This is a genomic window from Lachnoclostridium sp. An76 (assembly GCF_002161355.1).
Classification (GTDB): Bacteria; Bacillota; Clostridia; order Lachnospirales; family Lachnospiraceae; genus Mediterraneibacter; species Mediterraneibacter caccavium.
In genome coordinates this window covers 288,358-346,028 of the sequence record NZ_NFHL01000002.1, presented here as the reverse complement: position 1 = coordinate 346,028, position 57,671 = coordinate 288,358, and the positions used below count along the sequence as shown (strand labels likewise).

Sequence of the window (57,671 nt, the reverse complement as noted above, 5' to 3'; positions counted from 1 at the left end):
AGCCAGGGGTATACCCCGCTGAATGCGTATGATGAGACGAAGAAATCAGTCGCAGTACCCGGGACGAGCGAGCACGCGACCGGGCTGGCGGTAGACATCATTGCCTCTGAGTATGAGGCGCTTGATGACAGGCAGGGGGAGACTGCGGAACAGCAGTGGCTGATGGAGCACTGCTGGGAATACGGATTCATTCTCCGTTATCCGCCGGAAAAGGCAGATGTGACCGGGATTATATATGAACCCTGGCATTACCGCTATGTGGGGGAAACGGCTGCAAAAGAGATCCACGAACAGAATATTACCCTGGAGGAGTACCTTGGGGAATAAGTCAGGTTTATTGACGCAGACAATCAGATTTGTTAGAATAAAACAGTAAAAAATAGATTTATGAAGCAACAATATTGTTTCTAAATCATGATTGTACATACCCTGCCCGTTTGAGTGGCAGGTGTGAGGGTGAGTATTGATATACATAAGGAGGAAAAACAGCCATGGAAGATTTAACATTCGGGGAACAAGTCAAGATCATCCTGGGGAGAAAAGGGATGACGATCAAACAGCTTGCTGAGCTGATCGAAGAAAAGACCGGGAAAAAGATGTCAAGGCAGAACCTTACACAGCGCCTTGGCAGGGATAATTTCCAGGAGCAGGACATGCGTATGATCGCATCGATCCTTGAATGCCCGTTCCGCCTCAGCATCATGACCGTAGACGCACAGCCCCAGCGGAGCACAGCCGCGCTGGAGAGAGCTGCCGCTGCAAGGACGGAAGCCGTAGAGCGCAGGGCGGACATGGAGTTGGAGCAGGAGAGCGCAGAGCTCAGGATGGAGACAGAGCCGGAGCGGGAAATCGTGGAACTCAGGGCGGAGACAGAGCCGGAGCAGGAAACCGTGGAGCTCAGGGCGGAGACAGAGCCGGAGCAGGAAACCGTGGAGCTCAGGGCGGATATCGAGTCAGGGCAGGAAGCAGAGCCGGCTCCTGGAGCAGGAGAGCGGGATATGACGATCGGAGAGCTCTATGACATGCACAGGGAACTGGCGGCGCTGGAAGAGAGTGTAAAAGCCGGAGAGCCTGTGGAAGAGATCCGCAAAGAGCTGGAGAAGCCGAAGCGCGAGGGATTCTTGCGGGGCGGTCTTTTCCTGAGGAGAAAACAGCATAAGAACACGCCTGCGCCATCTGCAGAACCGGAAGGGGAAGCACAGACAGAGACAGCTCAGGGCGTGGCTGCGGATGCAGGAAAGTCAGATACAGGGAAACCAGATACAGCGGCAGCATCGGAGGAAAACAGAAAAGAAGAGACCGTGTCCGCACAGGATGCTGTACGGGCGGAAGAGGTGCAGGATAAGCGTCAGCCGGAGACTGACAGCAGGAAAGAGGATGACTTCGAGCCTGTGATCCCGCAGCACGATGCGGAAGAAGACGCGGCGGCGGGCGAGGTCAACCCATATACCGGAAGAGAGTACCAGTCCAACAGCGTGCGCATGCATCCGACCAGGATCGGATATGTACAGGTGTATGACCGCACGATCCACAAATGGACAGATATGACTGAATGGGCATTCCTCGGACTGCAGGAGCGCAAAAAAGCACTTCTCGGAAAAGCATACGAGCCGCCGATCTATCTTGACTGATAAAGGCCTGCCGACAGACCGGGATGGTCTGCGGGACCGGATGCAAAATAAATAGAGTAAAAATACAGTCTTCACCCCGCAGCAGTGCCTGCGGGGTGAACCATATCAGGAAGGAGGAGCCGCAATGGAATGGAAAACTCTCCTGTCCGCGAAAAGGGAGCGCGAGAGTCAGCATAAGCAGCGGTCATCGGATCTCAGGAGTGAGTTTGAAAAAGATTACCACAGGATCATAGGGAGCGCGTCCTTTCGCCGGCTTCAGGATAAGACCCAGGTATTTCCGCTCGATAAGAGCGATTTTATCAGGACGAGGCTGACCCATTCTCTGGAGGTCTCCTCGCTCGGGAAATCCCTGGGACAGAATATTGGGGAAAATATCCTGAAATACAGGCGGAATTCGGGATTTGCCCCCTATATGAAAGAAGACATCTCGCACATACTGGAATGTGCCGGGCTGATCCATGATATCGGGAATCCGCCGTTCGGGCATTTCGGTGAGGTCGCGATCAGGGAGTGGTTTGCGCGCAATCTGCCCCGACTGACGTTCCGCGGCCGTGCTGTGACGGATCTGCTGAATGAACAGATGAAGCAGGATCTTCTCCATTTTGAGGGAAATGCCCAGGCGCTCCGCCTGGTGACAAGGCTGCATTATCTTGTGGACGAGCACGGCATGAACCTGACATACGCCCTCCTCAATACGATCATCAAATACCCTGTGGCTTCCACTGAGATCAATGAGAAAAGCAGCGATATAAAAGAGAAAAAAATGGGATATTACCTGGCGGATGAGAAAATCTTCCGCAGTGTGACAGAGGCCACGGGGGCGGGGAATAACAGGCATCCCCTGACCTATATCCTGGAGGCTGCGGATGACCTGGCGTATAAGACAGCGGATATCGAGGATGCGTTTGTGAAGGGATTTATCTCATATTATACGCTGGAGCGTGAGCTGGCAGAGCTGGAGAGAGCCATTCCTGAGTCGCCTTTCCGGCCTCTTGAGAAACTGCGCCAGCTCTACGAGCGGGGGCTCGGGAAGGGGGTGAGCGATCCGGAGTCTTACGCAGTGAAGAACTGGATCGTAAGCGCCCAGGGGTTCCTCATCAACTGCGCGACCTTCGGGTTTACCTCAAACTACGACCGGATCATGGACGGCACGTTCCGCTGTGACCTTTTCCACGGCACTTATGGGGAAAAACTTATGGACCTGCTGGGGGATATGGCATACCGGCATGTCTTTTCCTCAATGGCGATCTACAAGATGGAAGTTTCGGAATCTCCGATCCTGAATGACCTGATGGACAAGCTGGTTCATGCGGTCCTGTATTATGATACGGGAGAGCCTCAGGATACGATCGATAAGCGGGTAGTCTCGTTTATCTCTGACAACTATAAAAATGCGTATAAGCTTCAGGCGGAGGGAAAAAGTGAGGAGGAGAAGCTCTATCTGCGCCTCCTCCTCGTGACAGACTATGTGTGCGGTATGACAGACAGCTATGCGAAACGCCTGTATCAGGAAATGAACGGGATGTTCTGACCTACGCACCGGCACCAGTGGCCGAAATCGCTGCTGGCGCTGCGTTCCTCTTCGGCGAGCTCCGGGAAGGCGGCAAAGGAGCGGGTAAATCTGGGGAATCCGAACAGATCCGCAGCCCGCGCTTCCTGGGGGGAATAGATGCCCGGAACGCCCAGCCATGCGCGCCCGCCTTCCTCGATCAGCATGAGATGGCTGTAATTGTGGTAACCGTGGAGCAGGAAGCTGTTGTTTGCAAGCGGCCAGAATTTCCGGGGGAGACGGGCAATGTCCGAACGCCCGATCTTTTTTGCGGAAGGCTGGTCCGGCTCTGCGGAAGAGGGCGGTGTATCGGGCTGTTGCGACGCCACGGCAGAGTCGGGAGTGTCAGGCTGTGCCGGCGCCTCGGAACGGACCAAAGTTTCGGACCGGACAGGGAGTTCCGCTGCCCCGGCTGCGCGGATATCTGCGCAGGCCTGCTCCCGGGACGGGATCCGCATCCGGCTGATATCCACGTCAAAGAACAGGTCCGAAGCCATCCAGAAAAGCGTGTGCCGGTTCCCGGGCAGGCAGATGAGGAACCCGTCGATCTGCGAGAGAGGGCGCCCCTCGGGAAAGGTTGTTTCAGATAAGGGCAGGCGGGCGGAGATATTTCTCCTGAAGCAGTTCAGGACAGCGATCTGCTCTGCGATCAGATCCTGGCCGCTCAGGAAGAAGGCATAGAGTTCCAGTGATGCACCGTTGCCTGCCGGGATGCCTGCAGCGTGGATCTGCAGGATGCATGAGCGGTAATGCCGGGCTGTCTTGATAAAGCCTACATTCCGCCTGCGTTTATTATTTTCGTATTCGTATAAATAAAATGTACCGGGATTCATAGATTATGACTGCCTCTGGTCTTGTCTTTTTCAGTCTAGTGTATTCGCGGGCAGAGAGAAAAAGAACAGAGCGGAAAGGAATATTATGGGAAGAGCGCAGCAGGAAAGAAATACAGATCCGGCTGAGATCCGGAAAAAGACAGATGAAAAATATATGCGCCAGGCGCTCAGGCAGGCGAAGAAAGCATACGACCTGGAAGAGACGCCCATCGGCTGCGTGATCGTCCGCGATGGGAAAGTCATAGGGAGAGGGTATAACAGGAGAAATACAGATAAGGATCCTCTCGCCCACGCAGAGATCACTGCGATAAAGAAGGCAAGCAGAAAGACCGGGGACTGGAGGCTGGAAGAATGTACCCTGTATGTGACGCTGGAGCCGTGCCAGATGTGCGCGGGGGCGATCGTACAGGCGCGCATCGCGAGAGTTGTAGTGGGATGCATGAACCCGAAAGCGGGATGCGCGGGATCGATCCTGAACCTTCTGGACATGAAAGAGTTTAACCATCAGGTACAGCTTGAGACAGGGGTTCTGGAAGAAGAGTGCAGCATGCTGATGAAGACATTTTTTAAAGAACTCCGCATGAAGCAGAAGATGCGGAAGAAGAGCCTGGCGGAATGAAAAAGGAGAGCCGGCGGTCCATATCAGGACGCTGCTCTCCTTTAAGTCTCTTTTTTGCGTGCATTGCGCTTCGAACTTGGCCAACAGACGTTACCCCGGCAGTTAACTCAGCCCAGGCACCCTCACGGCACCCGGGAGCTCCTGCTTAGTGCTGCTCCGTTCCCGGCCTGACACGGTTCACAGGTTCCCGTCGCGTGAGACCCGGACATCAACGCCACTTTCCGGGGGCAGCTCTGCCGGCTGCCGCCCTCTGCGCAATATCACCCCTGCTATAGCGGATTGCAGGTACAAGGTACCGCTAACACCCCGGCTGCACGAGTCTTAATTTTACATGGTTTTCTCTGAAATGTCAATGGGCGCGGATCCACATTTGCCTCATATCGTGTTTAGTGCTAAAATCTCATGTATGACGAAAGAAACGGAGCTTTGGGAATGAAAGTGCTTTTAGCGGCGGTGAACGCCAAATATATCCACTCTAATCTGGCGGTGTACAGCCTGCGGGCGTACGCGCAGGAGTACTGCGGGGAGACAGAGATCGCAGAATATACGATCAATCAGACGATCGATGACATATTGACGGATATTTATTTAAGGCAGCCGGATGTGCTGTGTCTTTCCTGCTATCTGTGGAATATCCCGTATGTGGGACAGATCGCGGCGGAAGTGCCGAAGATCCTGCCTCATACACAGATCTGGCTGGGAGGACCCGAGGTGTCCTATGACGCGGCGGATGCCCTGCGGAGATATCCCGGCGTGGCAGGCGTCATGTGCGGGGAGGGGGAAGCAACCTTCCTGGAGCTGATGGGGTACTGGGAACAGCAGGGCCGCGGGGACAGAGAGGGGGATCTTTCAGAAATAAAAGGCATCGTTTACCGGGACGAAAGCGGGGAGATCCGGGAGAACCCGCTGCGCCCTGTCCTGGACCTGAGCAGCGTGCCGTTCGCCTATGGCCATATCGGGGCTTTTAAAAACCGCATCATTTACTATGAGTCGAGCAGGGGATGCCCGTTCTCGTGCAGTTACTGCCTGTCGTCCGTAGATAAATGCCTGCGGTTCCGGGACATTGGCGTGGTGAAGGAAGAGCTGCAGTTTTTTATTGACCATGAAGTCCCGCAGGTGAAATTTGTGGACCGGACATTTAACTGCCGCCATGACCATGCCATGGAAGTGTGGACCTATATTAAAGAACATGACAGAGGGATCACGAACTTCCATTTCGAGGTGGCTGCGGACCTGCTGAACGAGGATGAGATCCGGCTGATCCGGAGTATGCGCCCGGGGCTGATCCAGTTGGAGATCGGCGTGCAGTCCGTGAACAGGGACACCCTCAGGGAGATCAGGCGGACCATGGATCTGGAACGGGTCAGGGAGAGCGTGGAGCGGATCCGTGAGGGCAGGAATGTGCATCAGCATCTGGACCTGATCGCGGGGCTGCCCTTTGAGGGATACGAGAGCTTCGCGCGGTCTTTTGACACGGTGTACGCCATGAAGCCGGAGCAGCTCCAGCTCGGCTTTTTGAAAGTGCTCAAAGGCTCTCTTATGCATGAGCGGACAGAGGAGTACGGGCTCCTGTATCAGGACCGCCCGCCCTATGAGGTGCTGAGGACAAAGTGGCTGTCATATGGGGAAATCATCTGGCTGAAACGAGTGGAAGAAATGACAGAAGTCTATTATAACAGCGGGCAGTTCCGGCATACAATGGAATACCTGCTCGGAAAGTTCGGGACGCCGTTTTCCATGTATGAGGCGCTGGCGGGATATTATGAAGAAAACGGACTCCTGGGAGTACAGCACTCCCGTCTCGCGCGCTATGAGATCCTCAGCCGGTTTGCCGGACATTATCTGGCGGATGAGGCGGAGAAGAAAGAATTTACAGAGTGGTTGACATTGGACCTGTATTTGAGGGATAATGTGAAAAACCGGCCCGCGTTTCTCGGGGCGGGGCAGACAGACAAGGAAGAGGCTGCCACGTTCTATAAAAAAGAAGCGCAGGAGCGCCGCTATCTGAAAGGATATGAAGGATATGACGGCAGGCAGATGCGGAAGATGACCCATCTGGAGCGGCTGGGCGGGAAACTCCTCCTGTTTGATTACAGAAAGAGGGATCCCCTTACAGGAGACGCGGCAGTTTACGAAATAAAGGAGTAAAGATCCATGAATTTTTATGATAAAAGAGTCAGGCGCATCATATCAGCCATTATCATCGTGATCGTGGCGGCAATGGTGCTGACTATGGTCCTTCCGTATATCGCGTGAGGACATGGGGAAATGACGGAGCCTGGAAAGACACAGGGCAGGCAGTGAGGGCAGTAAAGAAAGGCAGCGGAGAGATGAGATACGGCAGACTGACACAGACCGCATGGCAGCGTTCTGTCAGGAGACAACTGCATGACAGAGGGAAAGACGTGCTGTTCGGGCCGTCGCCCTGGGAGGAGTGTTCCGGCATCGCGGATGAAAGCGGAGGTTCCTTTTTGTGGGCAGACGCCCATGCTGCGGGGGATTCCGCGCGTACCGGATATTATGCGGTCCTGCACGCGGCAGGGGAGCTGGCGGCAAAAGGTGTGGCCGCATCCTGCGTATCCGTGCGGGTCCTGTTCCCGCCGGAGGCGGAGGAAGAGGATCTGAAGGCCGTCGCAGCGGGCGTTGAGGAAGCCTGTGACAGGATGGGGCTCCAGGTGACGGCGTTTCAGGGGGAGACATCCTGCGCGGCGGAGCGGATCATCGTCTTTGCGGCTGCGGCGGGAAAGGACGGCAGGATAGGGATCCGGAAGCCTGCAGCAGGGCAGGAAATCGTATTCTGCGGATACGCCGGGCTGGAAGGGATGCTCCGGATCCTGGACGAGGCGGGAGATGAGCCCGGAACCCGGTTTATCCCGGATTTTCTGAGAAAGGCGGGCGAACTGTCTGACAGGCTGGTGACGCCGGGGCAGATCCTCGCGCTCTTCCGGGAGAAGGAGTGCGGGTCAGACCGGGCGGCAGGCATGCCGGATATTACGGCGGTCTTCCAGGCGGGGAGCGGCGGGATCCTGGCGGCGCTGTGGGAGATGGCGGAGACGCTGCGCACCGGGTTTGAGGCGGATATGTCATCCATCAGCATCCGGCAGGAGACTGTGGAGATCTGTGAGTTCTACCGGCTGAACCCGTACCAGATGGCGTCGTCCGGAAGCTTCCTCATCGTGACAGAGGATGCCGGGCGTGTGATAGAGATCCTGGAAAAGGCGGGGGCGCGAGCCGTCAGGCTTGGGGTCATAAAGGCGCAGAACGCGCGTGTGATCACAAGCGGAGAAGAAGTAAGATATCTGGACAGGCCGGCGCCGGATGAGCTGGAGCTCTGGCAGGCGCGGCGGAAACAGGATCAGATGAGATCAAGACAGAGAAAATAGAGAAACAGGAAAGATCAGTATAAAAGTTACAGAAAAACAGAATGCGGGAGGAATTGCTATGAATGAAAAAAAAGAAGCCCTCAGGATTGAGATCCTGAAATATATCGAGAAACACAGCCGGGTAGACCTCGGGGAACTGGCGGTCCTGCTGGGAGCGGAAGAGGCAGATGTGGCGAACGAGATGGCGGAGATGGAGAAGGAAAAGATCATCTGCGGCTACCACACACTGATCGACTGGGACAAGACCGGCGTCGAGACGGTGACCGCGCTGATCGAAGTGCGCGTCACACCCCAGAGGGACAGAGGTTTCGACCGGATCGCGGAGCGCCTCTACAATTACCCGGAGGTATATGCGGTGTACCTGATCTCCGGCAGCTATGATCTGCTGGTGACAATGGAAGGGAAGACACTGAAAGAAGTTTCGCGCTTCGTGTCAGAGAAGCTGTCCCCGCTGGACGGGGTCCTGAGCACGGCGACGCATTTTATACTGAAGAAATATAAGGACCACGGCACGGTCATGGTGACGAAGAAAGAATCAGAAAGGATATCGGTGACACTGTAATGAGAAATCCATTATCAAAAAAGATCGTTGATATACAGCCTTCCGGGATCCGCAAGTTCTTCGACGTGGCAAATGAGATGAAGGACGCGATCTCCCTGGGAGTGGGGGAACCGGACTTTGACACGCCGTGGCGGATCCGGGAGGAAGGCATCTTTACACTTGAAAAAGGCAAGACATTTTATACATCCAATGCAGGCTTAAAGGAACTGAGGCAGGAGATCTGCCGTTATCTGGAGCGCAAGATCCACGTCTCGTACGATCCGCTCAAAGAGACTTTGATCACAGTCGGCGGGAGTGAGGCCATCGATGTGGGGCTTAGGTGCATGCTGGATCCGGGGGACGAAGTGCTGATCCCGCAGCCCAGCTATGTGTCCTACCTGCCGTGCACGGTCATGGCGGACGGCGTGCCCGTGGTAGTGCCGCTCCAGGCGGAAAATGAGTTCAAGCTCACAGTGGAGGATCTGGAAAAATATACGACGGAGCGGACAAAGATCCTGATCATGCCGTTCCCGAACAATCCGACAGGCTCGATCATGACAAAAGAGGATCTGGAGCCTGTGGCGGAATTCGTAAAAGAGCATGACCTCTATGTCATGTCCGACGAGATCTACTCAGAGCTCACCTACGGCACACAGCACGTATCCATCGCGTCTCTTCCGGGAATGCGGGAGAGGACGCTGGTGATCAACGGGTTCTCCAAAGGCTTCGCAATGACCGGGTGGAGGCTCGGGTACTGCTGCGGACCGAAGGCTCTCATTGAGCAGATGACAAAGCTCCATCAGTTCGCCATCATGTGCGCGCCGACGAACAGCCAGTACGCGGCGGTGGAAGGCCTGAGGAACTGTGAAGATGAAGTGGAGGAGATGCGGAAGTCCTACGACCAGAGGAGACGCTTCCTTATGCATGAGTTCGCAAGGATGGGGCTGGAGTGCTTCGAGCCCTTCGGCGCGTTCTATGTATTCCCGAGCATCCGGGAATTCGGCATGTCCTCGGAGGAGTTCGCCACAAGACTCCTGGAAGAAGAGAAAGTGGCGGTCGTCCCGGGAACTGCCTTCGGCGAGTGCGGGGAGGGATTTTTAAGGATCTCCTACGCATATTCCCTGGAAGACCTGAAAGAAGCGCTCGGGCGTCTGGAGAACTTTATCCGGAAGCTCAGGAAAGAGCAAGAGTAAAGGGGCGTGGACCGGCTATGCTGAATATTGTACTCCTGGAGCCGGAGATACCGGCGAATACAGGAAATATCGGAAGGACCTGCGTGGCGGCAGGGGCGAGGCTGCACCTGATCGAGCCGCTGGGATTCAGCCTTTCGGAAAAGGCGCTGAAACGTGCGGGGATGGATTACTGGAAATCCCTGGACGTGACAACCTATATTGATTACCAGGATTTTCTCTACAGAAATCCCGGGGCAAAGATCTATATGGCGACGACAAAAGCGCAGAAGGTATACACAGAGGCCGCCTATGAGCCGGACTGCTACATTATGTTCGGGAAAGAGAGTGCCGGGATCCCGGAGGAAATCCTCGTGGAGAATAAGGAAAACTGTGTGAGGATCCCCATGATAGGAGATATCCGGTCGCTGAACCTCGGCAATTCCGCCGCCATTATTCTGTATGAAGCGCTGCGCCAGAATGGATTTAAAGGAATGGAAACGGAAGGAGACCTGCATCGCCTGAAATGGTGAAGCAGGTCTTTTATTAGTATAAATAATAAATATATCTTAAATATTCTTATAAATGTTTTGAATATTCTGCGGGGCTGGTATATAATGGGGTGGACTCGAGTGTTAAGATTGTGCTAAGATTATGACCTGCATGAAACAGGAAGGATTGGAAAAACTAAGGGGACAGGAAGTCTGAGAGGACGGAGTCTGACGGAAAGGTGGTGGAAAGCCATGGTACAAGAGACGATCCGGTCGATCCGTGAGACCGAGGAGCAGGCGGATGAGATCGTAAGGCAGGCGGAGCAGAAGAGCCGGGAGATCTTTGAAGAGGCGGAGAAAAGAGCGGCAGACATCTCTGAGGAGATCCTGCGGGAAGCGAGAACAGAGGCCCTTGCCCTGGAAGAGCAGGCGAAGGAGGAAGCGAGGCGCGAGGAGATGCGGACCGATGAGCAGACAGAGCAGGCGGTCAGGGAACTGAAAGAGACAGCGCTCAGAAGAGAACAGGAGGCGGTCAGCCTGGCTCTCTCACTGCTCGTGTGAGCATAACCCTGTCGGAAAGGGAAAAGAAAGAAGTAAGGGAGGGATGATGGTATGTCGGTACTTAAGATGCAGAGGATCAGCATCTGCGCTTTAAAGAAAGACCGAAAGGCGATCCTGGAAAAGCTGCAGAGCCTGGGCGTTCTGGAAGTCGACATCGCTGTCGGCGGGGACAGTGTCGGCGGAGACGGTGTCGGCGGGGACGGGTATTTCCGCAAAATGGATACCGCGGGACAGAAAGCCGGATTCGAGAGGGCGGCCGCGGCGGCGGACCAGGCGCTGGACGTGCTGGAGCGGTATGTCCCGGAGAAGAAGTCCGTGTTTGCCGCCCTTGAGGGCAAGCTCCTGATCGGACGGGGGCAGGCACTGGAAATCGAGGAAAACCGAAGAGAGATCCTGAGGACCGCAAAGAAGATCTGCGGGTTGGACCGGGAGCACGCGGAGAAGCTGGCGGAGGCGGTGCGGATACGCAACAGCATCGAAGGCCTGGCGCCCTGGATGTCACTGGATGTGCCCCTTAAGGACAGTGCGACGAAGCGGACGGTCCTGTTCCCGGGGACGATGCCCGGAGGCACAACGCTGGATTCCATCTATGAAGTGATCGCAGAAAAAGCGCCGGATGCTGTGGGCGCGGATATCCGGCTTATCTCCTCAGAGCAGAGCATGGTCTATCTCGCGGTGGCCTGCCTGAAAGAGGACGCTCAGGCGGTGGAAGACGCGCTCAGGAGCGCGGGATTTGCAAGGCCGGCGCAGACCTGGGAGAAAACGCCCGCTGAGGAGAGAGAAGAACTGGAACAGCAGGAAAAGACCTGCGCGGCGGAGACAGCAGAGATCGAGGAACAGATCCGGGAGCTGTCAGAGCACAGGACGGAGATCAAGATCGCGGCGGATTATTACCGTGTGCGGGCGGACAAATATGAAGTGCTCGGAGAGCTGCCCCAGTCGGAGAGGACGTTCGTGATCAGCGGCTACATCCCGCAGTGCGAGGCAGGGCATGTGGAAAGCTGGCTGTCGGAGCGGTACGACTGCGCGGTGGATATCGAGGATCTGAAAGAGGACGAGGAGCCCCCGGTCATCTTAAAGAATAATCCGTTCTCTATGAACATGGAAGGCGTAGTAGAGTCCTACGGTCTCCCCCACAAAGGAGAGCTGGACCCGACAACGATCATGTCATTTTTCTACGTGTTTTTCTTCGGGATGATGCTCTCGGACGCGGCGTACGGGGCGATCGTGGCGGTGGTCTGCGCGGTCCTGGTGCGGAAATTCCCCCGGATGTCCCCGGGAATGAAGAAATCGCTGAAACTGTTCTTCTACTGCGGGCTCTCCACCCTGGTGTGGGGGATCCTGTTCGGCGGATATTTCGGGAATATCGTGGATATCGTATCAGAGAAATTTTTCGGGACAGCGGTGACTGTGCCCGCGCTCTGGTTCATCCCGCTCAATGACCCGATGAAACTGCTGGTATTCTCGCTGCTGTTCGGCGTGATCCATCTGTTCACGGGACTTGGGATCAAAGGGTATCTCTGCCTGCGGGACGGGAAAGTCATGGATTTCTTCTGCGACGTGGTGCTCTGGTTCATGCTCCTCGTGGGGCTGATCCTGATGCTCCTTCCCAGCGATATCTTTGCATCCATCGCGCAGACGCAGATCGTATTCCCGGGATGGCTCAATACACTGGCAGGCATCCTGGCAGCGGCCGGAGCCATCGGCATCGTGCTCATGTCCGGGAGGGATAAGAAAAACCCTGCGCTCAGGATCGCGCTGGGGGCGTACGATCTCTACAATATCACAGGCTGGCTGAGCGACGTGCTCTCGTATTCGCGTCTGCTGGCGCTGGGGCTGGCGACCGGGGTCATCGCGTCGGTCATCAACCAGATGGGGAGCATGCTGCCGGATAACATCGTGGGAGTGATCTTTTTCATTGTGATCTTCCTGGCCGGGCATACGCTCAACCTGGCGATCAATCTGCTGGGCGCGTATGTGCATACGAACCGTTTACAGTTTGTGGAATTTTTCGGAAAGTTTTATGAGGGCGGCGGGCGTCCGTTCGAGCCTTTTAAAGAAAATACAAAATATGCAGATGTTAAGGAGGAAACTATACCATGAATATCTTAAGTGATTTAGGAATCGTCTACGCGCTCCTGGGCGCGGCTGTGGCAGTGCTTTTTGCGGGGTGCGGCTCCGCCATCGGCGTGGGCATCGCGGGACAGGCAGCGTCAGGGGTCGTCACAGAAGATCCCAGTAAATTCGCAAAGGTGCTGATCATCCAGCTCCTTCCGGGTACGCAGGGACTCTACGGACTGCTGGTAGGCTTTATCACACTGTCCAAGATCGGGATCCTGGGCGGAGGCGTGGCGGATGTGTCCGTGACCACAGGGCTTCTGATCCTTGCGGCATGCCTCCCGATCGGGATCGTAGGACTTTTATCCGGGATCTCACAGGGGAAGACAGCCGCTGCCGCGATCGGCATCGTGGCGAAGAAGCCGGAGCAGTTCGGTAAGGCGATGCTGTTCCCGGCCATGGTAGAGACATACGCGATCCTCGCGCTCCTTGTCTCCTTCCTGGCAGTGAACGGGATCCAGGTATAACAGAAGGAGAGGAAGAGCATGAGTGGACTGGATAAAATGAAATCCCGGATCCTCGGGGAGGCAGAGCAGTCTGCGCAGGAGATCCTCGCGAAAGCGCAGGCGGACGCTGAGGCGGCGGTAACGGCTGCTGAGGGGCGCGCCCGCGCTGAGGCGGAGAAGATCCGGGAAAAGGCAGGGCGTGACGCCGGGGAGTACGCAAAACGCGCGGCTTCCTCGTCGGATATGCGCAGGAAGCAGGCATTCCTGGCGGCCAGGCAGGATGTGATCAGCGCAGTGCTGGAGAAAGCTTATGACGCAGTGCTTGCCATGGAGGAAGAGGAGTATTTCGGGCTGCTGGAGAAGCTGCTTGAAAAATACGTCCTCCCGGAACAAGGGGAGATCTGTTTCTCCCGGAAGGATCTGGAGCGTATGCCCGAAGGCTTTGCAGGCAGGATCCGGACGATCGCCGCGGAAAAAGGCGGAAGCCTTACCGTTTCCCGCGACCCCCGCGGCATTGACGGCGGTTTCCTGCTCGTGTACGGCGGCATCGAAGAAAACTGTACGATCAAGGCAGTGTTCCGCGCAAAGAGAGAGGAACTGTCTGACAGGATAAACCGGCTTTTGTTCGGATGATCATGGCGCAGGGAGGGTGTGAACTTGGGTAATACAAAATATACGTATGCAGTCGCGCGGATCCGTGCGCTGGAGGTCTCTCTGTTTTCCGACGCGGTGATCGGACAGCTCATGGCGTGCAGGACTGCGGAGGAGGCGCTCCGTCTCGTGAGGGAAAAAGGCTGGGGAGACCCTTCCGGCAGCGGGGATATGGATTCCGTACTGAAGCGGGAGGAAGAGAAGACGTGGGAAGTCATCCGCGACGTGGCGCCGGATATGCGCGTGTTTGACGTGCTGTCCCTGCCGAAGCTGTACCACAATCTAAAGGCTGCGGTGAAAGAGGTGTGCACGGAGAAGCGGACGCCCGGCATCTTTTACGATGACTGTGAGATCCCCGGGGAAGAGATGCTCCGCATCATTGAGAGCCGGGAGTTCTCCAGGCTTCCGGGCAGCATGGGACGTGTGGCTGAGGAAGCTCTGGAGACGCTGCTGCATACAAGGGACGGACAGCTCTGCGACGTCCTGATCGACAGAGCGGCGCTGGAAGCCATTTTCGAGGCGGGGAAGCGGTCCGGGGAGTCTGTCATAGAGGATTACGCGGATACCACGGTGGCCATCGCGGACATTAAGATCGCTGTGCGCTCCAGGAAGACAGGCAAGAGCGCGGACTTTATGCGCAGTGCGATGGCAGAGTGCGGGAGCATAAACAGAGAGCAGCTGATCCGCGCGGCCCTCGCCGGGGAGGAAGAGATTGCCCGGTATCTGGAAGGGACTTCCTACGCGGGAGGCGCGGATGCTCTGCGGGAATCCCCGTCAGTGTTTGAGCGCTGGTGCGACAACCGCATGACAGAGACAATGAAGGCACAGAAATATGAAACGTTTTCCGTGGGACCGCTGCTCGCTTATCTGCTCGCGCGGCAAAACGAGATCAAGACGGTACGGATCATCCTGACCGGCAAGCAGAACGGTTTTCCGGATGATGCGCTCCGGGAAAGGATAAGGGAGATGTATGTATAAGATCGCAGTGGTCGGTGATTACGACAGCATTTACGGTTTCGCGGCAGTGGGACTTAATATCTGTCCTGTGAAGAGCCGGGAAGAGACGCGGGACAGACTGAGGCAGCTCGCGGAGAGCGGCTATGGGATCGTCTACATTACGGAGAAGGCGGCCGCAGAGCTGGGCGGCGCGCTGGACGAGTACATGGAGATGAAGCTGCCCGCGGTCATACAGATCCCGGGCGTGTCGGGAAATACGGGCGCCGGCGTGCAGGGCGTGAAAAAGACCGTAGAGCAGGCGGTCGGGTCAGATATTCTGTTTGGAGGAGTAGGCGAATGAGCACAGGAGTAATCAGGAAAGTGGCAGGACCTCTCGTGATCGCAGAGGGAATGCGCGATGCAAATATGTTTGATGTGGTCCGCGTCTCGGACCAGCGCCTCATCGGCGAGATCATCGAGATGCACGGGGACCAGGCGTCCATCCAGGTGTACGAGGAGACTTCGGGCCTGGGGCCCGGCGAGCCGGTGGAATCCATGGGCGTGCCCATGTCTGTCGAGCTGGGGCCGGGGCTGATCACCAGCATCTACGACGGGATCCAGAGACCCCTGGATGATATCATGAAGGTGTCGGGCAACAACTTAAAGCGCGGAGTGGAAGTGCCGTCGCTGAAACGGGACCTGAAATGGGAGTTTGTGCCCACCGCCGGGATCGGAGACGAGGTAGAGGCGGGCGATGTGATCGGGACAGTGCAGGAGACAGCGCTCGTGCAGCAGAAGATCATGGTCCCCTACGGGGTAAAAGGAAAGATCAAAGACATCAGGGCAGGAGAATTTACGGTAGAAGAAGTGGTGGCAGTGGTCGGGACGGACGACGGCGACCGGGAGCTGACCCTGATGCAGAAATGGCCGGTCCGCCGCGGACGGCCTTATAAGAAAAAACTTCCGCCGGAGATGCCCCTTGTGACAGGGCAGAGGGTGATCGACACCTTCTTCCCCATCGCCAAGGGCGGCGTGGCGGCAGTGCCGGGACCGTTCGGGAGCGGGAAGACGGTGATCCAGCATCAGCTCGCGAAATGGGCGGAAGCGGATATCGTAGTCTATATCGGATGCGGGGAGCGGGGAAACGAGATGACGGACGTGCTCAATGAGTTCCCGGAGCTGAAAGACCCGAAGACCGGGCAGCCTCTGATGCAGAGGACGGTCCTGATCGCCAATACTTCGGATATGCCGGTGGCGGCGCGTGAGGCGTCGATCTATACCGGGATCACCATCGCGGAATATTTCCGTGACATGGGGTATTCCGTAGCGCTGATGGCGGACTCCACGTCCCGGTGGGCGGAGGCGCTGCGCGAAATGTCCGGGCGTCTGGAGGAGATGCCGGGCGAGGAAGGCTACCCGGCTTATCTGGGAAGCCGCCTGGCGCAGTTCTATGAGAGAGCGGGCCATGTGATCTCGCTCGGGAAAGACGGACGGGAAGGAGCCCTGTCCGTGATCGGGGCAGTATCTCCGCCGGGCGGGGATACGTCGGAGCCGGTGTCCCAGGCAACCCTGCGTATCGTGAAAGTATTCTGGGGGCTGGATTCCGCGCTTGCGTATAAGCGTCATTTCCCTGCCATCAACTGGCTGAACAGCTATTCCCTGTACCTGGATGACATGGAGAAATGGTTTAACGGAAATGTGGCTGAGGACTGGATGGCCGGACGACAGAAGATGATGACGCTCCTCCAGGAAGAGGCGGAGCTGGAAGAGATCGTGAAGATGGTCGGCATGGACGCGCTCTCCCCTGGCGACAGGCTGAAAATGGAGGCGGCGAGATCCATCCGCGAGGATTTCCTGCACCAGAATTCCTTCCACGAGGTGGACACTTATACTTCGCTGAAAAAGCAGCACATGATGATGACGCTTGTCAATGCGTTTTATGGCAGGACAGTGCAGGCGCTCGCGGAGGGGGCGTCCCTTCAGAAGCTCCTCTCCATGCCGGTGAGGGAGCAGATCGGGCGATTCAAATATGTGCATGAGGACGCCCTGGACGAAGAATTCAGGAAAGCAGATGAAGAATTAAGCGCGCAGATCGCCAATGCGTTCGGAAAGGAGGAACGGTAAATGCCCAAAGAGTACAGGACCATACAGGAAGTAGCCGGACCGCTGATGCTGGTGCGCGGCGTGGAAGGCGTGACATATGACGAGCTGGGCGAGATCGAGCTCGCGGACGGGGAGACAAGGCGCTGCAAGGTGCTGGAAGTCAATGGAAGCGATGTGCTCGTACAGCTTTTTGAGAACTCTGCCGGGATCAACCTTTCCAACAGCAGGGTGAGGTTCCTCGGGCGGAGCATGGAGCTGGGCGTATCAGAAGATATGCTGGGACGGGTGTTCGACGGCCTCGGCAGTCCGATCGACGAGGGGCCGGAGATCCTGCCGGACGCGCGCATGGATATCAATGGCCTGCCCATGAACCCGGCTGCCAGGAGCTACCCCGAGGAGTTTATCCAGACCGGCGTGTCCGCCATTGACGGGCTGAACACACTGGTCCGTGGACAGAAGCTGCCGATCTTCTCCGCGTCGGGCCTGCCCCACGCCCAGCTTGCCGCGCAGATCGCGAGACAGGCGAAGGTGCTGGGGACGGATGAGAACTTTGCCGTTGTATTCGCGGCAATGGGGATCACCTTTGAAGAGTCCAACTTCTTTATCGAGAGTTTCCGGGAGACAGGAGCCCTTGACCGCACCGTGCTGTTCATCAACCTGGCCAATGACCCGGCCATCGAGCGTATCGCTACGCCCAGGATGGCGCTGACCGCGGCAGAGTATCTTGCTTTTGAGAAAGAGATGCATGTGCTCGTCATCCTGACGGATATCACCAATTATGCGGACGCGCTCCGCGAGGTGTCGGCAGCCCGCAAGGAAGTGCCGGGACGCCGTGGCTATCCGGGATACATGTACACGGACCTTGCCTCCATCTACGAGAGAGCGGGCCGCCAGAACGGGAAAAAGGGAAGCATCACCATGATCCCCATCCTGACCATGCCCGAGGACGATAAGACTCATCCCATCCCGGACCTGACCGGATATATCACAGAGGGGCAGATCATCTTAAGCCGTGAGCTCTACCGGAAAGGAATCATGCCGCCCATCGACGTGCTCCCGTCCCTGTCCCGTCTGAAGGATAAGGGGATCGGCGAGGGCAAGACACGGGCCGACCACTCCAACACCATGAACCAGCTCTTCGCCGCGTATGCGCGCGGAAAAGACGCAAAAGAGCTCATGGTCATCCTGGGAGAGGCGGCGCTGACAGAGATTGACCTCATGTACGCAAAATTCGCGGACGCGTTTGAACAGGAATACGTTTCCCAGGGGTATCATACCGACCGCGGCATCGAGGAGACACTGGACATCGGCTGGAAACTGTTACGGATGCTGCCCAGGACAGAACTGAAACGCATCGATGACAAATACCTCGATCTCTACTACGGGACTGACCCCGAAGCGTAAGCGGAGCGGGTCTGTCCCGGAAGCCCTCAAGGGCGCAAAAAAAACTGACCCCGAAGCGTAAGCGGAGTGGGTCTGTCCCGGAAGCCCGGAAGGGCGAGAATATTCTGACAGCTTGGGCAAAAGGGGTCTGACCCCTTTTGGTCAAGTTGTCTGACAATTTTGAAGGAGGTGGTGTTTTGGCGGCGAAACAGGTGAATCCGACCCGGATGGAGCTGACCCGTCTGAAAAAGAAGCGGATCACTGCCATCCGAGGGCACAAATTATTAAAGGACAAGCGGGATGAGCTGATGCGTCAGTATCTTGACCTTGTCCGCGAAAATATGGAAGTGCGCATGAAGGTGGAAGCTGGCATCAGGTCTGCGAACCGGAATTTTGTCATTGCCAAAGCCGGAATGTCCGAGGCGGCGCTCAACACTGCGCTCATGGCGCCGAAGCAGGAAGTTTCTCTGGAAGCCGGGGACAGGAATGTCATGAGCGTGGATATCCCGGTTTTTGAGTATAAGATGCGCACAGCGGATGAGAATGATATCTATTCTTATGGCTTTGCGTTTACATCCGGCGATCTGGACGGCGCGGTCAAGTCACTGGCGGATGTCCTGCCGGATATGATCCGCCTGGCGGAAGTGGAGAAGGCGTGCCAGCTCATGGCGGCAGAGATCGAGAAGACAAGGCGCCGCGTGAACGCGTTGGAGCATGTGATCATCCCCGAGACCGAGGCGAGCATAAAGTATATTACCATGAAGCTGGACGAGAATGAGCGGAGCACGCAGATCCGGCTGATGAAGGTGAAGGATATGATGCTGGAGGAAGCGCATCATTATAAGGAGGCTGGCCTATGATGTGGGATCACACTGATGAACGCATGCAGGCTCATTCCTGCGCCGGGAATTCGCTCCCTCAGAGCGGTTTATATGTGCTGAAACATAAAGATCTGGAAAAGGGAGCGGTACTGGTAATGGAAGAAAAAGGACATATCAGGATGAAGCGTGAGGGCAGCATCCTCTATATCGGAGAGTCCCCTCAGCTTATCGTGGATCTGGAAACACAGGAAAATTATATCAGGACAGGCGAGCGGATGCTGGCCTACCGCCGGGAAGTCCTGCTGAGCCCGGACCTTCTCGCCGGGAAGCGGCCGCAGGTGCTCGAGACGGCGCTGGAGTACTATTACCGTCAGGCGTGCGAGACTGCGGAAGGGATCCGCATCGCCGAAGAATACGGGAAACAAAGAATGCGTGAAACGGCAGGAATACGGGAAACGCCTTGAAGCTGGCAGAAAGCCGTGTTAGAATGAAAAACGTGAAATATGAAACGGAGATGCGGTAAAGCGCACCGGAATGAAAGAATGAAATGCAGCAGCAAGAAGCGACTGGCAGTGTGGAGGTATTATGAATCTGAATAAAGAAAACATGAGGAAATTAAGGGAGCTGATCCTTTTTACAGTCATTATCCTGATCGCTCTCTGGAATTACAGGCTTCTGTTTGAATGGGCCGGAGCGGCATTCCGGATCATCCTGCCTTTTCTGCTGGGCGGCGGTATCGCTTTCATCCTGAATATCCCGATGAGCTTCCTGGAAGAGAAGATTTTCGGGAACCGTCATCTGAAAGACAAGAAGATCGCAAAGAAGATTGCTCGCCCTGTGTGCATGGTCCTGACGCTGGCGATCGTGATCGGGGTCGTGGTCCTGGTCATGTTTGTCGTCATCCCGGAACTGACCCGCACGATCCTGTCTCTGGGAAGGACGATCCAGACGTTTATCCCTGAGGCGCAGAAGTTCCTTGAAGACCTGTTTACGGACAACCGTGAGATCCAGGCGTGGCTCTCCAACCTGAACCTGGATGTGGGAAGGCTGATGGACACTGTGATGTCATTCTTCCAGAACAGTGCGGGGAATGTACTGAATTCGACGATGTCAGCTATCGGATCCATCGTGAGCGGCATAGCGACTTTTGTGGTTGCCTTTGTTTTCTCCTGCTATGTACTCCTTCAGAAAGAAAAGCTGTACGTGCAGATGAAAAAAGTCGTGTATGCCTTTTTCCCGGAAAGGCGCGCAGAGTGGATGTTTGAGGTCGGCAGCCTTGCGTCAAAGGCGTTTTCCAGCTTTTTTACAGGCCAGTGTGTGGAAGCTCTGATCCTGGGCTGTATGTTCTTTGTTGTAATGAGTATCCTCAACATGCCATACACAATGCTGGTGAGCGTCCTGATCGCATTTACGGCGCTGATCCCTATTTTCGGCGCATTCATCGGATGCTTTGTGGGAGCCTTCCTGATCCTGATGGTGGATCCCATGCAGATGGTCATCTTTGTGATCACCTTCCTGGTCCTGCAGCAGATCGAGGGGAACCTGATCTACCCGAAGGTCGTGGGAAGTTCCGTAGGGCTCCCGTCGATATGGGTGCTGGCGGCAGTGACGATCGGCGGCAGCCTTATGGGCATCGTAGGGATGCTGATATTCATTCCTATCGTGTCGGTAGTGTATACATTGTTCCGCGCCAGTGTGTATAAACATTTAAGAAAGAAACGCAGGGATATTTCGGATGGAAAGCGGATAGAGGACGGAGAAGAAAAAAGCGGAAAAGAACAGGACAGACAGTCTGCGGAAACGACAGAAAATAAGTAAAAGACCTTGACGTACTTCCATCCGCCGTGGTACAATACTACGGCGAATGGAAGTTAGGTCTTTTTTTTATGCCTAAAAATCGATGGTTTTCGCAGCCATCAGTAACACGCAGGTGAATAAATAAAAAGCGAGGTGGAAGTTGTGCGCACGAGAATTACACTGGAGTGTACGGAATGCAAAAACCGTAACTACAACATGACAAAGGATAAGAAAGCTCATCCGGACCGCATGGAGACCAAGAAGTACTGCAGATTCTGCAGGACACACACTCTGCATAAAGAGACGAAGTAATCGTCAGGAGGAAGCAGCATATGAGTGAAAAAGAAAAGACTCAGAAGAAGAGCTGGTTCAAAGGGCTTCAGGCAGAGTTTAAGAAGATCATTTGGCCAGACAAAAAAACACTGGCAAAACAGACTACGGCGGTTGTCGCTGTATCCGTAGTGCTCGGAGCGGTGATCGCAGTGATCGATGCGATCCTCAGATACGGGATCGACTTTTTGGTGAAATAGTTGACCGCAGCGGAAAGGTGATTTTATGTCAGAGGCAAAATGGTATGTAGTTCATACTTATTCAGGGTATGAAAACAAAGTAAAGGCGAACATTGACAAGACGATCGAAAACCGTCACCTGGAAGACCAGATCCTCGAGGTCCGCGTTCCCATGGAGGAAGTCACGGAGCTTCGAAACGGCGTCCAGAAGGCTGTCCAGAGGAAAATGTTCCCGGGATATGTCATGATCCATATGATCATGAATGACGATACATGGTATGTCGTGAGAAATACACGCGGCGTTACCGGGTTCGTGGGACCGGGATCCAAGCCGGTGCCGCTCGAGGAAAGCGAGATGGCAAACCTGGGCATCAGGCGGGAGAATGTGGTCGTCAATTTCGGCGTGGGCGACACGGTCGTTGTATTGAGCGGCGCGTGGGAAGGAACTGTGGGTGTCGTGCAGAGCATGAACGAACAGAAGAAGAGCCTGTCGATCAATGTTGAGCTGTTTGGCCGCGAAACTCCGGTTGAACTTAGTTTTTCAGAAGTGAAAAAAATGGATTAAAGATGAGTGGGAGGGGCAGCGCCCCGCGAATACCACAAGGAGGTAATTGAAATGGCAAAAAAAGTAGAAGGTTATATCAAATTACAGATTCCTGCCGGCAAGGCAACTCCGGCACCGCCGGTTGGTCCTGCTCTTGGACAGCACGGCGTAAATATCGTTGAATTTACAAAGCAGTTCAATGCAAGGACAGCAGACCAGGGCGACCTGATCATCCCGGTTGTTATCACAGTGTACAATGACAGAAGCTTCAGCTTCATCACAAAGACACCGCCGGCAGCAGTCCTGATCAAGAAAGCATGCAAGATCCAGTCCGGTTCCGGCGTGCCGAACAAGAACAAAGTCGCAACGATCACAAAGGCACAGCTCCAGGAGATTGCTGAGCTGAAGATGCCGGACCTGAACGCAGCATCCGTAGAGGCTGCTATGAGCATGGTAGCCGGAACATGCCGTTCCATGGGAGTCGTTGTAGAGGAATAGAGCACTTGGCGATGCACTGAACACTTAGCGAGGTGTTTTCGAGCTTAGTGTGAAGGCAGATATTCCGAACAGCGTGAGGAGTATCCTCATTGGAGCCTAGTGCGAATTCCGTTCCGTGAGATTAGCGAGGGCGAGCCGGAGGCGAAGCGCGAGCTTAGCGAACGGAACTACCTTATAGTTAAGTCAGGTGGGAGGGGCAATATCCCGCGAATACCACAAGGAGGTTATTATAAATGAAACGAGGAAAGAAATATATCGAAGCTGCAAAACTGATCGAGAGAGGAAATCTCTACGATAAGAATGAAGCAGTTGCATTAGTAAAGAAAGCAGCAACAGCAAAGTTTGACGAGACCATCGAGGCACACATCAGAACAGGATGTGACGGACGCCATGCTGACCAGCAGATCCGTGGAGCGGTTGTCCTTCCGCACGGAACTGGTAAGAAAGTACGCATCCTTGTATTTGCAAAAGACGCAAAGGCTGAGGAAGCAAAAGCAGCAGGCGCTGATTTCGTAGGCGGAGATGAGCTGATCCCGAAGATCCAGAACGAGGGATGGCTTGACTTTGACGTAGTTGTTGCTACACCGGATATGATGGGGGTTGTCGGACGTCTCGGACGTGTTCTCGGACCGAAAGGCCTTATGCCGAACCCGAAGGCGGGAACAGTTACAATGGACGTGACAAAGGCGATCAACGACATCAAAGCTGGTAAGATCGAGTACAGACTCGACAAGACAAACATTATCCACGTGCCGATCGGTAAGGCATCCTTTACCGAGGAGCAGTTAGCGGACAACTTCCAGACGCTGATCGATGCGATCAACAAGGCAAGACCGGCAGCAGTAAAGGGCCAGTACCTTAAGAGCGTGACTCTTACATCTACAATGGGCCCGGGCGTGAAGGTCAACCCGATGAAGCTCGCGTAATCGACAAATAAAGATAGAACTTAGATAGACAGGGAATAGAGACGGCTGCAGCTGTTTCTGTTCCCTGTTTTTGTTGTGCCGGAAAGAAGTTGAAAAAAATAAAATTCGCATATGGTATGCTGGCAATGATATCTGCGACGAAAAGATACTGTTGAGAGAACGGAGGAATGAGAGGGGTATGAAGAGTCGGACAAGGAAAAGAATGCTGGCATATCTTCTGGCTGCAGCGGTCATAGCCGGAGTGATCCCGTCTGTACCGCTCTACGCGGAGACAGAGGCAAAGCCGTCGGGAGAAGGGACGCAGGAGTCGCCTTATAAGATCACCAGCCAGGAGGAGCTGGAGTGGATCGGGCAGGAGCCGGACGCTGTCTACACGCTGGAAAATGATATCGCGCTGAGCGGTGAGTGGGAGCCTGTAGATTTTTCGGGTGTATTTGACGGGCAGGGACATACGGTCAGCGGTCTGAATGTACCGCGGAGCAAGGGATATACGTATGCAGGGCTTTTCGGATATTGCGCCGGCGTTGAGATCAGCAACCTGACCGTGCAGATCGCAGACGGCGCGGAAGTGGCGGGAGCATATGCCGGGGCGGTCGCTGGTTCATGCTACAGCCCGGATGAGGAGACTCCGAGCCGTATCACAAACTGTCATTCGGAGGGCGGAGCTGTAGTCCCGTCTGAGGGAACTTATTATGCTGCATTGGGCGGTCTGGTCGGTTCTGCATCTGATGCGGTTGTGGAAGACTGCAGCTCGAGCTGCACTGCTGACGCGGCAGAGGGGGATATGCTGATCGAGGGAATGACGGTTGAGGAGGATAACTATATTATAGAGAACATTTCTGATATGAATCCGGGGGCAGTGACGATCGCCACAGAATATACGTCATCAGACCCGGAAAATTATCCCAGCCCATTGCCGCTTGAAGGAGACGATACAGGCAGCGCCGTTGACGTGGCCGGAGCATCTATGGCAGCGATATCAGGATGGACAAGGGAGTTCAGGTTCACTGCAAAGATACCAGGGGTTTATCAGATTGGTTTTCTGATAGACGGGAAGAAGATGGCTCAGACTGTGGTAACCGCTTATGGGGAGGACGGGGCGGAGCCGGAAGATATCTATACCCTGGAGTACAGCATGGTGGGGGCTGCTGCAAACGAGATACATGGAGGGAATTTTGGGGGTCTGATCGGCGAGACTGAGGATACTACAATTCTTTACAGTTATGCGACGGGGAATGTAAATGTATTCATGCAACATTCAGATGCGCTGGCGTGGTACACGGGCGGTCTGATCGGGACAGGGGAAAAGGATAACAGAGATTTTACAATAGAGGGCTGCGCATATGAGGGCAGCATTTCCCTGAAAGTGAATTCCGGACAGGTTTATGCAGGCGGTCTTGTGGGATATAGCAATGGGATTGAGGCGATCTGCAGAAGCTATATGGCGGGCAGTCTGTATGTATCGGGTGCAGGCGGGAATGTTGGTGGCCTCATAGGTGGTCTGCTCAATGGTTCTGCAGAGAATTGTTTTGCCAACAGTTCTGTTGTCAGAGAAAATATAGGTGAACTTTCTTTTGCGGGCGCTGCTAATAGTACGGCTGGTTTCGTTGGGAAAGCCAGTAATGCATCTCTGACAAACTGTTATACGGCGTCGTCGGTGGCGGGCGAAGAAGAGACAACTTTTGCGTTTTACGGCGAAGAAGAGTATCATCAGTCTACCTTTACAAACTGCTATTATGACAAGGAAAAAGTCAGTGCGGGGAATTCTCAGTGCGAAGGGCTGTCTGCGGAGCAGATGAAGTCAGAGGGCGGTATGCCCGGACTGGAATATGTGAACGGATGGGAGTTCCGCGATGGAGAGAACAACGGGTACCCGGTACTCATAGGTGTGGACGCAAATAAGGGTGTGGATCCAGATCCCGGAACCGAGGCGCCGGGCAGCGTGAGCCTTGTTATTCCGGATGGAATGGAACCGGGAGCTTATATGGGGTGCCTGGCAGAAATTATAACAGCTGATGGCAAGGTGGCCGGACAGAAATATTTCCTGGGGGATGCGGCGGTCGTATTCAGATTTGTAAAGCCGGGAACTTACTCTGTGAAGATGTCGAGAGACGGGGAAATCCTCGGACAGTGGGACGCGGTTCAGGTAGAAGCCGGAAAGGAGATGGCTGTGACTGCGGAAGGGCTGCCGAAACTCTGCAATGTTACGGTAAAAGCGCTTCTGTACTCCGGGGAAGAAACTTCTGAGGTTCAGATCCATTGGTATGACAGGGAGACTGAGGAGTACTTGTCAACCGGGAATACGATCGAAGGGGTGCTGCCGGGGAAAAGGCTGTTGTATCAGATCAAGCTGTCGCCTGGTCTGGAAGCGGACGGGTATATAAGCCCCGGGATGCAGGAACTGACCGTCGGGGAAGAGCAGGAGCAGACAGTTTCATATTCACTGCCTCTCAGCGGGAAGATAAAAATATCCGGTACCGTGAGCCATGAAGGCAGGCCGGTTCCAAATGTGCCGGTCACAGTTTCAGCAGTGGACGGCTCCGAAACGGCAACTGCGGTTACAGACGGGCAGGGATATTATGAACTCTCTGGCCCGGGCGGTATGGCGGAGCTGTATGTGAGGTCGGGAGATGCGCTGTACCGTGGAGAAAAAGAGATTCAGGAAGATACCGTATGGGATGTAGAACTGCAGCAGGCAGATGAGTATGTGGTTACCCTGGACATTACAAGGCGGGATGCGGCTAAAAGAGGCAGTGAAATCACTTATCCCGTGGGAGGAAGCGAGGTATCTATCCAAATCTACAATGAGAGGACCGGGGAATATCTGGACGGATACGCGGTGGAATATCCGGCGGTTTATATTGATCCTGAGGGTGATGTGAAGGAGGGGGATACCCTGCGGATCGAAGTCGCGGATCCCTCAGGGGAGTGCGAACCTGTAAAGACGACGGTAACGCTGGAAAAAGGCAGAGAAAATGTGGCGGAAGCGCTTCTGGCGGAGCGGGGCGGCGTTGAGGTCAGTCTGGAGAGCGGTGACGAAGAGGCTGAACTCTTCCTCTATGGGAAGGATGGCTCCCTCAGGGCAAAGACGACGGCCGCAGGAGGCCGGGGGACATTTGCCGGATTAAAAAGCGGCGATTATCGGCTTGTGGCGGCAGAGAGTGGACAAGGTCTGGCTCCGGCGGCAAATATCGGCGAACTGGAACAGAGACTGACAGACTGGGATATAAACAAGGCGGAACAGCTTCAGATCCGGGACGGGGTGATCACGGTATGTGAGAGTCCGAAGATATTTAAGGTAAGACAGGCGGAAGAAAACCCTTATGTGGTGCCGGAAAGCTGTTATTATGGTTTTTATGATGCCAGCTTTTGGTCCTCGGAGAGGACGGTATCCCTCAAGGTGTCTTATGAATTTTCGGAGAAATTCTATGACCAGGTGGAGAAGCCGGTGTTAGAGGTTACCCTGCCGGAGGGGGTTACGCTCAACGGCATGGGGAATGTGTCTCCGGGCCGCTGGCAGAGCGAGTTGCAATTCAGATCAGAAGAGAGGCGCTATTTTACGCTGGACCGGGAAGATCTGACAGAAGACTGCTACTCAGAAGCAACGCTGATATTTACAGCCGAAGGGAAAGAATACCGCTACTCTCTGGGGACCCTCCATATCTCGGCGGAAGAGGAGCTTGGTGTGTATCTGTACGCTCCTGCGCAGGCAAATGACAGAGAGATCGAGGTGTCCGTAGACACGCAGCGGCTTACCGGTCTTCCGGTGGAGATCTATGACAACGGAGTCTGTGTTGCCTCGGTGAGCGCGCAAGAGAACCGTGGTGCGGAACTTACCGTACCTGTGACACTGCTGGGAAGCGGGGACTGGTCGGAGCATGAGCTGTATGCTTCGGTGAAAACGGCGCAGGGCGAGATAATAGAGTCCCGGCGCAGAACGGTCATCTACAAGTCGGGCGGAGTTGTCCTGGATTCCATAGAGATGATAGGCCCTGACAATGCCAGGGCCACACTCGGAGACTCAGGGACAAATCTGCTGACACTGCTTGAACTGCCCGCAGAGGTGACGTACCTGGCCAGATTTTCCGACCCGGCGGAGGACGCTGTCAAGAATGTGGAGTTTATCATCGAGGATATGTCCGGGGAGATCCATATCCTGAATGGCGAATATTTTGCGGACAGGCAGGCATGGGGCGCGACCATGGAGGTGTCCAATGCGAACCTGCCGGCGGAAGTAGGGGTATCCTTCGCGGATGCCTCTGAGGACGCCCAGCTCACCTGGGAGGAAGCGGAGGCATCTGTAAACCAGTGGATATCCACACAGTTTCCGGACAGTCTGGCATACAGCGATATCTCCATGGATGGGGCGGTTATGGATGACGAGCTGACAGAGATCTGGAACGAGGCGACAGAGGGCGTTGGAGTGGAGATCACAGAGCAGGGAGACGGAGATTACAGCGTGGAGCTCCCCGGGGATATGGGAACTGTTGACATCACAACGGAGATGCTGGAAGAGCTTGACGTACCGGCGCTGTTGGAGGAAGGTTTTCAGGAAGCGCAGTTGGCCGATATGTCCGGACAGCCGGTAGACGACGGATTTTACATTCGGAACACAGAGGATGATACGATTGAGATCGTTGATTCTGGAAACAAAGAACACTATACTGTCAAGATGAATTATGAGGAAGGGTCTCAGTGGTCGGATGAACCGACACCGGAAAAGATTGAGATAGGCATAGATACGATTGGAAAAACAATGGAAGCCCTGGGGGAGACGGAAGTAGAAAAGGTTGAGGGCAAGCTGGGACAATACGTTATCAACCAACGCCTGAAAATGGCGAACGCCCCGTATGGAAGCGGCCAGTGGCTGAAGTGCCAGCAAAATATAAAGTGGGCCTGGGGGATGCTGGATACGTTGAGAAAAATATCTCTGTGTACCAAGCTCGCGCAGGGGGCTGTCGATCTGGGCGGATGGCTTCAGAGGTTTGGGGAGCTCAGGGACGATATAGGTATTTTTTTGGATTTGCTGTATCGGATTCCATCTGTAGAGGAGTGTCCGCAGGCAACGTATGAGATCAATACTATTTACCAGGATCTCGCACAGACGGCTCAGGCGCTGAATAATCAGTGGACGTTTTTGGGGGCGGATATCGGGCTGGGATTCAGTAAATCGATTGGAGCGCTTCCGTTTATGCTGGCGATCAACGCTGCAGACATGGTATTGCAGGAAGGAACCCGGGCCCGGATGGCAGAGATCGACTATGACCTTCACCAGTTGGAGATCCTGTGCGGAAATGCGCCGGATCCGAACCGCCGCCTGACGGTGGTCAAAACTCCGCGGGCAAAAGTGAGGATCCTGCTTGACCCGTCCGGTTATGTATATGAGGGAGTACCGTCCAACCGTGTGGAAGGCGTGACGGCGACGATCTTTTACAAGGAGAATAAAGAGGATGAGACGGCGGTGTTCTGGGATGCATGGAACTATAATCAGCAGAATCCCCAGATAACCAATCGGGAGGGCAGGTATGCATGGGATGTGCCTGCCGGATGGTGGCAGGTCAGGTATGAGAAAAAAGGGTATATCACCGCTTACAGCGAATGGATGGAGGTTCCGCCACCGCGGACAGAAGTGAATGTACCGATCGTCTCCATGGCTCCGCCCGAGGTGAAGTCCGCACAGTTCTATAAGGACAGCATCGAGCTGTACTTTACACAGTATATGGACCTTACGTTCCTGGAGAAGGGGGAGAGCATTTCCTGGAAGGTGACGCAGGGAGGCAGTGAGGTGCCGGGAACCTGGAAGGCGGTCAAACCGGAAGCGGGAGCGGATCCGTCCGTCAGTTATGCGGCAGCGTTCTGTTTCGTGCCGGAGTCGGGACAACTGTCCGGCGAGTATGAACTGACAGTGGACTCGGCGGAAAACTATGCGGGTACCCTGATGGAGGGACCGCAGACGCTTAAGGGGACCGCCACAGATAAACCGGAGAAAATGACGGTCCACGTACAGGAGTCGTTAAAGTACGGAGAGACAGCAGAGGTAACTGTACAGCTTGAGCCGGGCGGGGCAAACCGGGAGATCCGGATCGTGAATCATACGCCGGGAATTGTCACTGTCTCCGAAGAGAACGTGACAACGGATGCAAATGGAACTGCTGCATTTCAGGTGACGGCAGGACTTCCGGGGACAGCAGAGCTGGAGATATCACTGGAAGATTCCGAACTGACAGAGAATGTGAGCTTTACTGTGGAGTCGCCAGCCCCGAAGGTGGCAGCTGTGGAAGCGTCGCCCGCAGGAGGAAAAGTGGAAGCGGGGGCGGAAGTGAGTCTTCATACGAGAACCCCGGGTGCGGCGATCTACTACACACTGGACGGAACGTGCCCATGCGTGGAAGACAGTCCGTCGCGGCTTCTTTATACCGGACCGATCAAACTGACTGAGCCCGGGGACGTTACACTGATCGCGTATGCAGTGAAGGAGGGATATCGGGACGGAGAAACAAGTCGATATATCTATACTGTGTCTGGGGAGACCGGGACGGATGAACCGGATAGCCCGGATGATCCGGGAGAAGAGCCGGAGGATCCAGATGATCCGGGAGAAGAGCCGGAGGATTCGAATGATCCGGGGCAAGATCCGGACGAACCGGATAATCCGGGAGAGGACGGAACTGGAAGGGATAACCAGGGAACCGGCGGAGAGACTCAGGATGAGGGCGGCGCAGATGAGGCGGTCCAAAGCGGAGACGCCGAAGGGTCTGCCATGCTGTGGGGCGCGGCGCTTCTGGGAGCGGGCGCTGTGGCGTACAGAGTGCTCCGCAGGAATTCCCGCAGAAACTTCTGAAGTAAATCCTGAGAGGGAAAACAAACAGGCAGAAATGACCGGGTGGAAAACAGGTCAATTTTTCAGAAACGGTTAATTCCACCCCTCTGGGGACCGTATGGAGTTGCCCTATGGTACATTCCGGCTGCGGTAAATTTTATTTAAAAGTTCTGGGCTCAGGGGGATCTCAGCGGCAGGGATCTTCCTGAGCCCGAACTTTTCCAGAGTTTCTATTCCATATTGGAAGGCAAACGTATCATAAGGGCTTTTGTTCCCTAGAGCCTTTCGCAGATAGGAATCAATATGTGATATCATCAGCGGGATCTGTTCCTGTGAATAAAGTGCCAGATCCACACCTTTTGGGATGATGCGCCGTATAAATTCATGGTTGTTCTCCGCTGCCCCTTTCTGATAGGGGGCAGACGGGGCACAGTAGAACAGGCGCGTCCTGCGGTTTCCCTGATGGTCAAATTCAATTCGGGAGGGGGTGGAAAATTCACTGCCGTTATCAGCCAGGATAACAGGGGGGAGATCCTGGAAGATATCCGGTCTCAATTCCAGGTAAAGCCGGTCAAAGATGTCAATGACGGATTGGGAGTCATTGGAATCCCGGAGGAATGCCAGCATCGAGGAGGAATTGACGAAGGGGATGGTAAGGAGGTCTCCCCCCCCACTTTCATGCCTGCGACAGGATCGATCTGTACTACAGGAGTGTCAGGATGGAGTGCCATATAGCCGCAGTAATCCTTCCAGGTGCGCCCGATGCGGCAGAACTTATCAACTTTGATAGTGACAGATTTTGATCTCCTGGGACGCAGGCGGACTTTACGTGGCAGCTCAATGTTACGTGCAGAGAGAAGGTTATTGTGAATATAAGTATAAAGAGTCTTTTCGCTGCACATGATAGAGTCCGCATGTGTCTGGGAGATGTGGTGGACAGACTGCCCTTTCAGGAGAAGGGGACTGAGCACAGAATCGAGATGTTTCAGTTCGGTTTCAGAAATTGCGTAACCGGAGCGGGACTCTGAACGGGTGAGTTCATATTCCTTCTGTGCGTCCATTGCGCGGTAAAACCTTTTTTTCAAAGTACAGTTTTTTATATCGCATCCGTTGCAGACATAAGGCGGCTTGGAGAGCTTCCGGCAAGTTTCCTTTTTATAGGAGATGCAGGACGAAAGACATCTGCCGTAAAATTTACAGGGGCGACCGAAACGGTTGGTGCATGTCTGGCAGACGCGGAAGATATCGAATTCAAAGCGCAGGGCGCAGTCATTAAAGGGTTTGCCTAAGTGAAAAAGGGGTGGAATTTAGTGGTTTGCAAAGGCCGGAGATCATTTCCGCACGGTCGCTTTTGAGTCTGCGGAAACAAGGGAAACGATCGCGGAAGATGATGTGACCATCCATGTCCCGGACGACAGTGTCAAATGGCAGGTCTCTGAGACTACATTAGTGTTTGACGGCAGCCAGGACGTTGTATTCCATTTTGTGAATGGGACAAACTGTTTTGAGCTTGAGGCAGTAGATCTCCTGGGGATCTTTACCGGAATGGGCGGAGAAGGAGATCCTGTAACAGTAGTTCCGGACATGACAGACGGCTTTACATGCGATATGGCTGCAGGGACGCTGACAATAGATAAAGACGCCCTGAAAGAAACGCTGGCATCAGCGGTCAGCTATAATGGAGGTACGCTTCCGGACGAGATCGCGGTCAATGCGCGGGCGGTCACAAAAGATGGAGAGAGTTTCTATTTTAACAGAGTGCCGTATGAGGGCAGCAGTACAGTGACAAACACTGCATGGTGGCTGGATATATCAGACCTTGATCTGGATGGCGGCACAGAACCGGCTCCGGGCTGGGTGCAGGTGGAGTTCGCAGGAGCGGACGGAGCATCTGTTTCGGAGGAAGATGCTGATCTGATCAGCTCAAGCGCACTGGGATACCTTCAGGAAAATTATGCGGACGAACTGGCAGCCCTGGGAGAAGGATATGAAGTGTCAGTCAGGATGGATATAGCAGAGCGCGGGGAAGAGAATATCCCGGATGAAATAAAAGAGGCGTTTTCCCGGGCGGCAGGCGGCTCCGAGATCGGGAAATAATATGAGATCTCAGTGCTCGCGGATGTCGTATCGGGCGGAGAAGCCATAGAAGGCCTGGAGGGCATCGTGATCCCGTCGCTGTCGGGAGAAGTCACGGTTGATCTTAAGATCCCGGCAGGACTGCAGAAAGAAGGACGTGTCTATACAATGCTGCATTACAGCGGCGGTAAAGCGTCTGCCCTGGAAACCACAGGAACAAAGGATACGGTTTCTTTTAAAACAGCATCATTTTCTCCGTATGCTTTAGCCTATAAAGATGCTGCGGGATCATCAGCACCGGCTGCTGACGGGAATGCGGCGCCGAAGACCGGCGACGGAACAGGCGCGGCGGGGGCAATGGGTATGATGCTCCTGGCGGCTGCTGTGTCAGCGGTTCTGTACAGCAGAAAACAGCAGAAAATCTAAAGAAAATGCTTGACATATTTTCAGAAGAGTGCTAAATTATACTAGCAACTGCCGAAGACAGCAGGCGCTGTAAAGCGTAAGGGCATTGCCCGCCTGCCGAGGAGAGTGGGATTTATTACGCAAGTATGAATTTACAAGCCTCTGTGTCTTTGCGCACAGAGGCTTTTTTATGAAAACTTTGGCAGTACACGCGAATAAAATAAGGAGGTGTACCAGAAAGTGGCAAAGGTTGAATTAAAACAGCCGATCGTTCAGGCGATCGCAGAAGAGATCAAAGACGCTCAGTCAGTTGTTCTCGTAGACTACCGCGGACTGACAGTTGCTCAGGATACAGAACTGCGTAAGCAGCTCAGAGAAGCGGGCATCATCTACAAGGTTTACAAGAACACGATGATGAAGAGAGCTTTCGAGGGAACAGAGTGTGAAGCTCTGGAGAACTGCCTGGAAGGACCGAGCGCTATCGCTATCTCCAAGGATGATGCGACAGCTCCGGCAAGGATCCTGTGCAAGTTCGCGAAAGACGCTCCGGCACTTGAGCTCAAGGGCGGTGTAGTTGAGGGAGCAGCATACGATGTAGCTGGTCTGACAGAACTTTCCAAGATTCCGTCAAGAGAAGAGCTTCTTTCCAGACTTCTTGGAAGTATGCAGTCACCGATCACCAACTTCGCACGCGTTATCAAACAGATCGCGGAAAAAGATGGCGAGGCGGCTCCGGAAGAGGCTGCTGCTGAGACAGCAGAGGCACCGGCAGAGACAGCTGAGGCAGCAGAAGCTCCAGCTGAGACTCCGGCAGAGTAATATCAGGGCAGACGCGCACCTGTATGGCGCGGAAGCGCGTGTCGGCAGAGCCGGGAACGCGGATAAGACAGCCGGCAGGATCGGAATGATGCCGGCGGCATAAAAAGAACACAAATTTTAGAAAATGGAGGATATCAAAATGGCTAAAATGACAACAGCTGAAATGATCGAAGCGATCAAAGAGTTATCAGTATTAGAGTTAAACGAGCTTGTTAAGGCTTGTGAAGAAGAGTTCGGCGTATCTGCAGCAGCAGGCGTTGTAGTTGCAGCAGCAGGCGGAGACGGAGCTGCAGCAGCAGAGGAGAAAGACGAGTTCGACGTAGAGCTTGTATCTGCTGGTTCTTCCAAGGTTAAAGTTATCAAGGTTGTACGTGAGATCACAGGTCTTGGCCTGAAAGAGGCTAAAGAGCTCGTAGACAACGCTCCGAAGGTAGTGAAAGAGGCTGTTTCCAAGGCAGAGGCTGAGGAGATCAAGGCTAAACTCGAGGCTGAGGGCGCTGAAGTTAACATGAAATAATAATCCTTGTCAGAGGATTGAGATTGCGGGAGCTGAGGGCTCCGTAATTTTGCGTTTTGGGACACCGTGAAACCGGGTTGGGGACGTAGTAAAATCCAATTTTACTACGTCCCCAACCCGGTTTCACGGTGTCCCTAATTATAAAAATAGTAACAGCATCTGAAATTAGTGCATTTACTTCTTGCGAAATTTTCTATATGGTAGATTCGCACAAATAAAATTTTTAATAGAAACAGGAGTGAGGTTGTTGCTATGAAAAAGAAAGGATTTTGGAAAAGCGTGTCAGCGCTGCTTCTTGCCTTTGCCATGTGCGTGGCTCAGGCGCAGCCGGTCGTTCTGGCGGCAGGCGGCAGCGCGGGCAGTTCCTCCAACCTGGCGCTGAATAAGACGGTGACTTATTCCGGCGTGGAGGGAGACAAAGTCAACGGCGAGTGGAAATACCCTCAGTTTGTGGGTGAGTCTGCGGTTGACGGCAAGTCTGATACCAGATGGTCCGCTGCGAAGACAGACGAGCAGTGGCTGACCGTGGATTTGGGAGCTGTGTATGAGCTCGGCGAGATCACGATCGATTTCCATGCAGAGTCGCCGGAGTACGAGATCCTCGTATCCGAGGACGGGCAGGAGTATACCTCTGTGGCGAAAGTGACAGATGGGAGCCAGGGCGATACTGTGACAAAGACTTTTGACGTGGATGGGGCTTCTGCAAGATATGTGCAGTACCAGCAGCACAGCATGTGGAAGCATTCCGGAAACGGGCAGTATTATGGAAGCAGTATCATCGAACTGACAGTTACGGAGAGCAAGGATTATGAGACTGCGCCGGATACCCTGCGTGTAGGTACATTCAACATTGCGGCGAATAAGAAGCCGGATGTGGATGAGCTGCGGGAACTGACAGAGAAGTATAATCTGGAAGTCGTAGGTCTTCGGGAAGTGGATATGAACACGGACAGGAATGACTACGATATGCTCAAAGCTTTCCAGGGAGATACATATCCCGCGGGATATTTCTCCAAGGCGATCGATTACGGCGGCGGTGAGTATGGGATTGCCACTGTGGCAAAATATGACTTTACGGAAAACAGCGAGACGCTTCTGGATACGGAAGCAGCGGGACCGGACAGCGAGGACAGAGTGTTCCAGCGCTCGGTGTTTGAAAAGGAAGGCAGAGAGATCGCTTTCTACAATACACATTTCAGCTATGAGAACCCGGAAGTGCGTGTGGTGCAGTTCACACAGCTGAAAGAGGCACTTGCAGAGGACGATACAGAATACAAGATCGTTGTGGGCGATTTCAATGCGGATCAGTACCAGAGCGAGTTTTATACCATGCTGGAGTCCATGGACATGGCGAACGGCTATGAGGGTGTATGGTATGATACGTTCAATGGCGTAGACGAGACAATGAAGGTCAATACCATTGACAATATCTTTGTGACCCGCAACCTGAGCATTGAGTCCGTGGAAATGGATGAGTCCGGGCTGTCGGACCACAATCTGTTCATGGCGGAGCTGAAGTTCCTTGACGAGCCTCAGGTATCCACAGAATGGCTCAGAGCTGTGATCGGAGAAGCAGAGGATATCAGCGGAGACGATTATACAGCAGAGAGTTACGCGGCGCTACAGAGCGCGGTAGATGCGGGAAAAGCTGTTATGGAGAACCCGGCGGACCAGGGTACAGTGGATGACGCTGCAAGGGCAGTGCTCGCTGCAATAGACGGTCTGAAAGAATTTAATCTTGCAGCCGGGAAAACAGTGACCTATTCCGGCGTGGAGGGAGACAAAAACTCAGACGGAAGCTGGGTTTATCCACAGTTTGTCGGCGAGATGGCAGTGGACGGAGACCAGGGGACAAGGTGGTCTGCTGCGAAGACGGACGAGCAGTGGCTTACAGTAGACCTGGGAGAAGTGAAAGAGATCTCACAGATCCTGATCTACTTCCATGCAGCGACAACTGACTGGAATGTCCAGATCTCTGAGGACGGAAAAGAATGGACGACTGTTTATGAAGAGAAGGATGGGGAAGACCACGGTCCCACGATCACAAAACAGATCACCTTCCCGATGCAGGAAGCAAGATATGTAAAATATCAGCAGAATAAGATGTGGAACCATGCTTCAAACGGTAAACAGTACAGCACAAGTATCTATGAGCTGGAAGTTTACCACAGCTTTGACACAGAGAGCATTGAGATCACAAATCCGACAGACGCGATCTCCGTCGGCGATACCTACAAACTGGAAGTGAAGATCCTTCCGGAGCTGGCGGGCAATAATCCGCTGACCTATTCCAGCAGCAATGAAGACGTGATCTCTGTGGATGATGAGGGAACGCTGGAAGCGCTGAAAGAAGGTACGGCAGTGATCACTGTTGCCGACCAGGCAGATCCGCAGATCAAGGCAGAGATGGAAATCCAGGCAGTGGAAGGAGAGATTGAAGTTTCCAGATTTGTCTTTGACGAGGAAGAGAAAGATATCACATCAAGAGAGGCGAGATTCCTTGAGTATTCTGTATATCCGGCTAATGCGGTCAACCCGGATGTGGAAGTGGAATGGAGCAGCTCTGATGAGGATGTTGCCACAGTGAACGAGGATGGGCTTGTAAAGGCAGTGTCCGAGGGAACAGCGGTGATCACAGTGCAGAGCGCGGATGATGCCGATGTAAAAGGCGAGATCACCCTTCATGTAAATGCTCCGGATTACAATACAGAGTATGACACGATGATGGACCGCTGGCAGACACGCGTGACAGGCGGGGATGACCTGGACATGGAAGATGAGGATATCAAGGCATATGTCCGGAAAATCTCTGATGAAGGCGAGGAACTCTGGGAGTCGCTCAATAAGAGCGGAGACAGAGAGTATCTGTGGGAGAAAGTCGCGAGCGATACTACGAGCGCTGACTATACGACACAGTTCACAAAGATCAAAAAGCTTGCCCTTGCCTTTGGTGTAAAGGGAAGCGCGCTCTATGAAAACAAAGAGCTGCTGGGTGATATCGTAGATGCCATCCAGTTCATGGTAACAGAGAAAAACTATAACGGAAGCTATTCTACCGGAAACTGGTGGGACTGGCAGATCGGATGTACGCAGCCGCTTGTTGACACCCTGATGGTCATCAGTGATTATGTGGATTACAGCGAGATCGAGCCCGCGGTAAAGAGTATCGAAGGGTATGCGGAGAAACCGAGCAAGCAGTGGCCGAGCTACACGGCGACAGGAGCCAACCGCACAGATATCGGACTCTCCGTGCTGGGAAGCGCGATCATCGCTAAGAATGATGAGAGAATGAACCTTGTGAAGACTGAGGTACCTGATGTCATGAAACTGGTGACCTCAGGCGACGGCCTGTATGCGGACGGATCTGTGATCCAGCATACAAAACATGCCTATACCGGAAGCTACGGCAATGAGCTCCTGAAAGGCGTGGGCAGGATCCAGTCCATTATCGCGGGCACATCCTTTGATATCACGGACGAGAGGATCAACAATGTATATGAAACTGTGATCAACGGATATATCCCGCTGATGCACAAAGGACAGATGATGTCCATGGTCAATGGAAGGAGTATTTCAAGGGCGCCGGGAACGAACCCGTTCACAACGGAATTCGCGGCAGGGTCTGAGACCATCTCCAATATCATGCTGCTGGCGTCAGGCGCGCCGGAAGAGTACAGCTCCGCGTTTAAGTCAGCGGTCAAGTACTGGCTGGAGGAGAGTGACGGCGCGTATGATTTCTATGGAAATGCGAGAGACTTTGACGCGCTCCTCGGAGCAAAAGAGATCATGAACGATGACTCTGTCACAGCGGAAAAATACGAGGGCATGAAAGTGTACGGCTCCATGGACAGAGTCGTACAGGTAAATGAAGATTATACAGCCGGTCTTGCCATGTACTCATCCAGGATCTACAATTATGAGTTCGGCAATACGGAAAATAAGAAAGGCTGGCATACAGGCGACGGAGTCCTGTATATCTATAACAATGACCTGAAGCAGTACGGAGAAGGCTACTGGCCGACAGTAGATCCGTACCGCCTGCCGGGAACGACAGTGGATACAAAAGAGCTGACGGACGGTTCCGGGTATAACAAGACTTCTCCGCAGTCATGGGTAGGAGGAGCGACCGACGGGACAAACGGCACAGCCGCTATGTACTACAATACGACAAACCTGGGGCAGGATATGGATCTCAAAGCGCAGAAGTCCTGGTTCTTCCTTGACGGAAAGATCGTGGCTCTGGGCGCGGGCATTACCGGGACCACGGACGCAGCGATCGAGACAACGGTTGAGAACCGCATGATGACCGGCGATGACAATGCCATCAGCTACAACGGCGAGGCGTGGGATAAGACAGAAGAGGAAAAGCAGGCAAAAGCCGGAGACTATGCATTCTTCAAAGGTACAGGAGAAGGGAACGACATCGGATATGTGTATTTAGACGATGCGGACATCTACCTCGCACAGGAGACACGCAGCGGGAAATACACAGATATCAATGAGTATTTCGTAAGCGATAAAGAGTACACAAATACATTCTTCAAGATGGGCATCAACCACGGAGACAGTGTGGACAATGGAACTTACGGCTATGTCCTGCTTCCGGGAAGCACAGAGGAAGAGACAGCGGCATTTGCTGAAAACAGCACGGTCGAAAACGTAAGGAACGATGTGGATGTGCAGGCTGTGAAGGATACACAGAGCGGCGTGTTCGCGATGAACGTATGGCCGACAGACGGCACAGGCGGCGAAAGTGTAAACGGCATTGCCGTGGACGCATCTGCATCCATCTATACGCAGACAAAGGACGGCGTAATGACCATCGCCATCAGCGATCCGAAGCAGAAAGATGTGCAGATCGGCCTGACACTGACAGACGGTTATGTTGAAGTCCTTTCTGCGGATGAGGGAGTGACAGTAAATGAAGACGGAAGCTTCACGGTCGACACGACAGACAGCGCGGGAGCGTCCTTTATCATCCAGGTAAGGATGCCGGCAGACAACTCCGCACTTCAGGAAAGCTATGACGCTGCGGCGGAGAAGCTCGCTGACGGAAACGTTTATACAGCAGACAGCACCGCAGCGCTTGAGAGGGCGATGGCAGCGGCAAAGGAAGTGCTGGACAATGACGCGGCAGACCAGACAGCGGTTGACGCCGCAAAAGAAACACTGGATACAGCGATAGAAGGGCTTGTGCTCCGGGCGGATGCAGAGACGCTCGCACAGCTCCAGGCAGCGGCGGACGAGCTCCGGGCGCTGGGAGAAAAAGCGACGGACGAGCAGTTCGGCTCCGCGGGGGATGTACTCGCGGCAGCGGACGAGATGCTGGCGAAAGGCGCGGAGAATATCAGCGCCGATGAGGCTAAGGCGATGACCGCGGACCTTCAGGCAGCGATCGATGCAGTGGAGAAAGCGATCGAGGAAGGTGAAACCGGCGACGGCGGCGAGGACAGTGATACCCCTGGCGGCGATACCGGGGATGGCTCCGATGACGGCGCGGACGGCAATGCTCCGGCAGCAGTACAGACCGGAGATGCGGCGCCGATCATGCTGTATGTATTCCTGGCAGCAGGCGCGGCGGTGATCGCGGTGCTCGCAGGCAGGTTCAGGAGAGTGAGATAACAGGCGCGGCTGAAAAATAAATAACGTACAGAGTGAAAAGGGACACCCTGAAATCGGATTTGGGACGTAGTAAAATCGAATTTTACTACGTCCCAAAAAGTTGTTGACAATTAAAAGTTTGGTGTGATATAGTAAAAAATGCACTATTGTGGAAAGGTGTGCCATATCAGCAGGAAAACTGCCGGTACAGCAGTCTTTTCACTTGTAGGGTTCAGACTGCCGGGAGGCTGAAAAAAGTTTTCTGCGGCTGAGAAAAATATAAGGAGTGAAACGTCAATGGAGAAAAACAGGATCCGTCCCATTAAAACCGGAAAAAGCTTCCGCATGAGCTATTCCAGGCAGAAGGAAGTATTGGAAATGCCAAATCTCATTGAAGTTCAGAAGGATTCCTACCAGTGGTTTCTGGACGAAGGACTCAAAGAGGTGTTCGACGATATTTCCCCGATCGCTGATTACAGCGGACATCTGAGTCTGGAATTTGTGGACTTTACACTTTGCGAAAAAGATGTGAAATATACGATCGATGAGTGCAAAGAACGCGACGCAACTTATGCGGCACCCCTGAAAGTCAGGGTAAGGCTCCACAATAAAGAGACTGATGAGATCAATGAACATGAGATCTTCATGGGAGACCTCCCTCTGATGACAAAGACAGGTACATTTGTCATCAACGGGGCTGAGCGTGTCATCGTCAGCCAGCTTGTGCGTTCTCCGGGCATCTACTATGGCATCGCCCACGATAAGCTTGGAAAGAAGCTCTATTCGGCGACAGTGATCCCGAACAGAGGAGCATGGCTTGAGTATGAGACTGACTCCAATGACGTTTTTTATGTGCGTGTAGACCGTACGAGGAAGGTGCCGATCACAGTGCTGATCCGTGCCCTCGGTATCGGGACGAACGCAGAGATCATAGATTTATTCGGTGAGGAGCCTAAGATCCTCGCAAGCTTTGGGAAGGACACTGCTGAGAATTATCAGGAGGGTCTGTTAGAGCTGTACAAAAAGATCCGTCCGGGCGAGCCGCTGGCAGTTGACAGCGCGGAGAGCCTGATCAACAGCATGTTCTTTGACCCGAGACGTTATGACCTGGCAAAGGTAGGACGCTATAAATTCAATAAGAAGCTTATGCTCAGGAACCGTGTCAACGGGCAGATCCTTGCGGAGGATGTAGTAAGCCCGCTGACAGGAGAGGTTGTCGCTGAGAAAGGGACAAAGATCACACGCGAGATCGCGGACGCGATCCAGAATTCTGCCGCGCCGTATCTGTGGGTAGAGGGAGAGGACGAGTCCAGGAACATCAAGATCCTTTCCAATATGATGGTAGACTTCCAGGCTGTCGTTGACATCGACCCGAAGGAAGTCGGAGTGACAGAGCAGGTATACTATCCGGTGCTGGCAGGGATCATCGAGGAGTCCGCGGGAGACATCGATGAGATGAAGCGGATGATCCGCCGCGACATCCACGACCTGATCCCGAAGCATATCACAAAGGAAGACATCTTTGCTTCCATTAACTATAACATGCATCTTGAGTATGGCATGGGAAATGACGATGACATCGACCATCTGGGCAACCGCCGTATCCGCGCGGTGGGCGAGCTGCTCCAGAACCAGTACAGGATCGGTCTGTCCAGACTGGAGAGAGTCGTGCGCGAGCGCATGACCACACAGGACCAGGAAGGGATCTCCCCGCAGTCTCTGATCAACATCAAGCCGGTGACCGCGGCAGTGAAGGAATTCTTCGGTTCCTCCCAGCTGTCCCAGTTCATGGACCAGAACAACCCGCTGGGCGAGCTGACCCACAAGAGACGTCTCTCCGCACTGGGCCCCGGCGGTCTGTCAAGGGACCGTGCCGGATTCGAGGTCCGCGACGTACATTATTCCCACTATGGAAGGATGTGCCCCATCGAGACGCCTGAAGGACCGAACATCGGTCTGATCAACTCGCTGGCATGCTATGCGAGGATCAACCAGTACGGGTTTGTCGAGGCGCCGTACCGCAAGGTCGATAAGTCTGATCCGCAGAACCCGCGCGTAACGGACGAGGTTGTCTACATGACAGCGGACGAGGAAGATAACTACCATGTGGCTCAGGCGAATACGCCTCTGGATGAGGAAGGGCATTTCGTAAATAAAAATGTGTCCGGTCGTTACCGCGAAGAGACACAGGAGTACGAGAGAAATAAATTTGATTACATGGATGTGTCCCCGAAGATGGTGTTCTCCGTGGCTACGGCGCTGATCCCGTTCCTGCAGAACGACGATGCGAACCGTGCCCTCATGGGATCCAACATGCAGCGTCAGGCAGTGCCGCTCCTTACGACGGAAGCTCCGGTCGTGGGAACAGGTATGGAAGTGAAGGCTGCCGTTGACTCCGGTGTGTGCGTGGTTGCAGAGAAGGCGGGAACTGTCGAGAGTTCTACATCCAAGGAGATCGTGATCCGTCATGAGGACGGGACAAAGCAGTCATACAGGCTGACAAAGTTCCAGCGGAGCAACCAGAGCAACTGCTACAACCAGAGACCGATCGTCAACAAGGGCGACGTAGTGGAAGAGGGACAGGTCATCGCAGACGGTCCGTCCACATCCGGCGGCGAGATGGCGCTTGGCAAGAACCCGCTCATCGGCTTCATGACATGGGAAGGCTACAACTACGAGGATGCGGTCCTCTTAAGCGAGAGACTGGTACAGGATGATGTATATACTTCTGTCCATATCGAGGAATATGAGGCAGAGGCGAGAGATACAAAGCTCGGGCCAGAGGAGATCACAAGAGATATCCCGGGCGTGGGCGACGATGCCCTGAAAGACCTGGATGAGAGAGGAATCATCCGGATCGGCGCAGAAGTGCGCGCAGGGGATATCCTTGTCGGAAAGGTGACTCCGAAGGGAGAGACAGAGCTGACCGCAGAGGAGAGGCTCCTCCGCGCGATCTTCGGCGAGAAGGCGCGCGAGGTAAGGGATACTTCCCTGAAAGTGCCCCACGGTGAGTATGGTATTGTTGTGGATGCCAAAGTGTTCACAAGGGAGAACGGTGATGAGCTGTCTCCGGGCGTAAACCAGGCAGTGCGCATCTACATCGCGCAGAAGAGAAAGATCTCCGTCGGAGATAAGATGGCAGGACGCCATGGTAACAAGGGTGTTGTTTCCCGCGTGCTTCCGGTGGAGGATATGCCGTTCCTGCCGAACGGACGTCCGCTGGATATCGTGCTGAACCCGCTGGGAGTGCCGTCCCGTATGAATATCGGGCAGGTGCTTGAGATCCACTTGAGCCTTGCGGCGAAAGCGCTGGGATTCAATATCTCCACGCCGGTATTCGACGGCGCCAACGAGGTGGATATCATGGATACCCTCGATCTGGCAAATGATTATGTAAATCTTGAGTGGGAAGAATTTGAGAAGAAGCACGGAGAGGAACTGCTCCCGGAGGTGCTCCAGTACCTGTCTGACAACAGGGATCACAGAGCGCTGTGGAAGGGCGTGCCGCTCTCCAGAGACGGTAAGGTGCGCCTGCGCGACGGCCGTACCGGAGAGTTCTTCGACAGCCCGGTAACGATCGGACACATGCATTACCTCAAACTGCACCACCTTGTAGACGATAAGATCCACGCACGTTCTACCGGTCCGTATTCTCTTGTCACACAGCAGCCGCTGGGCGGTAAAGCACAGTTCGGCGGACAGCGTTTCGGAGAGATGGAGGTGTGGGCTCTCGAGGCCTACGGCGCATCCTACACACTGCAGGAGATCCTGACAGTGAAATCCGACGACGTGATCGGACGTGTGAAGACATACGAAGCGATCATCAAGGGTGAAAATATCCCGGAACCTGGTATCCCGGAATCCTTCAAGGTGCTCTTAAAAGAGCTCCAGTCACTTGCCCTGGATGTGCGCGTGCTGCGTGACGACAACACAGAAGTGGAGATCATGGAGAACGTGGACTACGGCGAGACGGACCTGCGCCACATTATCGAGGGCGACAGGAAATACCGTGATGAGAATGAATCGTTTGGCGACCACGGATTCACAGAGCAGGAGTTTGTGGGCGAAGAGCTTGAAGATGTGGAACCTGAGGACGAGGAGCCGGATGACAGCGATCTCGATGCCATTGAGTTCGAGGAGTTTTCCGGTTATGATGAAGATTAATAGGAGGAGCCATATTTATGCCAAATAATAATGAACAACAATATCAGCCGTTAACATTTGATGCGATCAAGATCGGACTGGCTTCACCTGAAAAAATCATGGAGTGGTCCAGAGGCGAAGTGACAAAGCCGGAGACGATCAACTACAGGACATTAAAGCCTGAAAAAGACGGTCTGTTCTGCGAGAGGATCTTCGGGCCCAGCAAAGACTGGGAGTGCCACTGCGGGAAATATAAGAAGATCCGCTACAAAGGCGTTGTCTGCGACCGGTGCGGCGTAGAAGTCACAAAGTCCAGCGTACGCCGCGAGCGTATGGGGCATATCGCCCTGGCGGCCCCGGTATCCCATATCTGGTATTTCAAAGGGATCCCGAGCCGCATGGGTCTGATCCTTGACATCTCTCCGAGGACCCTGGAGAGGGTGCTGTATTTTGCTTCTTATATCGTGCTCGACAAAGGGGAGACAGACCTGCAGAACAAGCAGATCCTCTCCGAGGCTGAGTACCAGGAGCAGAAGGAGAAATGGGGCAGCGGCGCATTCCGCGTAGGAATGGGCGCTGAGGCTGTCAAGGAGCTCCTCGAGGCGATCGATCTTGACAAGGAATATGATGAACTCCAGGGCACGCTGGAGAATGCGACAGGCCAGAAGCGCGCGAGGATCGTGAAGCGTCTTGAGGTCGTGGAGGCATTCCGCGAGTCAGGCAACCGCCCGGAGTGGATGATCCTGACAGCGATCCCGGTGATCCCGCCGGACCTGCGTCCGATGGTACAGCTGGACGGCGGACGTTTCGCTACGTCTGACCTGAACGACCTGTACAGAAGGATCATCAACAGGAACAACCGTCTGAAAAGACTGCTGGAGCTGGGCGCGCCGGACATTATCGTGCGCAACGAGAAACGTATGCTCCAGGAGGCGGTGGACGCCCTGATCGACAACGGCCGCCGCGGACGTCCGGTCACAGGACCCGGAAACCGTGCACTGAAATCCCTTTCAGATATGCTGAAAGGTAAGTCCGGACGTTTCCGTCAGAACCTGCTCGGAAAACGTGTCGACTACTCGGGGCGTTCCGTTATCGTCGTAGGACCGGAGCTGAAGATCTATCAGTGCGGTCTGCCGAAAGAGATGGCGATCGAGCTGTTCAAGCCATTCGTTATGAAAGAACTGGTGGCAAACGGTACGGCTCATAATATAAAGAATGCAAAGAAAATGGTCGAGAGGCTCCAGCCGGAGGTGTGGGATGTGCTCGAGGAAGTGATCAAAGAGCACCCGGTAATGCTCAACCGCGCCCCCACGCTGCACAGACTCGGTATCCAGGCTTTCGAGCCCATCCTTGTAGAGGGTAAGGCGATCAAGCTGCATCCCCTCGTATGTACAGCGTACAACGCGGACTTCGACGGAGACCAGATGGCGGTCCATGTACCGCTGTCCCAGGAAGCGCAGGCTGAGTGCCGTTTCCTGCTGCTCTCCCCGAACAACCTGCTGAAACCGTCAGACGGCGGTCCGGTGGCTGTTCCGTCACAGGATATGGTCCTCGGTATCTACTATCTGACACAGGAGAGACCCGGGGCAAAGGGCGAGGGCATGTTCTTCAAGAGCACCAGCGAGGCGATCCTTGCTTACGAGAACGGCTATATCACGCTCCACTCCAAGATTAAAGTGCGTGTGTCCAGGACAATGCCGGACGGCACGGTGAAGACAGGTGTGATCGACGCGACACTGGGAAGGCTCCTGTTCAATGAGATCATCCCGCAGGATCTTGGCTTCGTAGACAGAGAAGTGGAGGGAAATGAACTCCTTCTGGAGATCGATTTCCACGTAGGAAAGAAGCAGTTAAAGCAGATCCTCGAGAAGGTCATCAATACACACGGTGCGACGCAGACAGCGGAAGTGCTCGATGATGTAAAGGCGATCGGATACAAGTTCTCCACGAGAGCGGCAATGACCGTATCCATCTCTGATATGACTGTGCCGCCGCAGAAACCGCAGATGATCGAGGAAGCCCAGAACACTGTGGACCGGATCACAAAGAACTACAAGCGCGGTCTCATCACAGAGGAAGAGCGTTACAAAGAAGTCGTAGAGACATGGAAAGCAACCGATGACAAGCTGACAGAGGCCCTGCTTTCCGGTCTGGATAAATATAATAATATCTTCATGATGGCGGACTCCGGAGCCCGCGGTTCTGACAAGCAGATCAAACAGCTTGCCGGCATGCGCGGACTGATGGCGGATACGACAGGACGTACCATTGAGCTGCCGATCAAGTCCAACTTCCGTGAAGGTCTGGATGTACTGGAATACTTCATGTCCGCCCACGGAGCGCGTAAAGGTTTGTCCGATACGGCTCTGCGTACAGCGGACTCCGGATACCTGACAAGACGTCTTGTCGACGTATCCCAGGAGCTGATCATCCACGATTCCGACTGTGTGGAGCCGGGCCAGGAGATCCCGGGAATGTATGTGCATGCATTCATGGACGGCAACGAGGAGATCGAGAGTCTCCAGGAGCGTATCACAGGGCGCTTCGCGTGTGAAGATATCAAGGACAAAGACGGCAATGTACTCGTGAAGGCGAACCACATGATCACTCCGCACCGCGCGGAGCGCGTGACAAAGAGAGGCGTGGATGAGAACGGCGAGCCGCTTCAGAGAGTGAAGATCCGTACGATCCTTACGTGTAAGTGCAAGAACGGTGTGTGCGCGAAGTGCTATGGAGCCAACATGGCGACAGGCGAGGCGGTACAGGTCGGCGAGGCTGTCGGTATCGTTGCCGCACAGTCCATCGGTGAGCCGGGTACACAGCTTACCATGCGTACCTTCCATACCGGCGGTGTTGCCGGCGATGACATCACGCAGGGTCTTCCCCGTGTGGAGGAGCTCTTCGAGGCGAGAAAGCCGAAGGGACTTGCGATCATCACAGAGTTTGCCGGAAAAGCGACAATCTCTGATACAAAGAAGAAGCGCGAGGTCATCGTCACAAACGACGAGACAGGCGAGTCCAAAGCTTACCTCATCCCGTACGGATCCCGCATCAAGGTGCAGGACGGCGCAATGCTGGAGGCCGGCGACGAGCTGACCGAAGGTAGCGTAAACCCGCATGATATCCTGAAGATCAAGGGACTGCGCGCAGTGCAGGACTACATGCTCCAGGAAGTGCAGCGCGTATACCGCCTGCAGGGTGTTGATATCAATGATAAGCATATCGAGGTCATCGTGCGCCAGATGCTGAAGAAAGTCCGCATCGAGGAGAAGGGAGACACAGACTTCCTGCCGGGCACCATGGTGGATGTGCTTGAGTTCAACGAGGTCAATGAGCAGATGGAGGCAGAGGGCAAAGCTCCTGCTGCCGGCGAGCAGATCATGCTCGGTATCACAAAGGCATCCCTTGCTACGGATTCCTTCCTGTCAGCGGCGTCCTTCCAGGAGACGACAAAAGTCCTGACAGAGGCAGCGATCAAGGGTAAGGTAGACCATCTGGTCGGCCTGAAAGAGAATGTCATCATCGGTAAGCATATCCCGGCTGGTACGGGTATGAAGAAATACCGCGATGTGGCGCTCAACACAGATGCGCATATGGAAGAGCTGATCGAGCTGAACCTGGATGAGGAAGATGCGGAAATACCGGAAGATGGGACAGAGCTGACAGCGTCAGAAGAGACAGCAGCTGACACTGCGGTATCAGAGAAGAATGATACGCCAGTGGAGGGTAAGGAATATGCGGAAGCAGCAGACAGTGCGGAAGACGCGGACAGCGAGGAAGAGGCAGGCGGAGACGAGATCAGTCACGATGGGGAATAAATGTCCTGAGATTGCCTGAAGAAAACAGAAAATAGAGACTGCAATTTAGGAGCAGAAATCCGATATCAGTAAAACTGACGGGTTTCTGCTCTTTTTTTGAAAAAATAATTTAAATATCCACAAAAATTTGATATGATAAAACAGATATATGTAAAAAACTACAAAAAAGTGGGAGAAAGGAAAGAGTTTATGAAAAGGAGAAAAAAGAGGCTTTTTGCCTTCCTGCTGGCGGCAGCGATGACTGCGTCCGGATTGCCGTTGCAGGGAGCAGAAACGGCAGAGGCAGCTCCGGGGACGGTGGGCGAGAATATTGTCCTTGGAAAAGAGGTCATAGCATCATCGACGGCGAACAACGCCGGACCGGAACTTACCGTTGACGGCGTGAAGGACCAGACCCAGCAATGGAACTCAGCGGATATGAAAGACTGGGGACAAGCCCCGGATACAGGCAGGGACGAAGATGCCCAGACTCCGCAGTGGATCCAGATCGACCGGGGAGCGGATGCAGAACCGGCAGACATTACATCGATCAAGCTCTGGTATAACATGAAAGTCTGGCCCATGGAGTACAAGATCCTGACAGCACAGACATCTGATCTGGCTGCTGACCCGGCAGACACATCTGTGGACCTCGGAGAATGGACGGAAGTCATCTCCGTGGACCGGCCGTCGTCCAACGGGTTTGCTGTCAACGGGCCAGGACAGGATATCGCGGACACGGATGCGAATACAGACACGATCACAGCGGATACAACCCCCGCCCTGAACGAAGGTGTTCAGATCCAGAGATATGTCCTTGTCTATGTCACAAAGGTAAACGCGCAGGCGCCGGGAAATAATGTGAACCTTCGCGAGATCGAGATCTTTGACGATACGGTCGATGTGGATGTCAACGCAGTCCTCGGCTCGATCACGGAAGCGGACCTGGCAGTCTCGGACGGCAGGGTGGCAGTAGATAAAGAAGTCCCGGGAGCGAGGATCAGTGTCAGGGGAAGCACTCTGGAAAATGTGGTGGACAATGACGGAAACCTGACCGGCTTTAATATCGGCAGCCGGGACGTCACTGTGATCGTGCGCGTGGAGAGCGAGTCAGATCCGTCGCAGTATGCGGAGAAGAACATGGCGGTCACTGTCCCGGACAACAGTTCCGCCTATCCGGCGGCGTATTTCCCGGAAACAGCGGAGCCGAACGGAAAGCCGGAGGTCATCCCTTCCCTGCAGGAATGGTACGGCTACAGCGGCGATTTCGAGCTGAAAGAGACATCGAGGATCATCTACAATGACGCGGCGGGCGCAGGGATCGAGGCAGTGGCTGCGAACATGAAGGCAGACCTTCTTGAGATCACAGGACTGGACCTGGCGGTGCAGGCAGGGACAGAGGACGCTGCCGGAGCAGATGATATTTATATCGAATCACAGGCTGAAGATACATACAGAGTCGGCGGTGAGGGCTACCTCATGGTGACGGATGACAGCGGCCTTAAGATCTACGCTCCGTCATATACGGGCTGCCTCTACGGAACGATCACGGCAGAGCAGATCCTGTACCAGGCGGACGGAAACCGCACAGTGCCAAAGGGGATCACGAGGGACTATCCGGCGTATGAGGTAAGAGGCGTCATGCTTGACGTGGCGCGCACGCCTTACCGTCTGCAGCAGCTTCACGACTATGCGAAAGTGCTGCTCTGGTATAAGATCAATGAGTACCACCTGCATGTCAATGACAATGATAATGCGAATATCAGCGCCTCTGTGGAGGACCATGTGGGATTCCACCGGCTGGAGAGCGACCGATTCCCGTCCCTGGAATCCGGGGTAAAACACGCGGGCGTGCCGTCGGATCTGATCAATGCGGATTATTATCTCAACAATGAGGATTATCAGGGGAATCCGCAGTATACGAAAGAAGAATGGAGAGAGCTGCGCGAGCTGTGCAGCGGTCTGGGCATCAATATGATCACGGAACTGGATCTGCCCGGACACTCCCTGCTCTATAATGAGTATGCGGACGAGAACCCGGACAATATCCCCGAGCTGGAAGGCGGTATCCGTTATACGTCCGGCGGGCTCGGAAATAACGGCGGGGCGGAGCTCATGGACCTGGTGGGCGAAAATTCGGAAAGAGCCCTCTGGTTCGCGGAGGAACTCTGGGATGAATACACAGAAGGCAGCGACCCGGTCATTTCCGGCAGTGTGGTGCACATCGGCGCGGATGAGTACTGGGATCACAATACAGCGGGGATCCGGGATGCTTTCGCAAACTTCGCGGACAGCCTGCGGCAGGTGATCCAGGGCAACCTTGGCGCAGACACCAAGATCCGTATGTGGGGTGCGGGGGAAGGAATGTTCTCCACCGCTGAGACGGCCCTGGAAGGCGTGGATCTCCAGGAAAATTATCAGTTGGATGTCTGGTATCACGGCTATGAAAATGCAAAGGAGAGGATCCGGGAAGGCTATGAGGTGATCAACTGCCGCGATGCCTACATGTACGGAAATCCGGGGCGCACGAACCGCGATGTGCCCAACGCGGAATATGTTTATAATGAGTGGAACCCTGCCATGTTCCAGGACGGGGCGCCGGGGACCGGGAGCAATCCGCTCCTGGGCGAGCCGGGGCTTCTGGGAGCCAAGACTGTGATCTGGGGTGACCAGAGCCAGGAAGGGATGACGGAGAGGGATGTAAACCAGAGAGTGCTGCGCGCAGTGTCCATTGTCAGTGAAAAGACATGGGGCGGCACGGATGAGAGCGAGCCTTTCGAGGAATTCGAGCAGAGGGCAGCGCGGCTGGCAGAGGGACCGGGCACGGAGATCGCCATGGAGATCGATTCCGGGACCTCCCTTGTGCTGGACTATGATTTTGACAATCTTTCGTCAGACGGCATGACAGTCTATGATACCAGCGGGAATGGATATAACGGCACGCTGAGCAAAGCGGGGACAGTAAGCGGGGACGGCTGGCTGACCTTTGACGGAGGCGTGCTGAGCACACCGCTCAAGACACTGTCCTATCCGTACACAGCGGCGTTTACAGTCCGCATCGATGCAGAGGAGGCAGAGCAGAATACGACGGCGTCCTCCGTGTTCTCGGGTTATGACGGACAGCTCCAGATCGCGGGGACGGCAGACGGCAGTCTTTCCGCGAACGTGAATTACTTTACGAGAGATTTTAACTACAATGTCCCCACGGACGGCACAGAAGTAAATGTGATGCTCGTGGGAACCTTCCAGGGGACAAAGCTGTATATCAACGGCCAGCTCCAGACGTTCCTGTCGCAGAAATCCGACCAGGACGGAGTGGCGCCGGGAAATGTCACATCCATGTATTCGTCCTTCCCGCTTCCGCTCGAGAAGATCGGGGAAGGGCTCCACGGCGAGATCGCGGATCTCCAGGTGTATAACAGGGCATTCTCCGCGGAAGAAGCGGCGGCCTACTATACAGATGCATGGACATCGGATACTTCGAAGATCAACGTAGCGCAGGATGCGTATGCAGGCGGGATTTCCAGGACCGTGGGAGACGCATCCGCTTACGACAATGCGGACGGCCGTGTGCGTGTGGCATTTAAGGCAGTGGACGGGGATGGATTCGCACAGGCGGCAAGTCCGGCGGATCGGATGGATGAGTCCACATCTGACATTTATTCCTACTGGAAAGGAAACCGCACGGACAGCGCCCTGAACATCGACCTGGGCCAGATGAGGAATGTCAGCGAGGTACAGATCCAGTGGAGATACGGCGGAAAGGGCAAAGACTTTGACATCCAGATCTCAGAGGATGGGGAAAACTGGGAAACATGGAAAGAGATCCGCGGGAACCAGGATTTCCTCAGCATCATATCCGCTGACGGAGAGCCGGTGCAGGCGCGCTGCGTCCGCATGCAGGGGATTTCGTCCAACTCTGTGTCAGGGTACATGATCCAGGAGTTCATGATCTATGAAGTCACGGATAAGGCAGAGCTTGCGGACAAGCTTGCGGAGGCAGAGCAGATCGTCGCGGAAAAAGGCCTTGGCTTTGAGACAGAGGACGGGGCGGACAGAGCGCTCTTCGAGGCAGTCGTGCAGGCAAGGGCAGTGCAGGGCAATCTCCTCACCACAGAAGATGAGATCGGGCAGGCACTCACAGAGCTTACGGCAGCGCTTGATGCCCAGCCAGAGCCGGAACCGGAACCTGAGCCGGAGCCGGAGCCGGAACCAGAACCGGAACCCGAGCCAGAGCCGGAAGAAACCTTTACTGTTACAGCCGGGACAACAGAAGGGGCGGAGATCACGCTCCCCCAGGAAAGTAAGGCCGGAGAGACTGTGACAGTGAAAGTCAAAGTCACGGATACAGATAAAGAGATCGCGGCTGTAACGGTCACTGGGGTATCCGGTGATGTGGCCGTAACGAAAGTAAGTGAGACCGAATATACATTTATCATGCCGGAAGAAGGCGTGACGGTGAATGTTGTGCTGAAGGATAAGGCAGAGGAGGGGACGGATCCGGCACCTGAAGATCCGGACCCAACGCCGGAAGACCCGGATCCACAGCCAGAGAAACCTGATGCTGATAAAAATGATCCCGCTGACAAGGGGGCAGTGCCGACCGGGGACAGCGCTCCAGTCGGAGCACTCGGGTCGCTTGCGGCGGCTGCGGCGCTGGCAGCGCTTCTGGCGGGAGGTGTGATCGTCAGACGCAGAAAATGATCCGGTAAAATTAAAAAGGAAGCATTTGTGAAGGAAGCATGGGGCTGTCACACTAAGTGAATTTTTGGTGTGACAGCCCCGATTTTCTCAATCACGGTTTTCCCTTAAATACAGATTTGAAACCTCAAATTATGTAGGTGGTTATACCACCTCATAGGGATTTAATAAAGGCCTCCAAAACCGTTGAAAATAAAGGATTTTTCGCACTCTGCTCGCCTTATCCCTTTATACGATTTCACACCGCTTTACCCTTGCTCCGAGAAGTTATAAGGGCAAAAGCAAGGGCAGGAAAAACTGATAACACGATATAACAAGGTGTGGCAATCGGGAAACTGTGATGTATGTGCGAATATATGATTTTGGAGGATTACAAAATGGAACAGTACATCTATAACCAGCAAAACGGTCTTTGGTATGAGCTGCGGGGCGATTATTATATCCCCTGCTTGGAATTACCAGCCGAAAAAGAAGAACGGTCTATCGGCGTATGGGGGCAGCGTCATTTGCGGTATATCCGAGAGTATAAAAAGGCTCTTTATACCAACCTTTTGACAAGCGGCAAGCTGCAATCCTATCTTGCCGATGTGGAAGAACAGGCGCAGGAGCTGTTTGACCGGCTTATGAAACAGTGGGCAGAGCGTGAAGGCATTACCGAAACGCTGAAAGCCGACAATCAAATGGAGTGGGTGCAGAGAATGAACGCCCTGCGGTCAGCGGTTATAGAAACCGTCAATGCCGAGGTAATCTTCGTATGAGAAAAAAGAAATACCACCTTTATTTGACGGCAGAAGAAAGACGGTATCTTTTCAACGCTCTGCTGGCTTACCGCAATAAGCTGCTGACGCAGGGCAGATACACAGACCTTATAGACGAGGTAATGATAAAGCTGCAAAATTGAGCCTGTAACGCTTTCAGACGCAAAATTGAGGGGCAAGGTACAAACACCTTGCCCCTCAAAGTTCAGGCTCAAAATGCGGCTTAAAATCAGGTTTTTTTGACCTCTAAATGTCGACGCAGCGGAATAGAAGGTTTGACCTGAATTGTTGATAGCGCACCCATTTTTTCTCGAAAAGAGGTTGAAATCCAGCGGGATTTGTGGTAAAATTTTATATGTATATTTATATTCAGAAAGGGGCTTGACAAAAATGGCGGCAAGACGCACACTGTTAGCAAGCAAGCAAGCAAGCAAGCAAGCAAGCAAGCAAGCAAGCAAGCAAAGCGTAATTCTGTCTTTTTTTCCTGTCAAGCAGAAATTCCGAATAAAAACAGAAGGTGTATTCTGCCCATTCTATCATGGGCGGGATGTGCCTTGTTGTGTTTTTTCGGCACATCAATAACTGTAAAAGAAAGGAAAGGACGAAAATGAAAACAGGAAAAAAGATACCGGCACTGCTGCTTTCGCTGGTTATGTCGGTAACGCTGCTTCCCGGCGCTGTACTGGCAGCGGAAGCGGGAACACCCTCAGTTGCCTGTGAAGCAACAGAGGGCTGCACGCTGGAAGCAGGACATGACGGCGAGTGTGTGCTGCGCGGTGAAAACAGTATCGCGTCACAGGCGCAGGATGTAACGAATCAGGTCGATTCGAAAGCGGGAAACGGCAGCTGGGATGACATCATCGATCAGATCCACACTATACCGAAAAACGACACGTGGGACGGAAATGGGGATATTGTCGTTGATATTGATTGTCCCGATTATATAATCGTTGATAGTGCGATGATGGCATGGGGCTATGATCCGGTAATTGTGAATGGGATCATGATTTCCAATACAAATAAGACGGTTACATTAACGGAATCCGGCCTTAGAGAATTCTTTCAGAATAGGAATGATCTAAATGGTGGGACTGCACAAATACACTTCTATTTAAAAAATTTAAATGACGATTCCGCTGGTAGTTTACAGGTCTACTGTGAGGTCGAAATACTTCCTCTGACAGTTGATGAATCATGGCCGTATGATGTTGGATATTTTAATGGTATGAGTGCAGCCGAAGAAGATGTTCTTCAGGCGGTTACTACTAACCGGGCAACTACAATAAAAGTGCATATGACAAACGGACTTTCGGCGGAGAACATTTTGTCGGAAACTGTACTTAACCAGTTGAAAACAAACCAAAAAAACTTGGTTGTAAGCTATACGGGTATGTATGAGACCGAATGGACGTTTACCGGAAATGCAATTGCAGATGTAACGGGAGACGTTCATTTAGGGGTCACGACAAGTGAAGCTGCGGAGGGAATTTCTGATTTGATACCGGAGGGCACAGCCACGCAGATTTTTGAGTTTTCCCACAGCGGCGTGCTTCCGGCTGGAACCAGCTTCATGACAGAACTTCCTTCCGGAAAATTCGGAGAAACCTCCTATCTGTATCACCACAATGCAAGTGAAAATAAGCTGGAGTATGTCGGCGAACTCAGTACTGCTTATGGTCGGGTAACAATGAACCTGACGCATTGTTCCGCCTACGTACTTACAGATGTAAAATTACCTGCAAGCGGCCATGTGGTTTATCCGGCGGAACATCAGCATGAATATAAAGTAGTAGATGAAAAGCCGGCTACCTGTACAGAAGCAGGCTATGAAGAAAGCGTCTGCCAGATTTGCGACGATAAACAAGTAAAAGAAATTGCTGCTCTTGGACATAGCTTTACGTGGGTAACGGATAAGGAAGCGACTGCCACAGAAGCAGGTTCCAAGCACGAGGAATGCACCGTCTGCGGCTATGAGAAAGCAGCGGTGGAAATTCCCGCAACGGGGACAACAGAAGAACCGTCCAAGCCTTCAAAGCCGAGCGAAACACCGTCTGAGCTACCGACAGATACCGATAAGCCAAGCGGCGACCAGACGGGAGATACCACTTCTCCGCAGACCGGCGATGACAGCAATATCGCTCTTTGGATTGCGGTACTGCTGGCTGCTGGCGCAGCCCTGACCGGCACAGCCGTTTACAGCCGCAAGAGAAAATACAGCAAATAAATCCATATAACCATGCGCCCTGCGGAAGGAAGCCACGGGGCGCATTCTCTATAGTATTATGCACCGCAGGAAGCCTGCGGTGTTGTTTTCGATGTGAAAGCTATCGTTCCATGTCGTAGGTTCTGCGCTTTGACTTTGGCTTTTGACTTTTGCCCTCCGCCTGAAGCTGGCGCAGGCGCTTCAATACGCTCTCCCTCTGGGGCGGCGCTGCCTGTTCTTTTTCGGCAGGTTTCCCTTTTTCCCTGACCTTGCGTTCCCATTCGGCAAGCTCCCGGTTGTAGTTCTCTACCACGGCTTCCGCCTTGCGGTAGGTCGCCATAAACGCCCGTACATCGGGATAGCCGTCCTCTTTTAAGATTTCGGGCAGTTCTTCCAGCATGGCGGAGATTTTTTCTTCCGTCCGCCGGATTTTTACTTCCAGCTCTTTCCGCTCCCTGCCTTTGAAAATACCCTTTGTTTCGGCAAGCTGCGTTTTCAGCTTGGGGACTTCCTCCTGCAAGCTGCGGATTTCCCGTGCCCTGTCCTGTACCCGTATCATCAGCTTCTGCATGGCACCAAACTCCGCCATATCCAGATTGAGCACCGGCTTGGGCGGCAGCTCCGTCTGGCGTATCAGATTCTGCAAAAATTCCTTCGCTTTGTTTACGATACTGCGGAACAGGCTGGGCAGCCAGCCGTGCGACTTAATGGACTGGCTTGCTTTCTGGTGGATTTCCTCTTTTTTGACTTCCAGTATCTTTGCCTCCTCTATTCCCGATAAGAGCGCCATATCCGCCGTCCTGTTCCACTCCTGCCTTGCGGCGTTGTCCGCTTCCATCTCGGCGGCTTTGGGATTGTTCTTGCCGATCTTCTTGGTCGGCAAGTAGATACTGTCGGGATTAAAAACCCGTAAATGCTGCTCAGGATCAGCGATATGCCGGTTGATAAGGGCGGTATAATTCCGCTTGACTTCCTCTAAAAACGGCTCGCTTTTGAAACGCCCGTCCTTTACCGTGAAAAGGTGCTGCTCGTAAACGCCGCCTTTCGGGATAACGGTGCAGCCCTTCCGTATCTGCCCGTCCTCCCCCGTGATTTCTTTTTTGGTGCGTACCCGTTTGCCCGTTTCGTCAAAAAATACGCTGCGGGTTGCAATCTTAACCTCTGGCTCGGCAAGCAGCCGCCGTTCGCTGAAGATAAGGTGGATGTGGTAATTGGTCTTTCGCTTGTTGTGATGGAGCGCCGACACGCATTCCACATCATACCGCCTGCGGAATTCCTCCGTGAAATCTTCCAGCACCTGCTGCGGCTCGTATTGCGTGTAGGTTTCGGGCAGGGCGATAATCAGTTCCCTCGCTTCGATACACTTCCCCTCTGCGCCGCTTCTCTTAAACTCCTGCTGGCTTTCCCTTGCGAGGTTGCTCCAAAAGGAATGGTCTGCGGTGCGGTAGGTGGCATAGAGGTTTTCCTGTTTGGCGTGGCTTGTAATATACGATATTCTTCCCCTGACATTGGACAGCTTTGACATCTGGATAAAGCTGTGGCGTGTCATAAATCATCTCCGTTTCTGTTTGGTAAAATGCCTGCCTCATTTTGCAACCGGCTTGCCGGCTGCGGCTGTTCCGATGGCATTTGACAAAGGAGCAGCCAAAGAAAATTGCACCGCAATTTTCTCTGTATCACAGCGGCGGCGGCAGCCCTGCAAGCTGTGATACAGGCTCCCCGCAGGGGCGAAATACCCTGAGTACAAACCGCAGGTTTGTGCGAGTGGTGTATTTCGCTCTCAAACGCCGAGGGCTTTGAGGACGGGTTTACTCCACCTTTCGGACATCATCGGGCTTCAGAAGATTCCTCCCCTGATTGACGGTCATAAACCGTTCCAGCGTGTCCCTGCGGATAATGGTCTTGCGCCCAACCTTCAGCACGGGCAGCTTGCCCCAGTCCACCAGCTTCCGCATGGTATTCCTGCCGATACCCGTACATTCCGCCGCTTCCTCTATGGTAAATCCCATTTTGACTGTGCTCATTCTCTCGACCTCCTTCTTGGAATACTCATTTTGCAACTTTTGCATTGTTATTACACTTATATTGCCATTGTTTGTCAACTCGTTTTAAGCCCATTCAATAAATTTTTACAAAGAAATACGCAAAATAGGGTTGTAAATTCAATCTATTTGTGCTATGATAATACTCGTTAGGAGGTGAAAGCCTTGAATGACAGGAAAATGCTTACCGCAAAAGAGGTAGGGCTGCGGATCAAGGAACGGAGAAACGAACTGAAAATCTCCATGCCCGAACTCGGCAGGCGTGTGGGCGTGAACAAGT

The 57,671-nt window shown here is 53.9% G+C and carries 42 protein-coding genes, 1 other RNA gene and 1 other annotated feature (2 of these 44 only partly in view); of the genes, 37 read left to right on the top strand and 6 right to left on the bottom strand.

What is annotated here, in order from left to right; translation table 11 throughout:
• The 3 genes from B5G27_RS05760 to B5G27_RS05750 form a co-directional block, all read left to right on the top strand.
• Positions 1 to 327 carry the 3' end of a M15 family metallopeptidase gene (locus B5G27_RS05760; protein WP_087177976.1) on the top strand. The gene continues 474 nt to the left of window position 1, outside the view, so only the last 327 of its 801 coding nucleotides appear in the window; the start codon falls outside the window, past its left edge; it ends in the stop codon at positions 325 to 327.
• Positions 328 to 491: 164 nt separating this feature from the next.
• Entirely contained in the window at positions 492 to 1,631 is a 1,140-nt protein-coding gene (locus B5G27_RS05755) for a hypothetical protein (RefSeq protein ID WP_087177975.1), read from the top strand.
• Between the two features lie 124 nt (positions 1,632 to 1,755).
• Positions 1,756 to 3,162 (top strand): deoxyguanosinetriphosphate triphosphohydrolase, encoded by a 1,407-nt coding sequence (locus B5G27_RS05750; RefSeq protein WP_087177974.1) that lies wholly within the window; start codon positions 1,756 to 1,758, stop codon positions 3,160 to 3,162.
• Here the strand turns inward: B5G27_RS05750 and B5G27_RS05745 are convergent.
• A complete protein-coding gene (locus tag B5G27_RS05745; RefSeq protein ID WP_087177973.1) occupies positions 3,138 to 4,013 on the bottom strand; it encodes a DUF6128 domain-containing protein in 876 nt (291 codons plus the stop codon). The two genes, B5G27_RS05750 and B5G27_RS05745, sit on opposite strands and share 25 nt — an antisense overlap.
• Positions 4,014 to 4,098: 85 nt before the next feature.
• Here B5G27_RS05745 and tadA point away from each other — a divergent pair, with 85 nt between their 5' ends.
• Positions 4,099 to 4,632 carry a tRNA adenosine(34) deaminase TadA gene (tadA, locus tag B5G27_RS05740; RefSeq protein ID WP_087177972.1) on the top strand — a complete coding sequence of 178 codons (534 nt, stop codon included), beginning with the start codon at positions 4,099 to 4,101 and terminating at the stop codon, positions 4,630 to 4,632.
• 56 nt (positions 4,633 to 4,688) lie between these two features.
• Here the strand turns inward: tadA and ffs are convergent.
• Positions 4,689 to 4,950, bottom strand: an RNA gene (gene ffs, locus B5G27_RS05735) — signal recognition particle sRNA large type.
• Between the two features lie 114 nt (positions 4,951 to 5,064).
• Here ffs and B5G27_RS05730 point away from each other — a divergent pair.
• The 22 genes from B5G27_RS05730 (at position 5,065) to B5G27_RS05625 (ending at position 30,350) form a co-directional block, all read left to right on the top strand.
• Positions 5,065 to 6,780, top strand: a complete 1,716-nt coding sequence (locus B5G27_RS05730) for a B12-binding domain-containing radical SAM protein (protein WP_087177971.1) — start codon at positions 5,065 to 5,067, stop codon at positions 6,778 to 6,780.
• A gap of 182 nt (positions 6,781 to 6,962) precedes the next feature.
• A complete protein-coding gene (locus B5G27_RS05725) occupies positions 6,963 to 8,015 on the top strand; it encodes an AIR synthase-related protein (RefSeq protein WP_087178158.1) in 1,053 nt (350 codons plus the stop codon).
• A 58-nt stretch (positions 8,016 to 8,073) separates the two neighbouring features.
• Positions 8,074 to 8,577 (top strand): Lrp/AsnC family transcriptional regulator, encoded by a 504-nt coding sequence (locus B5G27_RS05720; RefSeq protein WP_087177970.1) that lies wholly within the window; start codon positions 8,074 to 8,076, stop codon positions 8,575 to 8,577.
• A complete protein-coding gene (locus tag B5G27_RS05715) occupies positions 8,577 to 9,749 on the top strand; it encodes an aminotransferase class I/II-fold pyridoxal phosphate-dependent enzyme (RefSeq protein WP_087177969.1) in 1,173 nt (390 codons plus the stop codon). Before B5G27_RS05720 ends, B5G27_RS05715 begins: the two co-directional genes overlap by 1 nt.
• 17 nt (positions 9,750 to 9,766) lie before the next feature.
• Positions 9,767 to 10,258 (top strand): tRNA (cytidine(34)-2'-O)-methyltransferase, encoded by a 492-nt coding sequence (locus tag B5G27_RS05710; RefSeq protein WP_087177968.1) that lies wholly within the window; start codon positions 9,767 to 9,769, stop codon positions 10,256 to 10,258.
• A 210-nt stretch (positions 10,259 to 10,468) separates the two neighbouring features.
• Entirely contained in the window at positions 10,469 to 10,777 is a 309-nt protein-coding gene (locus B5G27_RS05705) for a hypothetical protein (protein WP_087177967.1), read from the top strand.
• A 51-nt stretch (positions 10,778 to 10,828) separates the two neighbouring features.
• Complete coding sequence (locus tag B5G27_RS05700; protein WP_087177966.1) at positions 10,829 to 12,880, top strand: V-type ATP synthase subunit I; 2,052 nt, start codon at positions 10,829 to 10,831, stop codon at positions 12,878 to 12,880.
• Entirely contained in the window at positions 12,877 to 13,362 is a 486-nt protein-coding gene (locus tag B5G27_RS05695) for a V-type ATP synthase subunit K (protein ID WP_087177965.1), read from the top strand. The genes B5G27_RS05700 and B5G27_RS05695 overlap by 4 nt, the downstream gene beginning before the upstream one ends.
• A gap of 18 nt (positions 13,363 to 13,380) precedes the next feature.
• Complete coding sequence (locus tag B5G27_RS05690) at positions 13,381 to 13,974, top strand: V-type ATP synthase subunit E (RefSeq protein WP_087177964.1); 594 nt, start codon at positions 13,381 to 13,383, stop codon at positions 13,972 to 13,974.
• Positions 13,975 to 13,998: 24 nt separating this feature from the next.
• A complete protein-coding gene (locus B5G27_RS05685; RefSeq protein ID WP_087177963.1) occupies positions 13,999 to 14,970 on the top strand; it encodes a V0D/AC39 family V-type ATPase subunit in 972 nt (323 codons plus the stop codon).
• Entirely contained in the window at positions 14,963 to 15,289 is a 327-nt protein-coding gene (locus B5G27_RS05680) for a V-type ATP synthase subunit F (RefSeq protein WP_087177962.1), read from the top strand. The genes B5G27_RS05685 and B5G27_RS05680 overlap by 8 nt, the downstream gene beginning before the upstream one ends.
• The gene (locus tag B5G27_RS05675; RefSeq protein WP_087177961.1) at positions 15,286 to 17,052 is read left to right on the top strand and encodes a V-type ATP synthase subunit A; all 1,767 of its coding nucleotides are present in this window, start codon (positions 15,286 to 15,288) and stop codon (positions 17,050 to 17,052) included. The genes B5G27_RS05680 and B5G27_RS05675 overlap by 4 nt, the downstream gene beginning before the upstream one ends.
• Positions 17,053 to 18,435, top strand: a complete 1,383-nt coding sequence (locus B5G27_RS05670; RefSeq protein WP_087177960.1) for a V-type ATP synthase subunit B — start codon at positions 17,053 to 17,055, stop codon at positions 18,433 to 18,435. It begins immediately after the preceding gene.
• 176 nt (positions 18,436 to 18,611) lie between these two features.
• Positions 18,612 to 19,274 carry a V-type ATP synthase subunit D gene (locus B5G27_RS05665; protein ID WP_087177959.1) on the top strand — a complete coding sequence of 221 codons (663 nt, stop codon included), beginning with the start codon at positions 18,612 to 18,614 and terminating at the stop codon, positions 19,272 to 19,274.
• Positions 19,271 to 19,699 carry a hypothetical protein gene (locus B5G27_RS05660; RefSeq protein ID WP_087177958.1) on the top strand — a complete coding sequence of 143 codons (429 nt, stop codon included), beginning with the start codon at positions 19,271 to 19,273 and terminating at the stop codon, positions 19,697 to 19,699. Before B5G27_RS05665 ends, B5G27_RS05660 begins: the two co-directional genes overlap by 4 nt.
• A 121-nt stretch (positions 19,700 to 19,820) precedes the next feature.
• Entirely contained in the window at positions 19,821 to 21,053 is a 1,233-nt protein-coding gene (locus B5G27_RS05655; RefSeq protein WP_087177957.1) for an AI-2E family transporter, read from the top strand.
• A gap of 141 nt (positions 21,054 to 21,194) precedes the next feature.
• Positions 21,195 to 21,344 carry a 50S ribosomal protein L33 gene (gene rpmG, locus B5G27_RS05650; protein ID WP_087177956.1) on the top strand — a complete coding sequence of 50 codons (150 nt, stop codon included), beginning with the start codon at positions 21,195 to 21,197 and terminating at the stop codon, positions 21,342 to 21,344.
• A gap of 20 nt (positions 21,345 to 21,364) precedes the next feature.
• Positions 21,365 to 21,562 carry a preprotein translocase subunit SecE gene (secE, locus tag B5G27_RS05645; protein ID WP_087177955.1) on the top strand — a complete coding sequence of 66 codons (198 nt, stop codon included), beginning with the start codon at positions 21,365 to 21,367 and terminating at the stop codon, positions 21,560 to 21,562.
• A gap of 25 nt (positions 21,563 to 21,587) precedes the next feature.
• Complete coding sequence (gene nusG / locus B5G27_RS05640) at positions 21,588 to 22,106, top strand: transcription termination/antitermination protein NusG (protein ID WP_087177954.1); 519 nt, start codon at positions 21,588 to 21,590, stop codon at positions 22,104 to 22,106.
• A gap of 51 nt (positions 22,107 to 22,157) precedes the next feature.
• Positions 22,158 to 22,583 carry a 50S ribosomal protein L11 gene (gene rplK / locus B5G27_RS05635; protein ID WP_087177953.1) on the top strand — a complete coding sequence of 142 codons (426 nt, stop codon included), beginning with the start codon at positions 22,158 to 22,160 and terminating at the stop codon, positions 22,581 to 22,583.
• A gap of 233 nt (positions 22,584 to 22,816) precedes the next feature.
• Positions 22,817 to 23,509, top strand: coding sequence for a 50S ribosomal protein L1 (gene rplA / locus B5G27_RS05630; RefSeq protein WP_087177952.1), 693 nt, complete (start codon positions 22,817 to 22,819; stop codon positions 23,507 to 23,509).
• Between the two features lie 178 nt (positions 23,510 to 23,687).
• Positions 23,688 to 30,350, top strand: coding sequence for a chitobiase/beta-hexosaminidase C-terminal domain-containing protein (locus B5G27_RS05625; protein WP_087177951.1), 6,663 nt, complete (start codon positions 23,688 to 23,690; stop codon positions 30,348 to 30,350).
• Between the two features lie 108 nt (positions 30,351 to 30,458).
• Here the strand turns inward: B5G27_RS05625 and B5G27_RS16375 are convergent, their stop codons facing one another.
• A complete protein-coding gene (locus B5G27_RS16375) occupies positions 30,459 to 30,956 on the bottom strand; it encodes a hypothetical protein (RefSeq protein WP_242958239.1) in 498 nt (165 codons plus the stop codon).
• Between the two features lie 765 nt (positions 30,957 to 31,721).
• On the opposite strand from B5G27_RS16375, the gene B5G27_RS05615 reads away from it, so the two are divergent.
• The 9 genes from B5G27_RS05615 (at position 31,722) to B5G27_RS05575 (ending at position 53,146) form a co-directional block, all read left to right on the top strand.
• Positions 31,722 to 32,426 (top strand): hypothetical protein, encoded by a 705-nt coding sequence (locus tag B5G27_RS05615; protein WP_087177950.1) that lies wholly within the window; start codon positions 31,722 to 31,724, stop codon positions 32,424 to 32,426.
• A gap of 12 nt (positions 32,427 to 32,438) precedes the next feature.
• Positions 32,439 to 32,831, top strand: a complete 393-nt coding sequence (locus B5G27_RS05610; protein ID WP_087177949.1) for an LPXTG cell wall anchor domain-containing protein — start codon at positions 32,439 to 32,441, stop codon at positions 32,829 to 32,831.
• A gap of 33 nt (positions 32,832 to 32,864) precedes the next feature.
• Positions 32,865 to 33,009 (top strand) — a sequence feature (ribosomal protein L10 leader region).
• 41 nt (positions 33,010 to 33,050) lie between these two features.
• Entirely contained in the window at positions 33,051 to 33,629 is a 579-nt protein-coding gene (gene rplJ / locus B5G27_RS05605; protein WP_087177948.1) for a 50S ribosomal protein L10, read from the top strand.
• 139 nt (positions 33,630 to 33,768) lie between these two features.
• Entirely contained in the window at positions 33,769 to 34,146 is a 378-nt protein-coding gene (gene rplL / locus B5G27_RS05600) for a 50S ribosomal protein L7/L12 (RefSeq protein ID WP_087177947.1), read from the top strand.
• Between the two features lie 252 nt (positions 34,147 to 34,398).
• Entirely contained in the window at positions 34,399 to 39,768 is a 5,370-nt protein-coding gene (locus tag B5G27_RS05595) for a polysaccharide lyase family 8 super-sandwich domain-containing protein (protein WP_087177946.1), read from the top strand.
• 276 nt (positions 39,769 to 40,044) lie between these two features.
• Entirely contained in the window at positions 40,045 to 43,911 is a 3,867-nt protein-coding gene (rpoB, locus tag B5G27_RS05590; protein WP_087177945.1) for a DNA-directed RNA polymerase subunit beta, read from the top strand.
• 17 nt (positions 43,912 to 43,928) lie between these two features.
• Positions 43,929 to 47,708, top strand: a complete 3,780-nt coding sequence (rpoC, locus tag B5G27_RS05585; protein WP_087177944.1) for a DNA-directed RNA polymerase subunit beta' — start codon at positions 43,929 to 43,931, stop codon at positions 47,706 to 47,708.
• A 189-nt stretch (positions 47,709 to 47,897) separates the two neighbouring features.
• The gene (locus B5G27_RS05580; RefSeq protein WP_162611198.1) at positions 47,898 to 52,391 is read left to right on the top strand and encodes a family 20 glycosylhydrolase; all 4,494 of its coding nucleotides are present in this window, start codon (positions 47,898 to 47,900) and stop codon (positions 52,389 to 52,391) included.
• Positions 52,392 to 52,765: 374 nt separating this feature from the next.
• Complete coding sequence (locus B5G27_RS05575; protein ID WP_087178157.1) at positions 52,766 to 53,146, top strand: TnpV protein; 381 nt, start codon at positions 52,766 to 52,768, stop codon at positions 53,144 to 53,146.
• Here the strand turns inward: B5G27_RS05575 and B5G27_RS15965 are convergent.
• Positions 53,065 to 53,637 carry a hypothetical protein gene (locus B5G27_RS15965; protein ID WP_162611197.1) on the bottom strand — a complete coding sequence of 191 codons (573 nt, stop codon included), beginning with the start codon at positions 53,635 to 53,637 and terminating at the stop codon, positions 53,065 to 53,067. The genes B5G27_RS05575 and B5G27_RS15965 overlap by 82 nt on opposite strands.
• A 116-nt stretch (positions 53,638 to 53,753) precedes the next feature.
• Here B5G27_RS15965 and B5G27_RS05570 point away from each other — a divergent pair, with 116 nt between their 5' ends.
• Positions 53,754 to 55,370 carry a hypothetical protein gene (locus B5G27_RS05570; protein ID WP_087177942.1) on the top strand — a complete coding sequence of 539 codons (1,617 nt, stop codon included), beginning with the start codon at positions 53,754 to 53,756 and terminating at the stop codon, positions 55,368 to 55,370.
• A 100-nt stretch (positions 55,371 to 55,470) separates the two neighbouring features.
• Here B5G27_RS05570 and B5G27_RS05565 read toward each other — a convergent pair whose 3' ends face one another.
• Both B5G27_RS05565 and B5G27_RS05560 read right to left on the bottom strand, forming a co-directional pair.
• Positions 55,471 to 56,898, bottom strand: a complete 1,428-nt coding sequence (locus tag B5G27_RS05565) for a MobA/MobL family protein (RefSeq protein WP_087177941.1) — start codon at positions 56,896 to 56,898, stop codon at positions 55,471 to 55,473.
• Between the two features lie 259 nt (positions 56,899 to 57,157).
• A complete protein-coding gene (locus B5G27_RS05560) occupies positions 57,158 to 57,373 on the bottom strand; it encodes a helix-turn-helix domain-containing protein (RefSeq protein ID WP_087177940.1) in 216 nt (71 codons plus the stop codon).
• Between the two features lie 183 nt (positions 57,374 to 57,556).
• Here B5G27_RS05560 and B5G27_RS05555 point away from each other — a divergent pair, with 183 nt between their 5' ends.
• A protein-coding gene (locus tag B5G27_RS05555) for a helix-turn-helix domain-containing protein (protein ID WP_087177939.1) crosses the window boundary here: on the top strand, positions 57,557 to 57,671 show its 5' portion. Its footprint extends 551 nt past the window's final position; only the first 115 of its 666 coding nucleotides appear in the window; its start codon is at positions 57,557 to 57,559; its stop codon lies off the right edge, out of view.

Excerpts from the sequence above, each read along its gene's own strand:
- B5G27_RS05565 (WP_087177941.1), bottom strand. The coding sequence starts at position 56,898 with ATGACACGCCACAGCTTTATCCAGATGTCAAAGCTGTCCAATGTCAGG.
- B5G27_RS05575 (WP_087178157.1), top strand. The coding sequence starts at position 52,766 with ATGGAACAGTACATCTATAACCAGCAAAACGGTCTTTGGTATGAGCTG.
- B5G27_RS05750 (WP_087177974.1), top strand. The coding sequence starts at position 1,756 with ATGGAATGGAAAACTCTCCTGTCCGCGAAAAGGGAGCGCGAGAGTCAG.
- B5G27_RS05710 (WP_087177968.1), top strand. The coding sequence starts at position 9,767 with ATGCTGAATATTGTACTCCTGGAGCCGGAGATACCGGCGAATACAGGA.
- B5G27_RS05675 (WP_087177961.1), top strand. The coding sequence starts at position 15,286 with ATGAGCACAGGAGTAATCAGGAAAGTGGCAGGACCTCTCGTGATCGCA.
- B5G27_RS05720 (WP_087177970.1), top strand. The coding sequence starts at position 8,074 with ATGAATGAAAAAAAAGAAGCCCTCAGGATTGAGATCCTGAAATATATC.
- B5G27_RS05680 (WP_087177962.1), top strand. The coding sequence starts at position 14,963 with ATGTATAAGATCGCAGTGGTCGGTGATTACGACAGCATTTACGGTTTC.
- B5G27_RS05595 (WP_087177946.1), top strand. The coding sequence starts at position 34,399 with ATGAAAAAGAAAGGATTTTGGAAAAGCGTGTCAGCGCTGCTTCTTGCC.
- B5G27_RS05580 (WP_162611198.1), top strand. The coding sequence starts at position 47,898 with ATGAAAAGGAGAAAAAAGAGGCTTTTTGCCTTCCTGCTGGCGGCAGCG.
- nusG (WP_087177954.1), top strand. The coding sequence starts at position 21,588 with ATGTCAGAGGCAAAATGGTATGTAGTTCATACTTATTCAGGGTATGAA.
- tadA (WP_087177972.1), top strand. The coding sequence starts at position 4,099 with ATGGGAAGAGCGCAGCAGGAAAGAAATACAGATCCGGCTGAGATCCGG.
- B5G27_RS05690 (WP_087177964.1), top strand. The coding sequence starts at position 13,381 with ATGAGTGGACTGGATAAAATGAAATCCCGGATCCTCGGGGAGGCAGAG.
- B5G27_RS05700 (WP_087177966.1), top strand. The coding sequence starts at position 10,829 with ATGTCGGTACTTAAGATGCAGAGGATCAGCATCTGCGCTTTAAAGAAA.
- B5G27_RS05730 (WP_087177971.1), top strand. The coding sequence starts at position 5,065 with ATGAAAGTGCTTTTAGCGGCGGTGAACGCCAAATATATCCACTCTAAT.
- B5G27_RS05670 (WP_087177960.1), top strand. The coding sequence starts at position 17,053 with ATGCCCAAAGAGTACAGGACCATACAGGAAGTAGCCGGACCGCTGATG.
- B5G27_RS05695 (WP_087177965.1), top strand. The coding sequence starts at position 12,877 with ATGAATATCTTAAGTGATTTAGGAATCGTCTACGCGCTCCTGGGCGCG.
- rplA (WP_087177952.1), top strand. The coding sequence starts at position 22,817 with ATGAAACGAGGAAAGAAATATATCGAAGCTGCAAAACTGATCGAGAGA.
- B5G27_RS05560 (WP_087177940.1), bottom strand. The coding sequence starts at position 57,373 with ATGAGCACAGTCAAAATGGGATTTACCATAGAGGAAGCGGCGGAATGT.
- rpoB (WP_087177945.1), top strand. The coding sequence starts at position 40,045 with ATGGAGAAAAACAGGATCCGTCCCATTAAAACCGGAAAAAGCTTCCGC.
- B5G27_RS05705 (WP_087177967.1), top strand. The coding sequence starts at position 10,469 with ATGGTACAAGAGACGATCCGGTCGATCCGTGAGACCGAGGAGCAGGCG.
- B5G27_RS05570 (WP_087177942.1), top strand. The coding sequence starts at position 53,754 with ATGAAAACAGGAAAAAAGATACCGGCACTGCTGCTTTCGCTGGTTATG.
- B5G27_RS16375 (WP_242958239.1), bottom strand. The coding sequence starts at position 30,956 with ATGCTGGCATTCCTCCGGGATTCCAATGACTCCCAATCCGTCATTGAC.
- B5G27_RS05755 (WP_087177975.1), top strand. The coding sequence starts at position 492 with ATGGAAGATTTAACATTCGGGGAACAAGTCAAGATCATCCTGGGGAGA.
- B5G27_RS05715 (WP_087177969.1), top strand. The coding sequence starts at position 8,577 with ATGAGAAATCCATTATCAAAAAAGATCGTTGATATACAGCCTTCCGGG.
- secE (WP_087177955.1), top strand. The coding sequence starts at position 21,365 with ATGAGTGAAAAAGAAAAGACTCAGAAGAAGAGCTGGTTCAAAGGGCTT.
- rplK (WP_087177953.1), top strand. The coding sequence starts at position 22,158 with ATGGCAAAAAAAGTAGAAGGTTATATCAAATTACAGATTCCTGCCGGC.
- rpoC (WP_087177944.1), top strand. The coding sequence starts at position 43,929 with ATGCCAAATAATAATGAACAACAATATCAGCCGTTAACATTTGATGCG.
- B5G27_RS05655 (WP_087177957.1), top strand. The coding sequence starts at position 19,821 with ATGAATCTGAATAAAGAAAACATGAGGAAATTAAGGGAGCTGATCCTT.
- B5G27_RS05625 (WP_087177951.1), top strand. The coding sequence starts at position 23,688 with ATGAAGAGTCGGACAAGGAAAAGAATGCTGGCATATCTTCTGGCTGCA.
- B5G27_RS05725 (WP_087178158.1), top strand. The coding sequence starts at position 6,963 with ATGAGATACGGCAGACTGACACAGACCGCATGGCAGCGTTCTGTCAGG.
- rplL (WP_087177947.1), top strand. The coding sequence starts at position 33,769 with ATGGCTAAAATGACAACAGCTGAAATGATCGAAGCGATCAAAGAGTTA.
- B5G27_RS05660 (WP_087177958.1), top strand. The coding sequence starts at position 19,271 with ATGATGTGGGATCACACTGATGAACGCATGCAGGCTCATTCCTGCGCC.
- B5G27_RS05745 (WP_087177973.1), bottom strand. The coding sequence starts at position 4,013 with ATGAATCCCGGTACATTTTATTTATACGAATACGAAAATAATAAACGC.